The sequence below is a fragment of the Pseudomonas asplenii genome (assembly GCF_001293465.1).
GTDB classification, from domain to species: domain Bacteria; phylum Pseudomonadota; class Gammaproteobacteria; order Pseudomonadales; family Pseudomonadaceae; genus Aquipseudomonas; species Aquipseudomonas fuscovaginae_B.
This window is the reverse complement of sequence record NZ_JSYZ01000011.1, coordinates 112,099-166,881: the sequence shown is the minus strand read 5'-3', so window position 1 is coordinate 166,881 and position 54,783 is coordinate 112,099. Positions and strand designations below refer to the sequence as shown.

The 54,783-nt window shown below is 64.2% G+C and carries 57 protein-coding genes, 1 tRNA gene and 1 pseudogene (2 of these 59 cut by a window edge); 35 read left to right on the top strand and 24 right to left on the bottom strand.

The genetic code is table 11. From position 1 onward, the window contains the following. The 3 genes from PF66_RS16420 to pncA all read left to right on the top strand — a co-directional run. Positions 1-308: the 3' portion of an RNA polymerase sigma factor gene (locus PF66_RS16420; RefSeq protein ID WP_054063277.1), read on the top strand. 190 nt of this gene lie to the left of the window's left edge; only the last 308 of its 498 coding nucleotides appear in the window; its start codon lies beyond the left edge, outside the window; the stop codon is at positions 306-308. Next, positions 305-1,090 carry an anti-sigma factor family protein gene (locus PF66_RS16415; RefSeq protein ID WP_054059538.1) on the top strand — a complete coding sequence of 262 codons (786 nt, stop codon included), beginning with the start codon at positions 305-307 and terminating at the stop codon, positions 1,088-1,090. Before PF66_RS16420 ends, PF66_RS16415 begins: the two co-directional genes overlap by 4 nt. 171 nt (positions 1,091-1,261) lie before the next feature. Further along, entirely contained in the window at positions 1,262-1,915 is a 654-nt protein-coding gene (gene pncA / locus PF66_RS16410; RefSeq protein WP_054059539.1) for a bifunctional nicotinamidase/pyrazinamidase, read from the top strand. Between the two features lie 143 nt (positions 1,916-2,058). Here the strand turns inward: pncA and PF66_RS16405 are convergent, their stop codons facing one another. The 3 genes from PF66_RS16405 to PF66_RS16395 form a co-directional block, all read right to left on the bottom strand. Further along, positions 2,059-3,735, bottom strand: coding sequence for a SulP family inorganic anion transporter (locus tag PF66_RS16405; protein WP_054063276.1), 1,677 nt, complete (start codon positions 3,733-3,735; stop codon positions 2,059-2,061). Positions 3,736-3,929: 194 nt separating this feature from the next. After that, positions 3,930-5,069, bottom strand: coding sequence for a glycerate kinase (locus tag PF66_RS16400; protein WP_054063330.1), 1,140 nt, complete (start codon positions 5,067-5,069; stop codon positions 3,930-3,932). 207 nt (positions 5,070-5,276) lie between these two features. Then, a complete protein-coding gene (locus PF66_RS16395) occupies positions 5,277-6,374 on the bottom strand; it encodes a sugar diacid recognition domain-containing protein (protein ID WP_054063275.1) in 1,098 nt (365 codons plus the stop codon). A gap of 158 nt (positions 6,375-6,532) precedes the next feature. Between PF66_RS16395 and PF66_RS16390 the strand changes: the two genes are divergently transcribed. After that, complete coding sequence (locus PF66_RS16390; RefSeq protein ID WP_054063274.1) at positions 6,533-7,846, top strand: MFS transporter; 1,314 nt, start codon at positions 6,533-6,535, stop codon at positions 7,844-7,846. A 73-nt stretch (positions 7,847-7,919) separates the two neighbouring features. Here the strand turns inward: PF66_RS16390 and PF66_RS16385 are convergent, their stop codons facing one another. Next, on the bottom strand, positions 7,920-8,156 hold the full coding sequence (locus PF66_RS16385; protein ID WP_054060001.1) for a hypothetical protein: 237 nt from the start codon (positions 8,154-8,156) through the stop codon (positions 7,920-7,922). A 278-nt stretch (positions 8,157-8,434) separates the two neighbouring features. Between PF66_RS16385 and PF66_RS16380 the strand changes: the two genes are divergently transcribed. The 7 genes from PF66_RS16380 (at position 8,435) to yghX (ending at position 14,561) form a co-directional block, all read left to right on the top strand. Beyond that, positions 8,435-9,448 carry an aldo/keto reductase gene (locus PF66_RS16380; RefSeq protein WP_054060002.1) on the top strand — a complete coding sequence of 338 codons (1,014 nt, stop codon included), beginning with the start codon at positions 8,435-8,437 and terminating at the stop codon, positions 9,446-9,448. Between the two features lie 140 nt (positions 9,449-9,588). Further along, a complete protein-coding gene (locus PF66_RS16375) occupies positions 9,589-10,143 on the top strand; it encodes a UPF0149 family protein (protein WP_054063273.1) in 555 nt (184 codons plus the stop codon). Positions 10,144-10,479: 336 nt separating this feature from the next. Further along, a complete protein-coding gene (locus PF66_RS16370; protein WP_054063272.1) occupies positions 10,480-10,668 on the top strand; it encodes a DUF1843 domain-containing protein in 189 nt (62 codons plus the stop codon). Between the two features lie 37 nt (positions 10,669-10,705). Continuing rightward, the gene (locus tag PF66_RS16365; RefSeq protein ID WP_054063329.1) at positions 10,706-11,341 is read left to right on the top strand and encodes a DUF1842 domain-containing protein; all 636 of its coding nucleotides are present in this window, start codon (positions 10,706-10,708) and stop codon (positions 11,339-11,341) included. 37 nt (positions 11,342-11,378) lie between these two features. Beyond that, positions 11,379-11,957 carry a DUF1842 domain-containing protein gene (locus PF66_RS16360; protein ID WP_054063271.1) on the top strand — a complete coding sequence of 193 codons (579 nt, stop codon included), beginning with the start codon at positions 11,379-11,381 and terminating at the stop codon, positions 11,955-11,957. A gap of 133 nt (positions 11,958-12,090) precedes the next feature. After that, positions 12,091-13,554 carry a GDL motif peptide-associated radical SAM/SPASM maturase gene (locus tag PF66_RS16355; protein ID WP_054063270.1) on the top strand — a complete coding sequence of 488 codons (1,464 nt, stop codon included), beginning with the start codon at positions 12,091-12,093 and terminating at the stop codon, positions 13,552-13,554. Positions 13,555-13,673: 119 nt separating this feature from the next. After that, positions 13,674-14,561 (top strand): YghX family hydrolase, encoded by an 888-nt coding sequence (yghX, locus tag PF66_RS16350; RefSeq protein WP_054063269.1) that lies wholly within the window; start codon positions 13,674-13,676, stop codon positions 14,559-14,561. A gap of 6 nt (positions 14,562-14,567) precedes the next feature. Here the strand turns inward: yghX and PF66_RS33965 are convergent, their stop codons facing one another. From PF66_RS33965 to PF66_RS16340, 3 genes and pseudogenes are all read right to left on the bottom strand, one after another. Beyond that, positions 14,568-15,293, bottom strand: a complete 726-nt coding sequence (locus PF66_RS33965; RefSeq protein WP_419737566.1) for a methyl-accepting chemotaxis protein — start codon at positions 15,291-15,293, stop codon at positions 14,568-14,570. Between the two features lie 132 nt (positions 15,294-15,425). Continuing rightward, positions 15,426-16,181 (bottom strand): annotated as a pseudogene (locus PF66_RS33960) (MCP four helix bundle domain-containing protein); the annotation flags it as partial. A gap of 124 nt (positions 16,182-16,305) precedes the next feature. Continuing rightward, the gene (locus tag PF66_RS16340; RefSeq protein WP_054063267.1) at positions 16,306-16,935 is read right to left on the bottom strand and encodes a cell wall hydrolase; all 630 of its coding nucleotides are present in this window, start codon (positions 16,933-16,935) and stop codon (positions 16,306-16,308) included. Between the two features lie 192 nt (positions 16,936-17,127). On the opposite strand from PF66_RS16340, the gene PF66_RS16335 reads away from it, so the two are divergent. Continuing rightward, a complete protein-coding gene (locus PF66_RS16335; protein ID WP_054063266.1) occupies positions 17,128-17,982 on the top strand; it encodes a CAP domain-containing protein in 855 nt (284 codons plus the stop codon). A gap of 6 nt (positions 17,983-17,988) precedes the next feature. Here PF66_RS16335 and PF66_RS16330 read toward each other — a convergent pair whose 3' ends face one another. Next, positions 17,989-18,669, bottom strand: coding sequence for a GNAT family N-acetyltransferase (locus tag PF66_RS16330; protein ID WP_054063265.1), 681 nt, complete (start codon positions 18,667-18,669; stop codon positions 17,989-17,991). Between the two features lie 208 nt (positions 18,670-18,877). On the opposite strand from PF66_RS16330, the gene PF66_RS33205 reads away from it, so the two are divergent. Together PF66_RS33205 and PF66_RS16325 are read left to right on the top strand one after the other, a co-directional pair. After that, the gene (locus PF66_RS33205; protein ID WP_192842725.1) at positions 18,878-19,039 is read left to right on the top strand and encodes a hypothetical protein; all 162 of its coding nucleotides are present in this window, start codon (positions 18,878-18,880) and stop codon (positions 19,037-19,039) included. Continuing rightward, positions 19,036-19,683 carry a helix-turn-helix domain-containing protein gene (locus PF66_RS16325; RefSeq protein ID WP_054058833.1) on the top strand — a complete coding sequence of 216 codons (648 nt, stop codon included), beginning with the start codon at positions 19,036-19,038 and terminating at the stop codon, positions 19,681-19,683. The genes PF66_RS33205 and PF66_RS16325 overlap by 4 nt, the downstream gene beginning before the upstream one ends. Positions 19,684-19,749: 66 nt before the next feature. On the opposite strand, the gene PF66_RS32110 is transcribed toward PF66_RS16325, so the two are convergent. The 5 genes from PF66_RS32110 to PF66_RS16300 all read right to left on the bottom strand — a co-directional run bounded on the left by PF66_RS32110 (position 19,750) and on the right by PF66_RS16300 (position 23,851). Further along, positions 19,750-20,256, bottom strand: a complete 507-nt coding sequence (locus tag PF66_RS32110; protein WP_081009871.1) for a hypothetical protein — start codon at positions 20,254-20,256, stop codon at positions 19,750-19,752. A 275-nt stretch (positions 20,257-20,531) separates the two neighbouring features. Then, positions 20,532-21,203, bottom strand: a complete 672-nt coding sequence (locus PF66_RS16315; RefSeq protein ID WP_054063264.1) for a methionine ABC transporter permease — start codon at positions 21,201-21,203, stop codon at positions 20,532-20,534. Further along, positions 21,200-21,979, bottom strand: coding sequence for a methionine ABC transporter ATP-binding protein (locus PF66_RS16310; protein ID WP_081009870.1), 780 nt, complete (start codon positions 21,977-21,979; stop codon positions 21,200-21,202). Before PF66_RS16310 ends, PF66_RS16315 begins: the two co-directional genes overlap by 4 nt. Next, positions 21,976-22,785, bottom strand: coding sequence for a MetQ/NlpA family ABC transporter substrate-binding protein (locus PF66_RS16305; RefSeq protein WP_054058835.1), 810 nt, complete (start codon positions 22,783-22,785; stop codon positions 21,976-21,978). Before PF66_RS16305 ends, PF66_RS16310 begins: the two co-directional genes overlap by 4 nt. 28 nt (positions 22,786-22,813) lie before the next feature. After that, positions 22,814-23,851, bottom strand: coding sequence for an isopenicillin N synthase family dioxygenase (locus PF66_RS16300; protein WP_054058836.1), 1,038 nt, complete (start codon positions 23,849-23,851; stop codon positions 22,814-22,816). A gap of 318 nt (positions 23,852-24,169) precedes the next feature. Between PF66_RS16300 and PF66_RS16295 the strand changes: the two genes are divergently transcribed. The 3 genes from PF66_RS16295 (at position 24,170) to PF66_RS16285 (ending at position 26,471) form a co-directional block, all read left to right on the top strand. Beyond that, positions 24,170-24,976 carry an ABC transporter substrate-binding protein gene (locus PF66_RS16295; protein ID WP_054058837.1) on the top strand — a complete coding sequence of 269 codons (807 nt, stop codon included), beginning with the start codon at positions 24,170-24,172 and terminating at the stop codon, positions 24,974-24,976. 79 nt (positions 24,977-25,055) lie between these two features. Next, entirely contained in the window at positions 25,056-25,784 is a 729-nt protein-coding gene (locus PF66_RS16290) for an amino acid ABC transporter permease (RefSeq protein WP_054063263.1), read from the top strand. A gap of 3 nt (positions 25,785-25,787) precedes the next feature. Beyond that, positions 25,788-26,471, top strand: a complete 684-nt coding sequence (locus tag PF66_RS16285) for an amino acid ABC transporter permease (RefSeq protein WP_054058839.1) — start codon at positions 25,788-25,790, stop codon at positions 26,469-26,471. A gap of 47 nt (positions 26,472-26,518) precedes the next feature. Here the strand turns inward: PF66_RS16285 and PF66_RS16280 are convergent, their stop codons facing one another. Both PF66_RS16280 and PF66_RS16275 read right to left on the bottom strand, forming a co-directional pair. Then, the gene (locus PF66_RS16280; RefSeq protein WP_054063262.1) at positions 26,519-28,027 is read right to left on the bottom strand and encodes a hypothetical protein; all 1,509 of its coding nucleotides are present in this window, start codon (positions 28,025-28,027) and stop codon (positions 26,519-26,521) included. A gap of 126 nt (positions 28,028-28,153) precedes the next feature. Further along, positions 28,154-28,381: a PLD nuclease N-terminal domain-containing protein gene (locus tag PF66_RS16275; RefSeq protein WP_054058841.1), complete on the bottom strand. Its 228-nt coding sequence runs from the start codon at positions 28,379-28,381 to the stop codon at positions 28,154-28,156. A 181-nt stretch (positions 28,382-28,562) separates the two neighbouring features. Here PF66_RS16275 and PF66_RS16270 point away from each other — a divergent pair, with 181 nt between their 5' ends. Together PF66_RS16270 and PF66_RS16265 are read left to right on the top strand one after the other, a co-directional pair. Further along, positions 28,563-29,135: a cytochrome b gene (locus PF66_RS16270; RefSeq protein ID WP_241494387.1), complete on the top strand. Its 573-nt coding sequence runs from the start codon at positions 28,563-28,565 to the stop codon at positions 29,133-29,135. Between the two features lie 326 nt (positions 29,136-29,461). Beyond that, positions 29,462-29,851 (top strand): GNAT family N-acetyltransferase, encoded by a 390-nt coding sequence (locus PF66_RS16265; RefSeq protein WP_239687995.1) that lies wholly within the window; start codon positions 29,462-29,464, stop codon positions 29,849-29,851. 11 nt (positions 29,852-29,862) lie between these two features. On the opposite strand, the gene PF66_RS16260 is transcribed toward PF66_RS16265, so the two are convergent. Then, positions 29,863-30,552 (bottom strand): ArsR/SmtB family transcription factor, encoded by a 690-nt coding sequence (locus PF66_RS16260; protein WP_054058843.1) that lies wholly within the window; start codon positions 30,550-30,552, stop codon positions 29,863-29,865. 73 nt (positions 30,553-30,625) lie between these two features. Here PF66_RS16260 and PF66_RS16255 point away from each other — a divergent pair, with 73 nt between their 5' ends. The 4 genes from PF66_RS16255 to PF66_RS16240 all read left to right on the top strand — a co-directional run bounded on the left by PF66_RS16255 (position 30,626) and on the right by PF66_RS16240 (position 35,254). Next, entirely contained in the window at positions 30,626-31,873 is a 1,248-nt protein-coding gene (locus PF66_RS16255; RefSeq protein WP_054063261.1) for an MFS transporter, read from the top strand. A gap of 118 nt (positions 31,874-31,991) precedes the next feature. After that, positions 31,992-33,038 (top strand): alginate lyase family protein, encoded by a 1,047-nt coding sequence (locus PF66_RS16250; RefSeq protein WP_054063260.1) that lies wholly within the window; start codon positions 31,992-31,994, stop codon positions 33,036-33,038. Positions 33,039-33,303: 265 nt separating this feature from the next. Further along, a complete protein-coding gene (locus PF66_RS16245) occupies positions 33,304-34,302 on the top strand; it encodes a bile acid:sodium symporter family protein (protein WP_054058846.1) in 999 nt (332 codons plus the stop codon). A 205-nt stretch (positions 34,303-34,507) separates the two neighbouring features. Further along, positions 34,508-35,254, top strand: coding sequence for a creatininase family protein (locus PF66_RS16240; RefSeq protein ID WP_054058847.1), 747 nt, complete (start codon positions 34,508-34,510; stop codon positions 35,252-35,254). A gap of 16 nt (positions 35,255-35,270) precedes the next feature. On the opposite strand, the gene PF66_RS16235 is transcribed toward PF66_RS16240, so the two are convergent. Continuing rightward, positions 35,271-36,005 (bottom strand): CPBP family intramembrane glutamic endopeptidase, encoded by a 735-nt coding sequence (locus tag PF66_RS16235; protein ID WP_054063259.1) that lies wholly within the window; start codon positions 36,003-36,005, stop codon positions 35,271-35,273. Positions 36,006-36,202: 197 nt separating this feature from the next. Continuing rightward, positions 36,203-36,277, bottom strand: a tRNA-Gln gene (locus PF66_RS16230). 314 nt (positions 36,278-36,591) lie between these two features. Between PF66_RS16230 and PF66_RS16225 the strand changes: the two genes are divergently transcribed. The 4 genes from PF66_RS16225 to PF66_RS16210 all read left to right on the top strand — a co-directional run bounded on the left by PF66_RS16225 (position 36,592) and on the right by PF66_RS16210 (position 40,004). Continuing rightward, a complete protein-coding gene (locus tag PF66_RS16225; RefSeq protein WP_054058849.1) occupies positions 36,592-37,968 on the top strand; it encodes a pyridoxal-phosphate dependent enzyme in 1,377 nt (458 codons plus the stop codon). After that, positions 37,965-39,143, top strand: a complete 1,179-nt coding sequence (locus tag PF66_RS16220; RefSeq protein WP_054058850.1) for a cystathionine gamma-synthase — start codon at positions 37,965-37,967, stop codon at positions 39,141-39,143. The genes PF66_RS16225 and PF66_RS16220 overlap by 4 nt, the downstream gene beginning before the upstream one ends. 37 nt (positions 39,144-39,180) lie before the next feature. Continuing rightward, positions 39,181-39,660, top strand: a complete 480-nt coding sequence (locus PF66_RS16215; RefSeq protein WP_054063258.1) for a VOC family protein — start codon at positions 39,181-39,183, stop codon at positions 39,658-39,660. Between the two features lie 155 nt (positions 39,661-39,815). Next, the gene (locus PF66_RS16210) at positions 39,816-40,004 is read left to right on the top strand and encodes a hypothetical protein (RefSeq protein ID WP_054058852.1); all 189 of its coding nucleotides are present in this window, start codon (positions 39,816-39,818) and stop codon (positions 40,002-40,004) included. Between the two features lie 133 nt (positions 40,005-40,137). Here the strand turns inward: PF66_RS16210 and PF66_RS16205 are convergent, their stop codons facing one another. Beyond that, a complete protein-coding gene (locus PF66_RS16205; protein WP_054058853.1) occupies positions 40,138-40,548 on the bottom strand; it encodes a VOC family protein in 411 nt (136 codons plus the stop codon). A 23-nt stretch (positions 40,549-40,571) separates the two neighbouring features. Then, positions 40,572-40,997, bottom strand: a complete 426-nt coding sequence (locus tag PF66_RS16200; RefSeq protein WP_054058854.1) for a YciI family protein — start codon at positions 40,995-40,997, stop codon at positions 40,572-40,574. A 242-nt stretch (positions 40,998-41,239) separates the two neighbouring features. Here PF66_RS16200 and PF66_RS16195 point away from each other — a divergent pair, with 242 nt between their 5' ends. Both PF66_RS16195 and PF66_RS16190 read left to right on the top strand, forming a co-directional pair. Further along, positions 41,240-41,992 (top strand): DUF899 domain-containing protein, encoded by a 753-nt coding sequence (locus tag PF66_RS16195; protein WP_054058855.1) that lies wholly within the window; start codon positions 41,240-41,242, stop codon positions 41,990-41,992. A gap of 236 nt (positions 41,993-42,228) precedes the next feature. Next, on the top strand, positions 42,229-43,359 hold the full coding sequence (locus tag PF66_RS16190; RefSeq protein ID WP_054058856.1) for a patatin-like phospholipase family protein: 1,131 nt from the start codon (positions 42,229-42,231) through the stop codon (positions 43,357-43,359). Positions 43,360-43,366: 7 nt separating this feature from the next. Here PF66_RS16190 and PF66_RS16185 read toward each other — a convergent pair whose 3' ends face one another. Next, positions 43,367-44,245 carry an EamA family transporter gene (locus tag PF66_RS16185; protein ID WP_054058857.1) on the bottom strand — a complete coding sequence of 293 codons (879 nt, stop codon included), beginning with the start codon at positions 44,243-44,245 and terminating at the stop codon, positions 43,367-43,369. 94 nt (positions 44,246-44,339) lie between these two features. On the opposite strand from PF66_RS16185, the gene PF66_RS16180 reads away from it, so the two are divergent. Then, on the top strand, positions 44,340-45,218 hold the full coding sequence (locus tag PF66_RS16180) for a LysR substrate-binding domain-containing protein (protein ID WP_054058858.1): 879 nt from the start codon (positions 44,340-44,342) through the stop codon (positions 45,216-45,218). Position 45,219: 1 nt separating this feature from the next. Here the strand turns inward: PF66_RS16180 and PF66_RS16175 are convergent, their stop codons facing one another. Together PF66_RS16175 and PF66_RS16170 are read right to left on the bottom strand one after the other, a co-directional pair. After that, positions 45,220-46,683: a sensor histidine kinase gene (locus PF66_RS16175; RefSeq protein WP_054058859.1), complete on the bottom strand. Its 1,464-nt coding sequence runs from the start codon at positions 46,681-46,683 to the stop codon at positions 45,220-45,222. Next, entirely contained in the window at positions 46,680-47,396 is a 717-nt protein-coding gene (locus tag PF66_RS16170; protein ID WP_054058860.1) for a response regulator transcription factor, read from the bottom strand. The genes PF66_RS16175 and PF66_RS16170 overlap by 4 nt, the downstream gene beginning before the upstream one ends. Before the next feature lie 175 nt (positions 47,397-47,571). On the opposite strand from PF66_RS16170, the gene msrB reads away from it, so the two are divergent. The 3 genes from msrB to msrA all read left to right on the top strand — a co-directional run bounded on the left by msrB (position 47,572) and on the right by msrA (position 50,731). Then, positions 47,572-48,090 carry a peptide-methionine (R)-S-oxide reductase MsrB gene (gene msrB, locus PF66_RS16165; RefSeq protein ID WP_054058900.1) on the top strand — a complete coding sequence of 173 codons (519 nt, stop codon included), beginning with the start codon at positions 47,572-47,574 and terminating at the stop codon, positions 48,088-48,090. 104 nt (positions 48,091-48,194) lie between these two features. Next, the gene (locus PF66_RS16160) at positions 48,195-49,985 is read left to right on the top strand and encodes a cytochrome c biogenesis protein DipZ (protein WP_054063257.1); all 1,791 of its coding nucleotides are present in this window, start codon (positions 48,195-48,197) and stop codon (positions 49,983-49,985) included. Positions 49,986-50,005: 20 nt separating this feature from the next. After that, entirely contained in the window at positions 50,006-50,731 is a 726-nt protein-coding gene (gene msrA / locus PF66_RS16155; RefSeq protein ID WP_054063256.1) for a peptide-methionine (S)-S-oxide reductase MsrA, read from the top strand. 144 nt (positions 50,732-50,875) lie between these two features. On the opposite strand, the gene PF66_RS16150 is transcribed toward msrA, so the two are convergent. Then, the gene (locus PF66_RS16150) at positions 50,876-52,495 is read right to left on the bottom strand and encodes a glucan biosynthesis protein D (protein WP_054059767.1); all 1,620 of its coding nucleotides are present in this window, start codon (positions 52,493-52,495) and stop codon (positions 50,876-50,878) included. 314 nt (positions 52,496-52,809) lie between these two features. Between PF66_RS16150 and PF66_RS16145 the strand changes: the two genes are divergently transcribed. Beyond that, positions 52,810-53,493, top strand: a complete 684-nt coding sequence (locus PF66_RS16145) for a response regulator transcription factor (RefSeq protein ID WP_054059768.1) — start codon at positions 52,810-52,812, stop codon at positions 53,491-53,493. Next, positions 53,471-54,783, top strand: partial view of a sensor histidine kinase gene (locus PF66_RS16140; RefSeq protein WP_054063255.1) — the 5' portion only. Its footprint extends 82 nt past the window's final position; only the first 1,313 of its 1,395 coding nucleotides appear in the window; it begins with the start codon at positions 53,471-53,473; the stop codon falls past the right edge of the window. Before PF66_RS16145 ends, PF66_RS16140 begins: the two co-directional genes overlap by 23 nt.

Genomic DNA, 54,783 nt, shown 5'->3' with positions numbered 1-54,783 from the left:
CCCAGCGCGTGCGCCGGGGTCAGGGCCAGGTCGATGCCGACGAGGTGCTGGCCTTCGATGGCGAGCAGGTGGCGCAGACCCACGTGCTCGCCGCGCAGGTCATCAGGCGCGTCGACGCCTTGCCCGAGGCTCAGCGCGAGACCGTGTTCCTGGCCTATGTCGAAGGCCTGTCGTACAAGGAAGTAGCCCATATTCTCGAGGTGCCGATCGGCACGGTCATGAGCCGGCTCGCCGCCGCGCGCATCAAGCTGGCGCAGAACCCGCCCCTGCGTGCCGTACCCACCTCAACCCGTGGAGAACGGCGATGACTGACCAGTTTTCTCAACAGATGCCTTCCGATGAGCGGCTGGTGGCCTTTCTCGACGACCAGCTGGATGCCGAAGAGCGTGCCCGGGTGGCGGTTGCCATTGCCGAGAACCCGGCGGTCGCCGAGCGCGTCGAATGGCTGGGCCGCAGCAACCTGCCCTTCCGGGAAGCCTACGATGAACTGCTGGAGCAGGCACCGCATAGTCGTCTTGCCGAGATGCTCGAAACGCTGCCATCGAAACCGGCCAGGCGATCGATGAGCCGACGCGGATTCCTGGCGGTCGCCGCCAGTTTCATGGTCGCCGGGATCGCCGCCGATCGACTGTTCCAGGCCTGGCACGCACCGAAGGATCAGACTGAAGTCAGCTGGCGCAGCGTGGTCGCCGACTACATGACGCTCTATACCGCGCAGACCCTGGATGGTCTGCCGGACGACGAAGGTTCCCAGCGCGCGCAGTTGCGCACCCTCGACAAGGGCCTCGGGCTGGTACTGGAACCACCCCAGGTGCTGTTGCCGGGGGCGCAGCTCAAGCGAGCCCAGATGCTCGAGTACGAAAGCGAGCCGATTGCGCAACTGGCCTACCTGGACCCGCGGCACGGGCCGTTGGCCCTGTGCATCACCCGGGCGAAGAAAGGTGTGCGAGCGCCGACCGAGGAGGTCCGTCGTGGCATGAACGTGGTGTTCTGGGTTGGCCAGACCCACGCCTACATGCTCATTGGGCGCAATCCGGCGAGCGAACTGCACGCCATGGCGGAGCTGCTTCGCCAACGCTTCGCCGTCTAGGGTCTGGATGAAAAACCTTGATACTCGGTGATGCTGCGTTGAAAACAGCCGACAGCGTACCCGCCATGGCGTCACCCGCCTACAGCAGCAAGCCATTGCAGCAGACACCCCCGGCTGTGCCATGCTTGTATGCTCGACCGTCAACTGAACCCGGCAGACAAGGACACGCCCATGCCAAACTCCACTGCCCTGCCCCTGGACGACCCACGCTGCGCCTTGATCGTCATCGACGTGCAGAACGATTTCATACCCGGCGGCAACCTGGCCGTTGCCGGTGGCGACGAGATCGTGCCGCTGATCAGCCGGTTGGCCCGGCGCTTTCGCAACGTGATCATCGCCCAGGACTGGCACCCTGCCGGCCACGCCTCGTTCGCCAGCAGCCATCCGGGGCACCAGCCGTTCGATACCGTGCAACTGCCCTACGGGCCCCAGGTGCTCTGGCCCGATCACTGCCTGCAAGGCAGCCACGGTGCCGAGCTGCATGCCGACCTGCACCTGCCCCATGCGCGGCTGGTGATCCGCAAGGGCTGCAACCCGCAGATCGACAGCTACTCGGCATTCGTCGAGGCCGACCGGCGGACACCCACCGGGCTGGCGGGCTACCTCAGGGAATGCGGGATCGATACGCTGTACCTGGTCGGCCTGGCGCTGGACTATTGCGTTGCCTGGTCGGCGCTGGATGCGCGGGCGGCGGGCTTCACCACCTTCCTGGTCCCGGACGCCTGCCGCGCCATCGACCTGGACGGCTCGCTGAAGCGGGCGATGGGCGAAATGGAGGCCGCGGGCGTGCAGTTCGTGGAGTCCCGGTCCCTCATGCCGCTCTAGGGGCGTCTTGAGGGCCTCTCGCGGATAAATGCTGCTCCCACGGGTTTCCGGCGTTCACAGAAGGGGGGGGTCACCACGATCCGCTGGGGAAGCAGGATTTATCCGCGAAAGGGCCCGCAGGCCCAGCCCATGATTGTGGGGTGTCAGGCCGAGCCCTGTCCCCCCGCGGCCCCCGCCTGCTGCACCACTGCATACACACTCAGCTCACTGAGAACGACCTCGGACAGATCCGCCTGCGGCAACGCCAGCAAGGCCTGGTGAGCCCCATGCTTCAGCCGGGCGAACAGCAACCGCTTGTCTTCTCCCTTGAAGCGGACGATAAAATCCTGCAAGGCCTCGATACTGGTGCCATCCAGATCCGGTGACTCCTCCAGGCTCAGAATCACCGCCCGCACCTGCGGCCCCTGTTCATGGGCCAAACGCTGCACACTGCGCAGAATCCGCTCGGCATTGGCGAAAAACAGCGCTTCGCCAGGCCGCAGGATCAACACACCCGGCACCTGCCGTGCCTGGGGATGCAACTGGCAATCGACAAAGTCATGCCCGTCGGCCAGATGCCCGAGCACCTGCACCGCCGCCGAGGACATCTGCCGCAGCATCAGCATCAGGCTGATCGCCACGGCCGCCAGCAGCCCATCCAGCACCCCCAGCAACAGCACGGCAGCCACCGCGCAAATCGCCAGGAAACGATCGCGGCGCCAGACAAAATAGCGTTGCAGCGGCTCCAGGCTGACGGCCCGGGCCAGCGCATGAATGACGATCGCCGCCAGTACCGGCTCCGGCGTCAGCGCAATCAGTGGCAGCGCGGTCGCCACGATCGCCAGCACCACCAACGCAGCGACCACCCCGGCACAACGCGATGTCGCACCAGCCGCTTCATTGGCCGAGGTGGCCGAATACCCCGCGCCAGCCGGCATGCCATGAAACAGCCCGGACAAAAGGTTGGCCCCTCCGAGCACCAGCAGGTCGCGATTGGAACTGACCCGGTCGCCGTACTTGAGGGCAAAGGCGCTGATAGAGCCATAGGATTCGGCATACAGGATCATCACCAGCGCAAAGCCCAGTTCCACCAGTTTCAACCAGTCGGAGAAACCCAGGCGCGGCAGTGACGGCACTGCCAACTGCAGGTCGATGACCCCGATCAGGCTGATCCCCAGGCTCGGCAGGTCCAGCCATCTGCCTGCCACGATACCCAGCATCACCACCAGCAATCCACCCGGCACACGGCGCAGGCGCCCGAAGATCGTCAACAGCACCAGCGCCACGGCGGCCACTGCCGCGCCCGCCCAGTTCCAATGCGGCAATTGCCCGAGCAGTTCCGGGATGAAGCGGATCAGGTCGCTGTGTGGCGGATGCACATCGACGATGTTCGCCACCTGCCTGAGGATGATGGTCACCGCCAGGCCGAAGGCGAAGCCGCGCAGCACCGGCTTGGCGATGAACGAGGTCACGCTGCCCAGCTTGAACAGCCCGGCGAGCAGGAACATCAGGCCGGTGATCATCACCAGGCCGATGGCCATGGTCAGGCGCAGGGCCATGTCCGTACCGGCCACGGACAGCGTCGCCGCGGCCAGCACCGCGGCGGACGACGAGGTGGCCGAAACGATCGCGAAGCGACTGGTGCCGAACAGGCCGTAGCAGAACAACCCGGCGAACAGCGCGATCACCCCGGCCTGGGGTGGCAGGTTGGCAATGCTCGAATAAGCCACCGCCTCAGGCAGCAGCAGACCGGCGATAGACAGCCCGGCGATCAGGTCGGGCCCCAGGCGGCGTGGTTGAACAGGGGTGGCAGCGGCAGGCGGCAGGGAAGGTTCACGCATCGACGAGGCCGGCCCATCCCGCCCGGGAACAGCGCTCCTGGCGGCCGCCCCGTTCTGGGATGGCCTCCTCATGGGTCCATTGCGGGCGGATACCAGCCATCGAGCGTCTCCTGACAAACCATTGGTGTTGCCAAGCTTAACGCCGAATCACCTGGCGGACACCACCCCACGCGCGACCCGGTGGTACAGGACGCTCAACGCCCGGCTGCCAGCCTCCAGACACGGGCGATATCCCGTGCCCGCGCCGACAGCAGCGCCGGCGCCTCGGCACAGGCCTGTTCCAGGCTCATCGGCCCGGAAGCCAGGGCGAAGGCGGCGTCGACCCCGTGCTGGTACATCTGCTCATAACCCTCGCCCAGGGTGCCGGCCAGCACGATGACCGGCACACCTTGCTGGCGAGCGATCCGGGCCACGCCAAAAGGCGTCTTGCCGCGCAGGGTCTGGGCGTCGAAGCGGCCCTCGCCGGTGATCACCAGGTCGGCGCCCTGCACCGCCTGCTCCAGTCCCACCAGTTCGGCGACCACCTCCACCCCCGGGCGGAACCGCGCCGCGAAGAACGCCTTGGCGGCAAACCCCAGCCCACCCGCGGCGCCACTGCCCGGCTCGTCACGCACATCCCGTGGCAACACTGCGGCGCACTGATCGGCAAAATGCCCAAGCGCCGCGTCCAGCTCGTGTACCTGCGTCGGCGACGCGCCCTTCTGCGGGCCGAAGATCGCCGAGGCGCCCTGTTCCCCACACAAGGGGTTGTTCACGTCGGCGGCGATTTCGAAACGTACCGATGCCAGGCGTGGATCGAGGCCGCCGAGGTCGATCCGTCGCAGCCCCGCCAGAGCCAGGCCACCACGGGGCAACTCGCGGCCCTGGTCATCGAACAGGCCCAGGCCGAGGGCCTGCAAGGCGCCGGCACCGGCATCGTTGGTGGCACTGCCACCGATGGCGAGGATGATCCGCTGCGCTGCGGCGTCGAGGGCCGCGCCGATCAGTTGGCCGGTGCCGAAGGTGCTGGTGACGCAGGCATCACGCTGTCCGGGCGGCACCAGTTGCAGGCCGCTGGCCTCGGCCATCTCGATGATCGCGGTGCGACTTTGCGGCAACCAGCCCCAGTGGGCCCGCACCGGGGTACCCAGCGGCCCCTGGACGGTTTCGCTCCGCAGTTCGCCATTGCAGGCGGCAAGCACCGACTCCACCGTGCCCTCGCCGCCATCGGCCATGGGGTACCGGAGCAGTTGCGCCTGCGGCAGGACCTCGGCCAGCCCCTCGGCGATGGCCCTGGCGACACCGTCGGCGCTCAGGCTGTCCTTGAAGGAGTCGGGGGCGATGATGATTTTCATGGGGCTTCTCCGGTTCTTGTAGCGTCCATGCTGCCAGCAGAAACGGCGCATGACGCCGGTCTGCTGCACAAGCATTGCGGGGCTTTATTGTTCATTCACACAAACCCGAGGCGTGCCGGCCAGGCTTGCGGAACCATTCGCGGCGGTTCGGCGCCCCGACAAGTCGGATCGCCGCACCGCCGGCTCCTACCAGGGCAGCACAGGACGTCAGGTCTGGGGCAACAGTTGCACCCCCAGGTACAACGCCAGCATGCCATCGAGCCGCAACGGATCGACGCCGCTGAGTTCGGCGATCCGCTCCATGCGGTAACGCAGGCTGTTGCGATGGATACCCAGTGCCTCGGCACAGGCCTGGCTTTGGCCGTCATGCTCGCACCAACTGCGCAAGGTCAAGAGCAACTGACCGTTGCCGTCCTTGGCCAGCACCCTGCGCAGCGGCTTGAGCAGTTCCTCCAGGGCATCGTCGTTGCGATAGCGCCAGAGCATTGCCGGCAGGCGATAACGATCGAGCAGCAGCACGCGTGTATTCGGCAGCACTTCGCGACCATAGCCCAGCAGATCGCTGACCCGCCGATAACAGCGGCGCAACCCCGCCAGGCCATCGGCCTGGCCGCCCACCGCCACTCGCAATACCTTCCAGCCCAGGCCGTCGAGTTTTTCCAGCAGGCGCGGTTCATCCAGCGACAGTGTCGCCGGGCGACACCAGAGCAACGACGCTTCGCTGGCACTGAAGCACCAACTGTCCGGGTAACGCGACCGCAGCCAGGCGATCAGCGCCTCGGTGGCCTGCCCCGGTTCCAGTTCGAACAGGCAGGGAATTCGCGACAATTGTGGCTTGAGCCCCATCTGCCGGGCCTCGTCGAGCAGGCGTGGCGAGTCACCATCATCGCCGAGCAGCAACGCCAGCAGGTCATCGCAGCGCTGGCGCCGCCACTGCTGTTCAGCCTGCTGATGACGTTGCGCCACCAGCATCTCGGCCGTCATCCGCACCAGCTCGGCATAGGTGCGCAACTGGTCCGGATCACCGGTGATACCCAACACACCGATCAGGCGCTGATCGTGCAGCAATGGCAGGTTGATGCCCGGTTGTACCCCCTTGAGGCACTTGGCCGCCTGCACGTCGATTTCCACCACCCTGCCGTTGGCCAGCACCAGTTGCGCGCCTTCGTGGCGGGTATTGATGCGTTCCTGTTCGCCGCTGCCGAGGATCAGGCCCTGGCTGTCCATGACGTTCACGTTGTAAGGCAGGATCGCCATCGTGCGGTCGACGATATCCTGCGCGAGGTCGTGGTCCAGTTCGAACATGAGAGAAGGAGTCCTTGCAATGAATTGTTCAGCGGCACAGGTCATGCTGGCAAACCCTGTGCGCCGGCACAAAGACAGCAGCATCGGGGTGGCCGAGACTCACAGGGCGAGCAACGTTACCCTTGCATCGCGAAAAATCATAATAAAGAGAGACCGACATGTCACAGAGCGCCGCGTTGCCCCAGGCCACCGCTGACTTGAAAAACGCCGTATACAAGCGCATCACCCTGCGCCTGATCCCCTTCATTTTCATCTGCTATCTGTTCAACTACCTCGACCGGGTCAACGTTGGATTCGCCAAGTTGCAGATGCTCGACGCCCTCAAGTTCAGTGAGACGGTCTACGGCCTCGGGGCCGGGATCTTCTTCATTGGCTACGTGCTGTGCGGCGTACCGAGCAACCTCGCACTGACCCGCTTCGGCCCGCGGCGCTGGATCGCGCTGATGATGATCACCTGGGGGACGCTGTCGACCTGCCTGCTGTTCGTCACCACCCCGACCCAGTTCTACACCCTGCGCCTGTTCACCGGCGCGGCGGAAGCCGGCTTCTTCCCTGGCGTGGTGCTGTACCTCTCGCAGTGGTTCCCGAGTTTCCGACGCGGCCGCATCATGGCCCTGTTCATGTCGGCGATTCCGGTCTCGGGCCTGCTTGGCAGCCCCTTCTCCGGCTGGATTCTCAACCACTTCGCCGCCGGCCAGGGTGGCCTCTCCGGCTGGCAGTGGATGTTCCTGCTGCAAGGCATCCCCACCGTCCTGCTCGGCGTGGCCGCCTTCTTCCTGCTGGCCGACAGGTTCGCCAACGCCAAGTGGCTGACCGCCGAGGAACGCGCGGTGCTGGAAGCCGACCAGGCCGAGGACGCGGCGAACAAGCCGCGCACCGTCAGCGATTCCCTCGGCGAAGTGTTCAGGAACCCGGCGATCTGGGCGTTCGGGCTGATCTATTTCTGCATCCAGAGTGGCGTCTATGCCATCAACTTCTGGCTGCCCTCGATCATCAAGAACCTCGGTTTCAGCGACAACCTGGTGATCGGCTGGCTCAGCGCGATTCCCTACCTGCTGGCCGCGGTGTTCATGCTGTTCGTCGGGCGCTCCGCCGACCTGCGCCAGGAGCGGCGCTGGCATCTGGTGGTACCGATGCTGATGGGCGCCGTGGGCCTGCTGATCGCGGTGAACTTCGCCAGCTCGCCGGCCATTGCCATTCTTGGCCTGAGCATCGCCACCATGGGTGCCCTCACCGGCCTGCCGATGTTCTGGCCGTTGCCCACTGCCCTGCTCAGTGCCGGCGCGGCCGCCGGCGGCCTGGCGCTGATCAACTCGATGGGCCAGATGGCCGGTTTTCTCAGCCCCTACCTGGTGGGCTGGATCAAGGATGCCAGCGGGTCCACCGATGCCGCACTGTACGTGCTGGCCGCGGTGATCGTCGCCGGTGCCGTGCTGGCCCTGCGCGTGACCCGCGGCCTGCGGGCGCAGTAACCGGTTCCCATGAAAAAGGCCTGATACCGGCAGCGCCGGCTATCAGGCCTTCGTTCCCCCCAAGGGAAGCCCGCTACGCGAGGGTCTTCGTCGCGCTTTCCTGCTGTGCCGAGTGCTGCGCCTTCTTGTGCTCCTTGTGTTTTTTCCGGTGTTTCTGGGTGGCCGCTGCCAGTTGAGTACCGGCCTTGGTTACACTGATGCCCTGCGTCGTCGGTGCCGGCCGGGCCTGGGCCATGGCTGCCGGAATCATCGCGCCCTGCGCCACGATCACCGACAGCGCCAGTGCGACGAAATGTCTGGGTTTGAACATTGTTCCTCTCCCTGTAGAACCAAGATTGAATGCGACCTGGGCAGCACTTGCTCCGCAGCAAGTCGTAACAAAATATTTCTCGATTTCACCGTGACTGGATACCTGTCAGAAATGACAGTTCCGACGAACGGTAGCCGTGCTCGACCCGTATCGGCAGGAAACGCGGCGAACCACCCGATCCGCTCGTTCACGACTGCCGGGGGAAATTGGGGATTGCTCCAGGCCGGGCTTCTGATATCTGATGGAGCACTTTCCTTCCGTGTAAAAGGACCTCCAGCATGAGCTATCGCCTCCTCGGTCATTCCGGACTCAAGGTTTCCACCCTGACCCTGGGCAGCATGATGTTCGGTGAGCAGACCGATACCGAGACTTCGCTGCGCATCATCGACAAGGCCTGGGACCAGGGCGTCAACTTCATCGATACCGCGGATGTCTACAACGCCGGGCGCTCGGAGGAAATCGTCGGTGAAGGCGTGGCGCGCCATCGCCACGACTGGATCATCGCCTCCAAGGTCGGCTTCGGCCCGGCGGATGGCACCCCGAACCGCCGAGGCCTGAGCCGCAAGCATATCTTCAATGCCATCGAGGCCAGCCTCACCCGCCTGGGCACCGATTACCTGGATATCTACTACCTGCACCGCGAGGACCACGATACGCCGCTGGAGGTCACCGTAGCGGCCATCGGCGACCTGCTGCGCCAGGGCAAGATCCGCTACTGGGGCCTGTCGAACTATCGTGGCTGGCGAATCGCCGAGGTGATTCGCGTGGCCGAGCGGCTCGGTGTCGACCGGCCGGTGATCAGCCAGCCGCTGTACAACATCGTCAACCGCCAGGCCGAAGTCGAGCAGATCACCGCCGCCGCGGCCTATGGCCTTGGCGTGGTGCCCTACAGCCCGCTGGCCCGCGGAGTACTCAGCGGCAAGTACGCCCCGGACGTGGTACCGGACGCCAGCAGCCGTGCCGGACGCCAGGACCGGCGTATCCTCGAGACCGAATGGCGGCCGGAGTCCCTGCGTATCGCCCAGCAGATCCAGCAATACACCCAGGGCCGCGGCGTCGGCATCGTCGAGTTCGCCATTGCCTGGGTGTTGAACAACGCCGCGGTCAGCTCGGCGATCGTCGGTCCGCGCACCGAGCAACAGTGGGACAGCTACACCCGGGCGCTGGACGTGAAAATCAATGCCGAGGACGAAGCCTTCATCGATTCGCTGGTCACCCCGGGGCATGCCTCGACGCCCGGTTTCAACGATGTCGGCCACTTCGTTTCCGGGCGCAAGCCGCTCGAAAAGTGATGGTCAGCGCGGCGAGGCGCGCATGCGCCCTCGCCCGTCGCGTTGCCACGCTGGATAAATGCCGCTGAACGCGCCATCCTGCGCGCCTTTTCTCCAGCGCGGCGAATGGCTGCCGCGCCCGACCCTGCAAGGATCCTCCCATGCAAGACCAGCCACTGAACGACGCCGACTTCGAGTTCATCGAAGACACGCTGCTCAAATACGGCGACGACCACTCCGTCCTCAATCCTTCCGAGCTCGACGGCTACCTCACCGCACTGGTGTCCGGCCCGCTGCCAGTCGATATCTCGGTGTGGTTCCCGGCGATCTGGGGCGACCAGAATCCGAACTGGGAAACGCCGCAGGAGTGCAAGCGCTTCATCGACCTGAGCGTACGCCACATGAACGCCCGGGCAACCCGACTGGCCAGCGATGCCCAGGCTTTCAGGGCCCGCTTCGAGGAAACCGAGCATCAGGGCCAACCACTGGTCCTGGCCGAGGAATGGTGCTTCGGCTATCTGCGCGGCGTCGGTGTCAGCCAATGGCCGGCGTTGCCGGCGGCGCAAGCCCAGTGGCTGGACGCGATCACCCTGTGCGCCGAGCAGGACAACTTCGAACTGCCGGCCGACCTCGACGTGGTCCTGCATCGCCAGCGCGTGGCGGCCATCGAGCCGGCGGCGCGTGGGTTGCATGATTTCTGGGCTCAGCAGCGCTAGGGTCTGTGTGGCTAATTCGCATCCCCAACTCTAAAGGTAATGTCTTTGCGCTCGCCCGGGCGACGCTCGAAAAACTTAGTAGAACCCCCGGGCATCAACTGACCAAATATTATCTTTCGCAATAAGCCAATAATGGATTGGCGATAAATAACCCAAACTTTTTATCGCCAATCACAATATAAATAAACTCTCATTTTAAACTTCGCTATTAATCAGCCCTGATACAAAATTAACTGGCATTTTGCCCGTATTGTTCATTGCATATTCGTTCGCGCCTGCTTAACTGCAAACGCTGCCAACCCGGCAGCCCCCACAGTTACCAAGGAAGGCATCGCCATGAACAAACCCGCCACTCACCCCATCACACCGTATGGGGTAGCCATCCATGACGCGATCACGGAAGGCAATCTGCAACAAATGAAAACGCTGTTGAAACAACGGGACGTTTCCAAGCCGGAAAACAAGGAGTTGCACAGCGCCTACGAAAAACTGGCCAAGGAAGTTTCTCGCCTGGAAAAACACTGAAGTTATTTTCCGAAGTATTGCAATGGAGGCAATCACCATGTCCGCTACTCTTCAGCAACCAGTCGGCCTGTTTCCGCTCGCCTACCGGATCGGCACCGGCCTGGCTGGCGCACCCGGCGTCAATCTCAATCTTCTGGCCTTCAGCCCCGAGCAGCGCCTGACCGGCACCGCCGCGGTCACTCAGGCCACCAACCCGCCGCTCAACCTGGACGTCGATGTCTGGGGCGAGTACAGCTACCTCACCGTGATGCAGCCCGGTGTCAGCAAGATCCTGCTCAGTGTCCAGGGCAATCACGGGGGCCAGGGCTCCAACTCGATCATCAGCTTCAAGGCGCATCTGGTCGTCGGCAGCGACTGGAAGGAAGGCGTCGCCAACTATACCTACTTCGATGGCCAGCGCTGGGTCGAAGCCAGCAACGTGCCGGCCCATCTGGTCAGTGGCGTGCGCTCGCACGTCCAGCCCCTGCCGCTGGAGCCAGGCCCGGTGCTCCAGCCGCATCCGCCGATTCTGCCGCTGTATGCCGCGCCGATTCAGACGGCCATTGCCGCTGGCGACCTGGCCCAGTTGAAATCCCTGGCGAACCTGGCCAGGCACCAGTTGGACCAGCAACCGCAACTGCAGGCTGCGCTGGACAACCTCAAGAGCGAGATCAGCCGCCTGGAACGCCGCTGAGCCGCCTGTCCTGAATTCACTTCAAAGGAGCTGCATCATGTCTGTAGGACTCTTTCACACACGCCTGAACATCAGCCAGCCGCTGATCGGTGCACCGGTGCTGACCCTCGACCTGCTGGTCGATACGGTCCGCAGGAAAGTCAGCGGTATCGCCAACCTCTTCCAGAGCACCTACCCGCCCATCCACTTCGAGGCACAGGTGTGGGGCAGTTATAGCGAGGCCAAGCTCTCACCCTCGGTCGAGAGCCACATCATCCTGACCCTGGCCGGCAGCCCGAGCGGCCCGCTGAGCCAGATCGCCCAGACCTTCCACCTCAGTGGCATCCTGGAAGCCAACTGGGCCAGCGGCTTCGTCGACTACCGCTACTACGAGCAGGGTCGCTGGCAGCAGGTCCGGCATGCCGCGGTCAGCCAGGCCCTCGAAGCGCCCGAGCAGCACAACCGGCATCCGATCCCGCTCTACGCCGCCGCGATCCAGCAGGCAACGACCAGCGGCAACCTGGCCCAGCTCAAGGCCGTGCAGAGCCAGGCTGAGCAGCAACTGGCGCAAAGCGGCGCCTTGCGCACTGCCCTGGAGCAGTTGAACGCGGAAATCAGCCGCCTGGAAGCCCGCTGATCGCAACACCCCGGGCGCACCCCGCTTGCGCCCGGGCTCTTTTGGTGAATCCGCTCGTGCCACGGCCATCCGGGACGGCACGGGCCTTTCGATGGACTGATGCCGCGCACCTATGGCTGCGCAAGGATTTTCCATGTCAGACAATCGCCCCGCCCGCTACCTCAGCGAAACCGACCTCAAGCGCTATGTACCGGTCCATGTGGTCTGGGAAATCACCCTCGCCTGCGACCTCAAGTGCCTGCATTGCGGGTCACGCGCCGGCCATCGACGCCCCGATGAACTCAACACCCGGGAATGCCTGGACGTGATCGACGCCCTCGCCGCCCTCGGCACCCGCGAGGTCACCCTGATCGGTGGGGAAGCCTACCTGCGCAAGGACTGGACTCGATTGATCGCGGCCATCCACGGTCACGGCATGTACTGCGCGATCCAGACCGGTGGCCGCAACCTGACCCCGGCCAAGTTGCAGGCCGCGGTCGAGGCCGGGCTCAATGGCGTGGGTGTGTCGCTGGACGGCCTGGCCCCGCTGCACGACAAGGTGCGCAATGTGCCAGGCTCCTTCGACAGGGCCGTGGACACCCTGCGCCGGGCGAAACAGGCCGGGCTGGCAGTGAGCGTCAACACCCAGATCGGCTCGGCCACCCTGCCCGACCTGCCCGAGCTGATGGAACTGATCATCGGCCTCGGCGCCACCCACTGGCAGATCCAGTTGACCGTGGCCATGGGCAACGCCGTCGATCATCCCGAACTGTTGCTGCAGCCCTACCAGTTGCTCGAGGTGATGCCGCTGCTGGCGCGCCTGTACCGCGAAGGTGTCGAACGCGGCCTGCTGATGAACGTCGGCAACAACATCGGCTACTACGGTCCCTATGAGCACCTGTGGCGCGGTTTCGGCGACGAGCGCGTGCACTGGAGCGGCTGCGCCGCCGGCCAGACCGTACTGGCCCTGGAGGCCGACGGCACGGTCAAGGGTTGCCCGTCGCTGGCGACCATCGGCTTTTCCGGTGGCAATGTCCGCAACATGAGCCTGCAGGATATCTGGCATTACAGCGAAGGCATGCATTTCGGCCGGCTGCGCTCGGTGGAGGACCTGTGGGGCTACTGTCGCGGCTGCTACTACAATGACGTCTGCCGCGGCGGCTGTACCTGGACCTCGCATTCGCTACTGGGCAAGCCCGGCAACAACCCCTACTGCCATTATCGCGCCCTGGATCTGCACAAGCGCGGCCTGCGCGAACGCATCGTCAAGCTGGAGGATGCGGCCAAGGCCTCTTTCGCGGTTGGCCGTTTCGACCTGATCACCGAACGCATCGACACCGGGGAACGAATCGGCAGCGTCAGCGACAGCGGCCAGGTGATCAAACTGGCCTGGATCAACCAGGGGCGCAAGTCCCCCGAGGAGGGACGCATTCCACCACAACTGGCCCTGTGTCGCGGCTGCCTGCAATACATTCACGCCGACGAGACCACCTGCCCGCACTGCGCCGCCGACGTCGCCGCCGAACAGGCGCGATACCTGCGCGATCGGGCCAGGCAGCAGGAACTGGTCAACACCATCACCCGCCTGCTGGGGACGCCACAGACCACCCTGGTCTGATGCTGTCGTACACCCTGGCGCCAAAGGCTGCTTTAATGAGTCGAGCCAAGGCCAACGGGGCCGCCCTCCACACGGTGGGGTGGCGCCGTCCCTCGAACCACTCGACAAGGTAGCCACCGATGGAACGTCTGACCGCGAAAGACTTCGCTCCCGAACTGCTGGAACTCTACGACTACTACGTCCATGGCAGGATCACACGGCGGGAGTTCATCGACCGTGCGGCCAGGTTCACCCTCGGCGCGATGGCCGCCGCCAGCGTGCTGCAAGCCCTGAGCCCGAACTATGCACTGGCCGAACAGGTATCCTTCACCGACCCGGAAATCGTCGCCGAATACATCACCTACCCCTCGCCCAAAGGCCATCAGCAGGTGCGTGGCTACCTGGTCCGCCCGGCCCGGGTCACGGGCAAGGTCCCGGCGGTGGTCGTAGTGCACGAGAATCGCGGTCTCAACCCCTATATCGAGGATGTCGCCCGGCGCGTGGCCAAGGCCGGCTTCATCGCCCTGGCGCCGGATGGCCTGTCCTCGGTCGGCGGCTACCCCGGCAACGACGAGAAAGGCGTGGCGCTGCAGAAGAGCGTCGACCCCGAGAAGCTGATGAACGATTTCTTCGCCGCCATCGAATGGTTGATGAAACAGGATGCCAGCACCGGCAAGGTCGGCATCACCGGTTTCTGCTACGGCGGCGGAGTCGCCAATGCGGCGGCCGTGGCCTACCCCGAGCTGGGCGCGGCCGTACCGTTCTACGGCCGCCAGCCCAAGGCCGAGGATGTCGCCAGGATCAAGGCGCCGCTGCTGCTGCACTATGCCGAACTGGACAAACCCATCACCGACGGCTGGCCGGCCTACGAGCAGGCCCTCAAGAGTGCGGGCAAGACCTATGAGGTTCATATCTACCAGGGCGTCAACCACGGCTTCCACAACGACTCCACGCCCCGCTATGACGAGGCGGCCGCCAACCTGGCCTGGGACCGCACCGTGGCCTGGTTCCGCCGCTACCTCGCCTAAGTGTCGTCAGAGCCGAAAGCGGTCCACCGATTGCGACAGTTTCCCGGCCAGGCTGGACAACTGGTCGGTGGCTTCCGCCGTCTGGCCGATGACCCGGTTGTTGCCGGCGGACATGTCGGCGATCTTCTCCACCTGATGGGAGATCTCGTTGCTGACCAGGCTCTGTTCGCCGATGGTCCGTGAGATGTCGTTGACCAGTTGACTGGTGTTGAGCGTCGCCTCGAGGATTTCGCGGATGGCCCGTTCGACCTCGGCGGTCACCGCCATGCCCTTGTCGACCTGGGCCACCCCGGCCTCCATGCTGCTGACCGCCTCGCGCGTACTGCTCTGGATACGCAGGACCATATCGGCGATTTCCTGGGTCGAGGCGCTGGTGCGTCCGGCCAGCCCGCGCACCTCATCGGCCACCACGGCGAAACCGCGGCCCTGCTCGCCGGCACGGGCCGCCTCGATGGCCGCGTTGAGCGCCAGGAGGTTGGTCTGTTCGGCAATGCCCTGGATCACCTGGACAATGCCGAAGATCGCCTCGGACTCCTTGTCCAGGGTCCGAATCACCTGCGCCGACTGCTGTGCCGAGCGGGCAATGTCATCCATGTCGCTGACCACCTGGTGAATCACCCGGCCGCCGTTCTTGGCCAGCGCTTCGGCCTGGTTGGCCATGTCCAGGGCGCGCTCGGCGTGGCGGGTGATTTCCTCGATGCTCGCCGTCATTTCGCTGGCCGCCGCCGCCATGGTGCCGGCCGCCTCGCTCTGTTGCTGGCTGCTGCCCGCCACCTGGTGACAGCCGCCGCTCAACTGTTCGCTCATGTCGTTGACGCCATGGGCATTGCTGCGTACCACCTCGATCATGCTGCGCAGGTCACGCTGCATGGTCGCCAGATTGCGGATCAGCCGGGCAGCCTCGTCCTGTTGCCGGGGCTCGTCGATTTTCGTGCTCAGGTCGCCATGGGCAATGTCGGCGGCAATACGGCTGGCAGCCTGCAACGGGCCCATGATGCCGTTGATGACCCAACGCCCCTGGACCAGCAGCAACAGCAGGCCGGCGACCAGCACCCCCACCAGGATCAGGTTGGCGTTGTTGATGGTGTGCCGGGTACCCTCGCCACTCGACTGCGCGTTGGACTCGATCAGCTCGCTCAGCTTGGCCATCGCGTCCTCCAACTGGCTGAACGCACTGTTGAACGAGCCCAACTGCTGCTGGGCACCGTCCGGGTTGGCAATGGCCAGGTCGACGATATGCTCGGCCGCGCCGATGTAGGTTTCCAGGCTCGGCCTGATCTGGTTCAGCGCCGCCTTGAGCGTGTCGTTGACCGGCAGCTTGAGGTTCTCCTCCAGCACTTCGCGAAAGTGCTTGGCGTGCTCGGTCAGCGAATCGCGCACCTCGGTATCGGAACTGGCGCTCTTGCCCAGCCCCACCAGCATCGCCGACAGCACATCGGCGCGCAGGGCATCGTGCATCATGTCGGCTTCCAGGTGATTGCGCAGCAGGGTCATGCTCACCTCGCTGTCGCTGGTGGCCTGCGCCATCCGCAGGTTGCCCAGGTAACCGACCAACCCCATGACCAGCACCGTGAGCAGGCCGCTGCCTATCAGCAGGTACAGACGCAATCTTATCGACACAATGCAGCCCTCTATCAGCCCAGGACAAACCGGTCGGCCGCAGGAACAGGAAGCGTGCCGACACCCCCTGACGGTTATTTAAGACCATTTTCAGGGTTTGACCGCACCGTTGCGCTGTACAGGGCTATTTCGCCTTGTCGTCCCTGGGCTTGTAGAACAGGAACCTGGCGGTCTCGGCGGTGCGGATGTACTGCCTGACCCAGTCCGGACTGACGCTGCGGTCATGGAAGTACATGGCGCCATGGGTGCGGTCCTCGAGCTGCTGGTTGAGGGCCTTGCGGGCGATTTCCTTGGCAAGCGCATAACGGTCCTCCTCCTGGACATCGTCCGGACGACCGTCGCACCACCAGGAGAACTGGCAGGCCTTCTTCTCCGAGCCCTGCTTGACCACTTCGCAGATGGTCCCGGGAAAACCGTCATGCCCGAGCCGGTTGATCACGACACTGGCGACCGCCTCCATGTCGGCCGGCTCACCGCCCTTGGCCTCCCAGTAGATAGTGCGCGACAGGCAGGTGATGGTATCGGCCACCGCGGCATCGCCAGCCGGGTCCACCGCCTGCGTCTCGCCCCGGGTCAGGGTTGGCACCTTCGGCTGCGCTGCCGGGCTCTGCTTTTCGGCGGCTTTCTGTTCCAGCGCTTCGGCCTTGTCGATGACGACCTGTGGCTGGGGTTGTGATTCGGCAGCCGCGACGAGCGCGGCTTCGCAGGCGATAAAAGTGATCACAAGACACGCGACTATCCCGTTGAGACGCATGATCGAACCCTGTCGAATAAACCCTGCCCGCGATGATCAACCTGCCACGGCCGGGCAGTCGATCCGGGGCGGGCTGGCAGGTTCGACCGCACCACGGATGAATCATTCCACCACCGGTTTCACACAAAAGGCCTTGCCTTCACCGGGGCACTATCGCGCATCATGTGCGCAGTTCGTTCGAGGAAGATGTCCATGCGCGCCCTGTTTTCCACTCTGCGTCCAGCCGTGCTCGCCCTGGGGCTGGCAGTCAGTGTCAATGCCCTGGCCAGCGACGAAACGCAACTGCTGCAGTCGATCAACAGCTACCGTGGCCAGATCCAGCGCTGTGGTGGCCAGGCCTCGCTGGAACTGCCACCGCTGGCGGCCGATCCCCGCCTGGTCCTGCCGCCGGACAGCCCTGGCGACCTGCAGCAGGCGCTGACGCGGGCGGCCTATCCGATGGTTAATGTGCAGGCGATCAGCCTGTCCGGGCCGCGGGATGCCGATGCAGCGATGAAGGCCGTGCGCGAGAGCTTCTGCCGGGTGGTGCTGGACCCGCAGTTCGTCGACATCGGCGTCAGCCGCCAGGGCAACGACTGGCGTATCGTCCTCGCGCGGCCGCTGCTGACCGCGCGCCTTGGCGATTCCCAGGCCGAGGGCCAGAAACTGCTGGAGATGATCAACGGCGCCCGCAGCCAGCCGCGCCAGTGTGGCAGCCAGCCGTTCGCCGCCAGTGCACCGCTGGCCTGGAACGCCCTGCTGGCGGGCGCGGCCGAGGGGCATAGCCGCAACATGGCCAACAGCAACTTCTTCGACCACCAGGACCGCGACGGTCACACGCCGGGTGACCGCGCCGAGCTGGCGGGCTACCTCGCCCAGCAGATCGGCGAAAACATCGCCGCCGGCCAGGACAGTGCGCGCAAGGTGGTCGATGGCTGGCTGGCCAGCCCCGGCCATTGCGCCAACCTGATGAACCCGCAGTTCCACGAAATGGGCGGGGCCTATGCGGTCGACCCGAAGAGCGATTCGGGCATCTACTGGACCGCGATGTTCGGCACCCAACAATAGTGCGGCTCAGCCAAGACGCTCCTGGACCAGGGCACTGGCCTGGCGCGTAAGCTGGTCGAGGTGGCGGTCGCGCTTCTTCTCGGCCTCCGCCATCGCCTTGCGCCCGTGCTGCTGCAACAGGTAGGCATGAATCTGCCGCACCTCCTTCGAGCTGTAGATCGGCGCCACGTCGATCACCGCAATCAGGCCGTCGGTACCGTGATCACGAGTGTTCATCAGCACCTGCGGCCCGCGGGCAGCCAGCACCTGGAATCCCATCGCCTCGAAATACGGCACCTTGCCCGCTGAGCAGGCCAGTTCGGCGTGGGGGTAGTGCTCGAACATCCGCGCCAGCATCGCGCGGGCCACACCTTGTCGGCGGCGATCGGCCTTGACGGCCATGTAGGCTACGGCGCAGGCCTGAGCGTCATCCCTGGCAGGCAGATACAGCACAAAGCCCAGCACCTGCGATGGGTCCTCGTCATCCAGGGCCACGATCAGTTCCGCCGGGATGCCCTTGCTGCCGTCCATGGCCTCCAGATAGAGATGCACCTCGTAGCCGACCCCGTACTGATAGAGGTTGTACAACGGGTTGCTCGGGGGCAGCGCGACCTGGCTGATATCGGTGAAATAGTCGACCACCATTTGCAGGATCTGGCTTTTGATCGACTCTGGGGGTGGGGTTTGCAGGCGGGTCAGCGTGAACATCGACAATCGGGCTCCGGGCAAGGGCACGTCCGGGCTCGGGGGGGGAAATGCCCGGACTTGCCCATTGTACCCGGTCTGCCACAGGGGAACGGTGGACTGTCAGGCGCAGCGATTAAGACCAAAAAGTAATCAATCAATAAAAAATCAGTATTTATCGTTATTAGAACAACCACGTACTCTCAGCGCATACCGACACAGGAGAGTCCCCATGCAGCCGACCGATACCGTCATCGACCTCGCCCACTACCGCAAGCGCAAACAGGCGCAGCAACTGGGCCGGGTACTGTGGGCGCTCTACGCACGCAACGCTGGCCAACAGGCGTTCCAATGGGCTCAGGGCGTACGCGCCAGCGAGACCCGTCACGCGTGAACGCACAAGATCCTTCGCGGTTCCTGGCCGGCTCCGATGAGCCAACCCTGGACCTGAACAACCTGCCGGCGCTCGACGAAGACCCGATCTGTGCACGGGTCGCCGAGAACCTGCAGCGCCTGCGCGGCAAACACCACCTTTCCCTCGATGCCCTTGCCCGCCAATGCGGGGTCAGCCGCGCCATGCTCGCGCAGATCGAATCCGGACGCAGCGTGCCGTCGATCAAGGTGCTGTGCAAGATCGCCAAGGGCCTGAAGGTCTCGGTGGCGGCGTTTCTCGAACACCGCGCCTTCGAGGGCGTTGCGGTACTCTCGGCCAGCCGCAGCAAGCGCCTGGTCAACGCCAATGGCACCTTCACCAGCCGCGCCCTGTTTCCCTTCGACGTGACCCGCCAATCGGAATTCTACGAGCTGCGCCTGAGCCCACTGGGCGAAGAGGCATCCGAGGGCCACGGCCCCGGCGTCCAGGAGAACCTGGTGGTGGCCCAGGGCGTATTGGAGATCAGCGTCAACAACGAGCGCTACCTGCTGTCCCCTGGCGACTCGATCCTGTTCTACGCCGACCAGCCGCACCGCTACCGCAACCCCGCCGACAGCGAAGCGGTGGCCTATCTGGTGGTGACCCACCCCGAACGCCTGGACTGAACGACCCGGCACGAAAAAGCCCGGCATGGATCGCTCCAGCCGGGCCTTTCATGATCGGATCAGCGATCAGCAGGTGCAGCACATCAACGGCATGCCGTTGCAGCTCATCATCATCGGCATGCCGCAATCGTTCATCAGCTTCATCATCAGGGTGCAGCAGCTCTTCATCATGTCCATGTTCATGCCGGCCATCGGCATGACCTTGCACATCATGGCGTCGCCCTGCATGGAGCATTCCATCACGCACTTCATCGATGGCATCGGCATGCCCATCATCGGCATGGGCATCATGCCGTTCATCATCGGCATCGCCATTGCGGTCTGGGACATGCACATCATGCTCATGTTGGCGCAGTGCATCATCATCGGCATGCCGCAGTCCATCATCATCTGCATCATTTGCGCGCTGTTGCGGAACATCGCCATGTCCATGCCCGCTGCCGGCATCATCTTGCACAGCATGCCGTCATCCATCATTTCGCAGGTCATGGTCGCCATCATCATCGGCATGCCCATGGCTGGCATCATCGGCATGGTGTTCATCGGCATTTGCATCTGCATGGCATTCATCATGGTGGAGCTCCCTGATCTTCGATAGTTGGATGAAGCGGATGGGGCGGATTCTAGGGAATGCCCCACAGACGACAAGACGCCGATCAAGCAGCAGAAACGACTGCCGAAACGACCGTTGCGCTGCCTTTTATGGAGAGATATCCGTCATGGCAGCGACTTTGCCGCCTAGACAGACGAGAGAGCGATTCCAGCAGCGCTTCAGGCGCCATGGATATGCTTGCAAGCGCTATACAAATAACCGAAAGAAATAATCAGTCTAAGCAGCGGGGAAATTCTCAACGCCGATGGGCCAGGGAGCGCACCAGACGGTCGCCCAGGCTCTGTACACCCTGCACCAGAATCACCAGCACCACCACCGTGGCCACCATCACCTCGTTGTTGAAACGCTGGTAACCGTAGCGGATGGCCAGGTCACCCAGGCCGCCGCCACCGATGACCCCGGCCATTGAGGAAAAGCCGATCAGCATCACCAGGGTCAGCGTCACACCGGCGAGCAGCGCCGGCAATGATTCGGGCAGCAGCACCTTGAGGATCACATGGCGAATGTCGCCGCCCATGGACAGGATGGCTTCGATCCGCCCCTTCTCGACCTCATCCAGTGCACTTTCGACAATGCGGGCAAAGAACGGAAAGGCACCGATGGTGATCGGCACCACGGCGGCGGTGCTGCCCAGGGTGGTGCCGACGACCAGCCGGGTCAGCGGGATCAGCGCAATCAGCATCACCACGAACGGCAGCGACCGCCCCAGGTTGACCAGCGCCGCCAGGCTGCCGTTCAACCGCGGCAGCGGATACAGGCCGTTGCGGCGGGTGACGAACAGCAGCACCCCCAGCGGCAGGCCGATCAGCAGGGTGAACAACCCGGCCAGCAGCACCATGTAGAGGGTCTCGCCAGTGGCATTGAGCACCAGCTGGAAAATCTCGCTCCAATCGATCGTGCGGTTCATGGCAGTGCCAACCTCAGGCTCGGTGTGCGCACTTCATCGTCGAAGCGCGGAGGGGCGGCCGGGCGCAACGAGCGCCCCAGGGCGGAGTCCGGGTCCGCCAGCAGCCGCGGCAACGGACCGGACTCCAGCAGCCGGCCATGGGCCAGGGAGGCCGCGTGGTCGCAGATCGAGCGGACCACGTCCAGTTCATGGGTGATCAGTACGATGGTCAGGCCCAGGCGACGGTTGATGTCGCGCAGCAGTTGCAGGATCGACTCGGTGGTTTCCGGGTCCAGCGCACTGGTGGCCTCGTCCGACAGCAGATACGCCGGGCGTGCCGCCAGCGCGCGGGCAATGCCTACCCGCTGTTTCTGCCCACCGGACAGTTGCGAGGGAAAGGCCTGCGCCTTGTCCGCCAGCCCCACCAGTTCCAGCAACTCACCCACCCGCGCCTGCCGCTCGGCCCTGGCGATGCCGGCGATTTCCAGGGGCACGGCGACATTGTCGAAAACCGTGCGCGAATGCAGCAGGTTGAAGCCCTGGAAGATCATGCCGATGCGCTGGCGGTGGCGACGCAGCTCGCGGTCGGACAGCGCGGCCAGGTCCTGGCCATCGACCACCACCCGCCCCGCAGTCGGACGCTCGAGCATATTGAGGCAGCGCAGCAGGGTCGACTTGCCGGCGCCACTGCGACCGACGATACCGTAGATCGAACCGTCCGGAATGCTCAGCGACACCTGGTCGAGGACCGCCGGGCCATCGCCATAGCGTTTGCTCAACTGCTCGACGCGGATCATTGCACGTTGCCAGCGACCGGGATCACCGATCCGGCGTAGTTGTCCTCGATGAACTTCGCCACCTGCGGCGAAACCAGATCCCTGGCCAGCTGCTGGATACGCGGGTCATCCTGCAGTTTCGGCGTGGTCACCACGATATTGGCGTACGGGTTGTTGCCGGCCTTCTCCAGGCCCAGGGCATCCCTGGCCGGCGATAACCCGGCTTCCAACGCGTAGTTGCCGTTGATCACCGCCAGGTCCACGTCGTCCAGGGCACGCGGTATCTGCGGCGACTCGATTTCGAGGATCTTCAACTGCTTCGGATTCTCGGCGATGTCCTTGGGCGTGGCCTGGTCGGTGGCCGGGTTGTTGAAGCCGGGCTTGAGCCTGATCAGGCCGTTGTCCTGCAACAGGTACAGCGCACGGCTGAGGTTGGTGACGTTGTTGGGTACGGCCACAGTGCCCTTTGGCGGTACCTGGTCGAAGCTTTTGTGCCGATGTGAATAGATCCCCAGCGGCTCGATGTGCACGGTCGCCGCCACGGCGAACTTCTGGCCCAGGGCCTGTTCCTGGGAGTGCAGGTACGGCAGGTGCTGGAAGTAGTTGGCATCGACATCGCCATGGGCCAGCAACTCGTTGGAGTTCACGCCGTTGGGGATCTCGATGACCTTGAGGTTCAGTTGCGGGTCGAGCTTCTGCACATAGGCGAGGATCTGCGCATGGGGCACCGGGTCGGCGGCCACCCGCAAGGGCTCGGCCGCCAGGGCGGTGAACGAAGAGCAAAGTCCGGCCCAGACCGCCAGGGTCGATGCGGTTTTTTTCAACATGCTGATAGTCCTTGATCGGGTGTAGGGGTCAGGCGCTGACGGCCTTGGGCGCCAGTGCATCGGCATAGAAACGTTGGGCGACATCGGGGTGCGAACGCAGGCGGCCCTTGAGGTAGTTCCAGCCGACGTCGCGGAACAACGGGTTGTCCGGATCGCTGGCCGGTCCACGGGCCTCGCGCAACAAGGCGGTCGGCAGCGGGTACAGCGGCACCACCGCATCCAGTTGCGCACCGAGGAAGAAGGCGATCGACAGCCGCTCGCTGCCCGCCGGCGGCGACTGCACACGGTGTACCGTGGCACGCAGGTAGCCATTGGTGGCCAGTTCCAGCAACTCGCCGATGTTCACCACCAGGGTGTTGTCCCGGGGCAGTGCATCGATCCAGCGGCCCTCCTCGACTTCCACCTGCAGGCCGGCCTGCCGGTCCTGCAGCAGGAAACTGAGGAAGCCGGAGTCCTTGTGGGCTCCGACGCCCTGGTTGCTCTCGTTCGCCGCGCGACCGGGGTAACGGATCAGCTTGATATGTTCGTTGGGCTTGTCGCCATACAACGGGTCGAAGGCCCCTTCGGGCAACGACAGCGCCTCGGCGAAGGCCCGCAGCAGGCGCAGTGACATGCCGGTCATGGCCTGCTGCCATTCGAGCAGCAGCGGTTTGAGTTGCGGCAACGCCTGCGGCCACAGGTTCGGCCCCTGCAGGCGGGCCCAGGTCGGCGTGTTTGCGTCCACCGCGAGCGCCTGGCGTTCGGCACCGACATCGAACTGTTCGCGCAGGTCCGGCTGGCCCCGGGTGATCTCCGACGCGGCGCGGTTGTAGCCACGGAAATGCGGCGAATGGATCATGCCGACGGCGGCCTTTTCCTCGTCGGGCAAGGCGAAGAACTGCCGGGCATGTTCCTGGACCTGCCGCAGCAGGCCGCTGTCGACGCCATGACCGGTCAGGTAGAAGAAGCCAACGTCCCGTGCCGCGTGACGCAGCGCATCGAGGAAGTCCTGGCGTTGTTCGGCGTTGCCATCGAGCGCCGAGAGGTCCAGCAGCGGTAATGCGGTGATGTCCAACGGCTGCGGCATGTTTCACTCCCTGTGATCGGAACGGATGGGGCTTTCCATTCAAACTATCTGATCTTAAAAATCATCAATAAATATCTTTTTAGAATTAGCTTAGTTTCGCTGTCGATCGGCTCGTCATGATCAGGTGGGCGTCGCAGGCTCCTTCCCCGGCCGGGCCGGAAGGCTCTGGAACGCGAGTTACGGGGAAAGCCTGGAAAGAGGCCCGGAAAATCGACTTATACCCAAAAGGTATCAAATCATTCTTTTATATTCTTTTGTCGTTCAGTCGTTGGGCTGCAAGACTCGGCGCCGAATCATCCATCAAGTGTTGAGAACCCCATGAAAAAACTGACTGCCCTCACTGCCCTTACTCTCGCGATCGTCTCGGGCCTGGCCCACGCCGACCGCCTGGAAGACATCAGGAAATCCGGCGTCCTGCGTGTCGCCGCGTTCGACAGCAACCCGCCATTCGGCTTCATCGACGCCAAGACCAAGCAGATCGAAGGCCTGGACGTGGATTACGCCAAGGCCATCGCCGACAAGCTCGGCGTGAAACTGCAACTGCAACCGACCAACCCGGCCAACCGCGTGCCGTTGCTGGTCGCCAACAAGGTCGACCTGGTGCTGGCCAACTTCACCATCACCCCGGAGCGGGCCGAGCAGGTCAATTTCAGCATTCCCTACTTCAGTTCAGGCCAGCAGTTCATCGTCAAGAAAGGCACTCTCAAGTCCCGCGACGACCTGAACAAGTGGCGCGTCGGCGTCGACAAGGGCACCGTCAACGAAGGCGTGCTGCGCGAGAAATTCCCCGGTGCCAAGGTCGTCGCCTACGACGACACGCCGTTCGCCTTCACCGCCCTGCGCAACGGCAACGTCCAGGCCATCACCCAGGACGGCCCGAAACTGATCGGCCTGCTGGCCAACGTGCCGGACAAGGACAAGTACGAAGTACCGCCCTTCACCATCTCCAACGACCTGATCGGCGTCGGCATTCCCAAGGGCGAAACCGCCCTGACCGACCTGGTCAACCAGACCCTGGTGGAACTGGAAGCCAAGGGCCAGGCGCAGAAGATCTACGACACCTGGTTCGGTCCCGACACCAAGACCCCGCTGGCGCGCCTGTACAAGATCGGCGACAAGAGCTGATCGCCCTCCCCGCCGTACCCCCACAGCCTGCCCGGTTCGCCGTGCGGGCTCTTTGTCTTCTGGATGGACACCGTGATCGATGTTTGGTGAATTGCTCGGCCCGCAGTACCTGAAATGGCTGTTCGATGGATTTGTCCTGACCCTGGCGCTGTCCGCCGTGGTCTGCCTGGTGGCGACCGGGCTGGGCTTTCTGGTGTGCCTGGCACGCCTGTCCGGCTCGCGCTGGCTGTCCTGGCCTGCACGTGGCTACCTGGCGCTGCTGCGCAACACTCCGCTGCTGGTACAACTGTTCTTCTGGTACTTCGGCGTCAGCGCGCTGCTGCCCGAAGAGCTGGTGACCTGGCTCAACCTGCCCCATGAGGTGAGCGTCGCCGGCATGACCCTCGACTGGCCGTCCTTCGAATTCATCGCCGGTTTCTGGGGGCTGATGCTCTACACCTCGGCGTTTATCGCCGAAGAGTTCCGCGCCGGCGTCGCCTCGGTGCGTCCGCAACAGCGCGAAGCCGGCCTGGCCATGGGCCTGCGCCCGGCACAGGTGTGGCGCTACGTGGTATTGCCGCAGGCCCTGCGCACGGCCCTGGGGCCCTTGCTCGGGCAATACATGAACGCCCTGAAGAACTCCTCGCTGACCATGGCCATCGGCCTGGCCGAGCTGTCCTACGCCTCGCGCCAGGTCGAGACCGAGACCTTCAAGACCTTCCAGGCATTCGGCTTCGCCACCCTGCTCTATATCTTCAGCATCGCGCTGATCGAAGCGGCGGGCCAGTGGATCCGCCAGACCCGCCGTTATCGCCAGGGAGCGGCCTGAGCCATGGACTTTTCCGTCATCACCGACAACCTCGACTACTTCCTGCTCGGTGCCTACCCCAACGGCCCGCTGGGCGGCGCCGCGCTGACCCTGGTGCTGAGCGTGCTGTCCGGCGTCAGCGCGGCCATCCTCGGCCTGGTGCTGGGCATTGCCCTGAGCACCGTCAAAGGCTGGCCGAAAGGTCTGTTGATTGCGGTACTGGGTTTCCTGCGGGCGATCCCGGTACTGATGCTGATCTTCTGGAGCTACTTCCTGCTGCCGATTCTGTTCCACTTCGACATCCCGGCGCTGTTCACCGTGGTCTGTGCCCTGTCGCTGATCGGCGGCGCGTACCTGGCGTACTCGGTGCACGCCGGTATCCAGAGCCTGCCGGCCGGCCAGTGGGCCGCGGCACGGGCACTGGGCATGCGGCCGGTACAGGTCATGCGCCTGATCATCCTGCCCCAGGCGTTGCCGATCATGCTGCCGTCGTTCCTCAACCAGTGGATCTCACTGATCAAGGACACGTCGCTGGCGTATGTGATCGGCGTGGGCGAGCTGTCGTTCGTGGCGACGCAGGTGAGCAACCGGGTGATGGTTCATCCGACGGAAATCTTTGTGTTCGTGGCGCTGGTGTATTTCGTGTTCTGTACCGGCCTCGATCTGCTGGCGGGTGTGCTGACCCGCAAGCAGGCAACCACTCGATAAGCCCAGACACTGCAGCTCGCTCTCCTGTGGGAGCGGGCTTTCACCGACTACTCGAAGACCAGCACCTCACAGCCCTTGGCCTCGACCATCTCGGCAAACGCCGGCAGCCGTGCGACGAAATCCCGTTCGAACGCCAGGTAACGATCCTGGGTCGGCAGGTAGCGAATCGTCGGCTCGACCCGTGGAATATCCCTGGACGACAGCTTGAGCACCCGGTTGCTGCTCTGGTTCCAGAACCAGGCGATGGTCCGTGTGCCGAAACTGTTGGACTGATAGTTCAGCACCCACCAATCGCCGTGCCCACGGCAAGCCTGCACCCTGCCATGGAAGGTGCGCAGCGTGATCGTGCGCTTGGGCTGCGTGACGAAATACTGTGTCTGCTGGCGCATCTCGCTGCCAAACCCATCCAGCACCGCCCTGCTCGCGCTGCCGGTCACGAAGTTGAAACGCCATGCCTCCAATACCCGCTCGCCCCAACCCGCATCCTCCGGATTCTGGCGCTGGCCCTGGCTGAACAGCAGCACTTCGTCGTTGCCCAGGTAGAGGCTGGAGGCCCAGTCCTGGGCACCGCCTGCGGGCATCGGCCGGGCAGCCGCGGCCTGGCCCGGCTGCTCCTCATCCCAGATCCAGCATCGCGGCCCGTTGTATTGCATGAACAGCAAACGACGGGGGCCGATCTGCAGGATCGCCACGTCATCCGGGTACTCGAAAATCACCTCACTGGAGTCCGCGGTGATGCGCCAGATACGCGTGAGGTGTTCCGGCTCATACAGGCGCTGGCGTTCGAATATCCGCGAATCCATGACCAGGGTGGTCCACTCGAACTCCGGCCAATCCACCCCCGCCGGACCGAAAGGCTGGATCGCCTGCCCCTGGCAGGTTTCATAGCGGAACCGGTCTTCGCCGTGGCGCTCCCCCCTCTTGACGCGGCGCTTCCACAGGCTGCGCTCGGGGCTGGCATGGATGAGTTGCAGGTCCGCCCCGTCCGTGCCATCGGCTCGGTGCTCGAGCATGTCCTGTTCGGTCGGCGGCCATGGGTTGTAATTGATCAGGAAACACTGCCAGTGCTCTTCGTCCTGCTCGGTGATCGAGGCCCAACCGTTGCTGTAGTGGGTCTCGTCAACGTAGGTGGCGCCCGGATAGTGGTGCCCCTCCTGCAGCCAGTTCAGCTTGCGGCGCTTGTCCCTGGCCTTGTCGGGCTCGGGCACGGACGGCTGTTGTGCGCCGATCAAGGTCGGGGTGAGCCTTGGCTCGCCGTGGTCCTTCTCCCAGTACCGAGCAAAGGCCTGGCGTTGTTCAACAGGCACGATGACCGGCCGATAGTCATCGGCTCCGGCATCCAGGTTCCACACGTCGTAGCCCTGCTGCGCCAACAGGGGCACCAGGGCCTGCAGGCAGACTTCAGCCATTTCGTTGGACAATTCATCCAGCAGCGCCTCGAACCCTGCGCCGGAAAATACGCTGATCTGGGGATAGTAATGCTGGAACAGCGCGAGCAGCTCGCCGCCAGGTATTTTCCAATCGACATGAAGCCGTGGATCGAATGGGGATTGCATCAGCGGCCTTCCTCGGCGATTGGGGTGCACATCTTAGACTCACACCCGTCGGGCCGCCTATCGGCGCCAGGCGACCCCGTTCACAAATAGCGGATGATACGAATCGCCACTCTACAAGTCGCCACTCTACAACGACCCCCTTCCCTGTCCGGTAGCCGGTAATTCCCGGGTCGGCTCCTTCGGCCCGATGAAGAACCAGAGCACCAGGCCCAGCACCGGCACCCAGATCAGCACGACGATCCATAATCCCTTGGTGCCGGCGCTCCGTCCGCTCCTGAGCACACTCCTGATGGCCCACAACTCGACCAGCAACACCACCACCGCCAGGGCGATCCAGACATATTCGATTTGCATGGTTTTCCTCCCTTGTGTCTGACGTTAGGTAGGAGCCAGTGGCGAGGGTTCATTCGGATTTCATGGGGTTTGCGCCTCACTACCGAAAACCGCGCGAATCGTCGGAATTTACAGCCCATGCTCAGAGAGATATCCTTTTGCCACCTATGAGAATCAGACTCATTTCCCAAAAGGCATCCCGTTGACTCAGCATTCCCACTACCCCACGCCCATGCTCAAGGACAGCGAAACAGGCGTCTATTCCAAACCCCGCATCTTCCTGCACTGGTTATCTGCCGCCGTGATCCTGTGGGCGACCTTCAGCGGCTTCGGCGTGACCCTGCTGGATCAGCACGCGCCATTTCGGCAATGGGTCGAGTCGTTCAACCCTCAACTCACCAGCCTTTTCATCCCGTTTTTCGCCTGGCGTCTCTGGCTCGCGATAAAGTCCCCCGCGCACCCCGCCCACCGTGGCTGGCAGGCTCGCCTGGCCGGGCTTGCCCATGTGGCGATCTATGCCACGGTGACTGCCGTGCTGGTCACGGGGGTGCTGATGATGAATCACCCGGTGGAGATACTCGATCTGTTCGAGTTGCCACAGTGGGTCCATTCCAGATCCGCGTTGCTGCAACTGCATCAGGAACACCATGTCATGTGCGCACTGCTCGGCGGATTGGTTGCGCTGCACCTGCTGGCGGTGGTGCAACATCAGCTGATGGGAAGATCGGTATTGGGCAGGATGCTCAATCGCCAACCTCGCCCGGAAAACCGATGACATCCCTGCAACGTTGAACCGGCCACTCAGGCTGGGCTCGAAACCTGCTCACGCAACCTACTTTCCCCTTCACCTGTTACCAGCGTGTAGCCGTCTGTTAAACATTGAAAAACAATGTAATTCCATCGTCCCGAGGCTTGTAGAGGATCGGCTGTTGCCTATTTACTAACGCAAATTGCCTATCAACCACTTGTCCGCAAAAGTGGTCGAGCGGTTTCTCATCCTGTGACAAGACAGCCCGAACCGAGAGGATTTGCCTGGTGCCCCATCTAACCTTCCGCCGCGCCGAACCGGCTGATTCATCGACCTGCATCAGGATCCGCGGGTTGACGAGAGAAAATGCGTTCACCGAGGAGGATCTGCGCGCCCTGGGGATCACCGTCGAGTCCTGGAGCGCAGGCATCCTGGACGGCAGCGCTCCCGGCTTCGTCGCCTGCGTGGACGGCCAGATCGTCGGCTACTGTTTTGGTGACCGGGATACCGGGGAAATCACCGTGCTGGCCCTGCTACCCGCCTACGAGGGCCAGGGCATCGGTAAACACCTGCTGGCGATGATGACCGATACCTTGCGAGATCAAGGGTTCAAGCGCTTGTTCCTGGCATGTGCCAGCGACCCGAGCGTACGCTCCTACGGTTTCTACCGGCACCTGGGCTGGACCTCGACAGGCACGCTGGATGAAGCTGGAGACGAGATACTGGAAATATCGGTTGGATGATTGTGGGTCTCTCAATCACTCATCCCAAACGCCTTATCCAACCCCTTGGCGCCCTTGGAGGTCAGACTCAGGGCGCGTGAATCAAGATGACGGCTGACCCAGCCACGCTTGAGCAGCAACTCCAGCAACGCCGCCCCCAACGCCCCACCGATATGCGGGGAACGTTCGCTCCAGTCCAGGCAGGGATAGGCCAGGCGTCGGCGCTGGCGGGACACCGCCTCGACATCGATGCCCAAACGAACCAGGGCGCTGGTTCCCTGTGCCGTCAAGCGGTAATCCCTGCCCGCAGCCTCGATCCAGTTTCCTCGTAACAGCGCGTCATGCAGCCTGACGGCGACCTCTCCCGCGATGTGGTCATAGCAGGTCCTGGCCTGCCGCAAGGCTGAAGGCGTTGCCGACTGGAACGGCACCACATCGCGGGCGCTGATTGCCAATAGCGCCTCCAGGGCCCGAGCCACCTGGGAATTGGCCAGGCGATAGTAGCGATGCCTGCCCTGCACCAGCATTTCAACCAGTCCCTGCTCACGCAGGCGCAGAAAGTGCCCGCTGGCCGAAGACGCACCGATATCGGCCACGGCCGCCAGTTCCGTGGCCGTACGTGCATGACCATCGAGCAGGCTGCAGAGCATTCGTGCCCGTGCCGGATCGGCGATCGCACCGGCGACGGCTGCCAGGGACAGGTCAGTTGTTTCTGCATCCATAGTTCACCATTACATGAAGTATCTCTGTCAGCGCGCATCATACTCGCCAAAAACCTGTTGAAAGGATGCATTCATGAAACAAGCGAATTTTTTTGGCCGAAAGGTCGTGGCAGCGACCTTCCTGATGGCGGTGTTTGGCTGGGGTATCGGTTTCTATGGGCCGCCGATCTTCCTTCACGCGGTGATCCAGCGCACCGGTTGGCCCCTGCCACTGTGTTCGGCGGCAGTTACCCTGCATTTCCTCGCGGGAATCCTGGTAGTGGTGAATCTGCCCCGGCTCTACAGGGGCCTCGGACTTCCTCTCACCACCGTGCTGGGTTCGGTGCTGCTGGGCGTCGGCATCTACGGCTGGTCCATCGCCGCCCAGCCCTACCAACTGTTCATCGCCGCGACCCTGAGCGGCCTGGGCTGGGTCACGCTCGGCGCGGCCGCCGTCAATGCGCTCATCTCTCCCTGGTTTGTGCTCAAGCGCCCATCCGCCCTGGCAACGGCCTATAACGGCGCAAGTATCGGTGGCGTGATTTTCTCCTCGGCCTGGGTGTACCTGATCGAGCGGATCGGCTTCAGCCAGGCGGCCCTCGTGATTGCCAGCGTGTCGACGGCGACCATTGCCGTGCTGGCAATCACGGTGTTCAGGTTCCGTCCGGAAATGCTCGGGCAGCATGCCGACGGTGCCGCACAACCGCCCGTGCAGCCAGCCGTTGCCCTCATGGCCGTAACCACCTCGCTCTGGCGCGATCGTCGCTTCGTCACCCTGGCGGTGGCCATGTCGCTGGGCCTGTTCGCCCAGATCGGGCTGGTCACTCACCTGTTTCTCATCCTGACCGGGCATGTCAGCGAGACCCGTGCCGGGCTGGCGATGGGATTGGCAACGGCAAGCGCAATCGCAGGTCGCACACTGGTGGGCTGGCTGATGCCAGCGGGGGCGAATCGCCGCAACGTCGCCTGCCTGAGCTACGGTTGCCAACTGCTCGGCTGCCTGGTGCTGACTGGGCTGGGAGCTTTCCCCGAGTCGCTGTGGGTCGGGGTCATCCTGTTCGGCGTAGGCATCGGCAACGCCACCTCGCTGCCACCGCTGATTGCACAAGTGGAGTTTCCAGGGGCGCAGACCCAGCGAGTCGTCACGCTGATCGTTGCCACGGCCCAAGGCTGCTATGCCTTTGCGCCGGCCTTGTTCGGTGCGCTCAAGAGCCTGGCCGGCGCCGCACAGGGGGAACTTCTGCTGCTGGGCTGCGCGGCTATGGTCCAGGGCTTGGCGATCCTCTCCCTGCAGTTGGGCAGACAGGAACAAAGGCCTCTGCTACATGAACCGACGGCCTGATCCTTTCATCTTGCCGGGAACCACGCCGTGCTAGATTTTCCGCGTCGCCCCTCAAACACCGGGATGGAACGTGTCACTGACTGCTCACCGCAAGGCACATGCCGGATTGAGATTTTGCATGGTGCTGTGCACCGCACTCTCGAGCGCCGCCTTCGCTGCCGTGGAACCGGACCCCGGCGGTTCCGGGATCGCCAGTGTCTGCCAACCCTCCGCCAGCAGTCCGTCTGCCAGGCAACTACTGGCTGCGGCGAGTCGGCAACTGAGCGCCACGCCCCAACCGCTGGCCCGTCTGCACACCGAAGGAACCCTGCCAGGCCAGGGCATACGCGAACAGAGCATTGCCGCCGAGAGGGACTGGCCGATCCTGCGTCGGGCAGCACTGGCCTGGCGCCTGAGCGGGGATCCACGCTATCTGAAGCAGGTCGATGAAGGCCTCGCGGCCTGGTTCAGCACCTATCAGCCGGATTTCAATCCGATCGACGAGACCCAACTTGAGCAACTGATCGAGGCCTACACGCTGACCGCCGGACAGTTGCGGCCGCAGACCCGCGAGACCAGTCGCGCCTTCCTGCGCAACCTCGGCAATGGCTACCTGGCCCAGGTCGCCCAGTTCCATGGCGCCAAGGGGGGGACCCATACCAACAACTGGCAGAGCCATCGGGTCAAGCTCGTTACCCTGGCTGCAGCCGCGCTGGCTGACCGCCAGATGCTCAGGCAGGCCTTCGGGCTCTTTCGCCAACAGGTCGCCGATAACCTGCTGCCCGATGGCTCCGTCACCGACTTCAAGGAACGCGATGCCCTGCACTACGTCGTCTATGACCTGGAGCCACTGGTCCAGGCCGCGCTGGCGGCCCGCCCCTACGGCATCGGCGGCAACTGGCTGGACTACCGCACACCAGGCGGCGCTTGGCTGGCGCACTCGCTCGACTGGCTCACGACCTACGCCAGCGGACAACACAGCCACCAGGAGTTCGTCCATACCACCGTGAAATTCGACCGTGACCGTGCAGGTGTTGGCGAAAGCGGCTACAGCGGTAGCTGGGAACCGAAAAGCAGCAGCCAGTTGTATTGGCTGGCGGCACAGCTGGACCAGCGTTATCTGCCGCTCGCCCGGCAACTGGCGCCCAACCCGCCGGATTGGCTGGGCGCCTGCTACCTGAAATAGGTGACCCGCGATGTTTGCAAGGTCCCTGGGGGAGCCGGCTTGCTGGCGATAGCAATCGACCCGACGGCTTCAATCACCGAGCAGGCTTGCCGCCCATCGCGGAGCGCCGGCGAACCGCACCCACGGGGATCGCACACGGCTCAGACCAGGGGTGTTTCCGGACAGGTGTCCGTTAGGCGATATCCAGGGACTTATTGGCGTTAGTCGGAAGGCATCGAACCGGCTAAAGTGCCCATACTGTTTCTGTCCCCGGATAACGCCCCCCATGACCCGACCCCGCTTCCTGCCCGACAACTTCACCCTGACACTGATCAGCGTGGTGATTCTCGCCAGCCTCCTGCCCGCCAGTGGCCAGGTGGCGGTCGGTTTCGGCTGGCTGACCAACATCGCCATCGCCCTGCTGTTCTTCCTGCACGGCGCCAAGCTCTCGCGCGAATCGATCCTCGCCGGTGCCGGCCACTGGCGCCTGCACCTGCTGGTGTTCGGCCTGACTTTCGTGCTGTTCCCGCTGCTGGGCCTGGCGCTCAAGCCGGTGCTCTCGCCGCTGATCGGCGACTCGTTGTACATGGGCATGCTCTACCTCTGCGCCCTGCCCGCCACGGTGCAATCGGCGATCGCCTTCACTTCCCTGGCCCGAGGCAACGTACCGGCGGCGATCTGCAGCGCGGCGGCCTCCAGCCTGTTCGGCATTTTCCTCACGCCGCTGCTGGTGACCCTGCTGCTGAATGTGCATGGCGAGGGTAGCTCCACCCTCGATGCCATCGTGAAGATCAGCGTGCAACTGCTGCTGCCGTTCATTGCCGGCCAGATCGCCCGGCGCTGGATCGGCGCCTGGGTCGGCCGCAACAAGAGCTGGCTGAAGTTCGTCGACCAGGGTTCGATCCTGCTGGTGGTCTACAGCGCCTTCAGCGAAGCGGTGAACGAAGGCATCTGGCACCAGATCCCCGTCCGCGACCTGGCCGGCCTGGTGGTGGTCTGCTGTGTGGTGCTGGGGCTGGTTCTGGCAGCGTCGACCCTGCTGGGCAAGGCCTTCGGCTTCGACCAGGAAGACCGTATCACCATCCTGTTCTGCGGTTCGAAGAAGAGCCTGGCCACCGGCGTACCCATGGCCCAGGTGCTGTTCGCCGGCAGTACCATCGGCGTGCTGATCCTGCCGCTGATGCTGTTCCACCAGATCCAGCTGATGGTCTGCGCGGTGCTGGCCCAGCGCTACGCCAAGCGCCCGGAGTCGGTTGGCGAACTGATGGGCCAGGTCGATCCTTGAAGCCCTGCCAGGGTCCCCACCTGACTGTAGGAGCGTGGCTTGCCCGCGAAAAGGCCCCCAAGCCTCGCGCAGAACCCTAGAATCTCCCACAGAAGGCATTTCCGGTTCCCGCAGGGACGGTGGACCGGATCGGCAGTACCCTTGCCGAGTCAGCGACAGCGGCGCAGCATGTGCCGTACATAACAAGCAGCCATGAGGAAATCCAATGCTTCTGCACCTGTCGACCTGGACCGAGATCGGCCAGTTTCTCGAACGCAGCCGTACCATCGTCGTACCCATCGGCTCCAACGAGCAGCATGGCCCCACCGGGCTGCTGGGGACCGACTGGATGTGTCCGCAGATCATTGCCCATGAGGCGCAGAAAAACGCCGATATCCTCATCGCTCCGACCTTCAACATCGGCATGGCTCAACACCACCTGGCGTTTCCAGGCACCATCTCGCTGCGGCCGTCGACCTTCATCGCCGCCATCGGCGACTGGGTACGCTCCCTGGCCGGTCACGGCTTCGAGAAGATCCTGTTTCTCAACGGCCACGGCGGCAACATCGCCTCGATCGAGGCAGCGTTCTCCGAACTGTATGCCGAAGCCAGTTTCGCCAGGCGCCGCGCCGGTTTCGCCCTGAAGCTGTGCAACTGGTGGGACCTTGAGGGCGTCGGCGAATTGGCTCGTGAGCAGTTCCCGACCGGCCACGGCAGCCACGCCACGCCTTCGGAGATCGCTGTGACGCAGTGGGCCTATCCGGACGCCATCAAGTCGGCCGAGTACTCGCCGCAAATCGCCAACACCGGGCCGATCCGCGAAGCGCTCGACTTCCGTGCACGCTTCCCGGATGGCCGCATGGGCTCCGACCCGGCCCTGGCCAGCGTGGAAAAAGGCGGCGCTCTGGTGCACCTGGCGGCACAGAGCCTGGTGAAGGAAGTGCAAGCCTTCAGCCGCGAAGCACTCCCGTAGTGACGGCTGGCCTGAACTAGAGCATTGGCACGGCAATCAGCAGGATCGCCGTGCCATGAGTCGCCGTCGAAGCCAGCACGCCATGGCGCATGCGAACCAGCGCACAAGCCAGCCCCTCCAGCAGGGTGAAGAGCAGCACCGGCCAACCCAGTTGGGTAACCGTCAGCGCCAGGAAGGCATGACAGGCGGAAAACGCCACGGCACTGATCAACGCCGCCCGCAGCAGCGACACCTGCTGCTCCAGATAGCCTTGCAGGAACCCGCGAAACAGCACCTCCTCCAGCGCATTGGCGCCATAGGCCAGCACCAGCATTGCGGGGAACCAGCTCCAGTAGCCGGCGATCGCGGCCGGTTCGATGCCCTGATACAGCCGCAACGGCAAGCCGATCAGGCAGCCGATAGCGACACCCAGCACCGGCCCGGCAATAGGGTTGCCCCTGAACCACACAACCCGTTGCCACAACGACGGCACCCGCCAGGCCAATAGCGCCATCAGCCCCAGGGACAAGCCACCGAGCACGGTCAGCACGAACGGATTGGCGATAAAGCCGATCTGCAGGTCGCCGCTGAGCGACCACAGGCCCAGCGGCGTCATCGCGTCGCGCAGCAGCACGAAGGTCAGCAGCAGGATCATGATGCGCAGGGCCGGCTGGGTCCCAGGCAACAGGCCAAACCAGAACCCGCAAAGCAGCAGGCCGGGTATCAGGTAAAGCCCGTAGTGGATCAGAACGACGAGTCCGTCATGGATCATTCGGCCATCCCTGGTATCGGCGCGCAGTGAGAGGCGTCCGTTTTAGCAAGTTTCCGGCTGTGCGAACAATCCTGAATGTGGCGTGATTCCCTGTGGAAGCTCGCCAGCATGCAGATATCCGTAGCGTGCATTCAATCGGGAAAAACGGGATTCAAGACTTAATCGGTCTGAAAATAAAAACTTGAGAAGAGAGAAAATGGCAGGGGCGGCTGGATTCGAACCAACGCATGGCAGGATCAAAACCTGCTGCCTTACCGCTTGGCGACGCCCCTGTAGATTTGAAGCTGACATTGTCGCTTTCCTTGGCGACCCTGGCGGGCCACTGCGACAACGAGGACAAATGTATCAACCTTTATTCGCGATGGGAAGCCCCATCAGATAAAAAAATTCTTTGAATACAGCTACTTATTTATGGGTGGCCAGCAGACCGCCATTCCCTGATGGCACGCCCCTGGACAAAACACCCTGCCCCCGCCCGTTTGCGATCGGCGCAATCCCGACCTATGGTCCAAACACCACTCCTTCACAACCCGCTCCCCGGGCCGCTGTCCATCCAATACGAAGCCATCCGTAACGAGGTGAAGACATGCAGAACAATTCCCGCCCCGCCGTGCTCGAACTGATCGGCAATACACCGCTGGTCCGGGTCAGCCGTTTCGACACCGGCCCCTGTACGCTGTTTCTCAAGCTCGAATCGCAAAACCCCGGCGGCTCGATCAAGGATCGGGTCGGCCTGGCCATGATCGATGCCGCCGAGCGCGACGGCCGGCTGCGCCCGGGCTCGACCATCATCGAGGCCACTGCCGGCAACACCGGCCTGGGCCTGGCGCTGGTGGGCCGGGCCAAGGGCTATCGGGTGGTACTGGTGGTACCGGACAAGATGTCCACCGAGAAGGTCCTGCACCTCAAGGCCATGGGCGCCGAGGTGCATATCACCCGCTCCGACGTCGGCAAGGGCCATCCCGAGTACTACCAGGATGTCGCCGCCCGGCTGGCCAGGGAAATTCCCGACTCCTTTTTCACCGACCAGTTCAACAACCCGGCCAACCCGCTGGCCCACGAAACCAGTACCGCACCGGAGATCTGGGCGCAGACCCAGCATGACGTCGACGCCATCGTCGTCGGCGTCGGTTCGGCCGGCACCCTCACCGGGCTGACCCGGTTCTTCCAGCGCGTGCAGCCGAACCTGGCGATGGTGCTGGCCGACCCGCTGGGTTCGGTGGTCGCCGAATACAGCCGCAGCGGTAGCCTCGGCACGGCCGGCTCGTGGGCGGTGGAAGGGATCGGCGAGGATTTCATTCCGTCGATTGCCGACCTCTCCAGCGTGCGCCAGGCCTATTCGATCACCGACGAGGAAAGTTTCGACCACGCCCGCCAGTTGCTGCGCGCCGAAGGCATTCTCGGCGGTTCCTCGACCGGTACCCTGCTGGCGGCGGCACTGCGCTACTGTCGCGAGCAGACCCGTCCCAAGCGCGTCGTCACCTTCGTCTGCGACACCGGCACCCGCTACCTGTCCAAGGTCTACAACGACCAGTGGATGAACGACCAGGGCCTGCTGCAGGTCAAGCGCTACGGCGACCTGCGCGACCTGATCGCCCGCCGCTTCGAGGACGGCCGGGTGATCAGCGTCGGCCCGGACGATACCCTGCTGACCGCCTTCCAGCGCATGCGCCTGGCGGACGTTTCGCAACTGCCGGTACTGGTCGATGGGCAACGACTGGTCGGGGTCATCGACGAGTCCGACATCCTGCTCGGCATGCATGACGATGCCGCGCATTTCCGCCTGAGTGTCGCCAGCGTCATGACCGACCAGTTGCAGACCCTCTCGCCCGGCGCCAGCCTCGCCGAACTGCAGGCTGAACTGGACCGCGGGCTGGTGGCGATCATCGCCGACGCTTCGGGCTTCCACGGCCTGATCACCCGCTTCGACCTGCTCAATCACCTGCGGAGATCCCTCGCATGAGCCAGCACGACCAATCCGCGGCCAGCCGCGCCTTCGCCACCCGGGTGATCCATGCCGGTCAGGCGCCTGACCCGACCACCGGGGCGTTGATGCCGCCGATCTACGCCAACTCCACCTACCTGCAGGACAGCCCCGGGGTGCACAAGGGCTTCGACTACGGCCGCTCGCACAACCCCACGCGTTTTGCCCTGGAGCGTTGCGTGGCGGACCTGGAAGGCGGCAGCCGGGCCTTCGCCTTTGCTTCCGGGCTGGCGGCTATCGCCACCGTGCTCGAACTGCTCGACGCCGGTGCCCATGTGGTCTCCGGCAACGACCTGTATGGTGGCACCTTCCGCCTGTTCGACAAGGTGCGCCAGCGCAGCGCCGGGCATCGATTCAGCTTCGTCGACCTGACCGTCCCCGATGCGCTGGAGACGGCCTTGCAGGCAGATACACGGATGGTCTGGATCGAGACGCCGAGCAATCCCCTGCTGAGCCTCACCGACCTGGCGGCCGTTGCCCGCCTGTGCCGTGACCGGGGCATCCTCTGCGTCGCCGACAATACCTTTGCCAGTCCCTGGATCCAGCGGCCGTTGGAGTTGGGTTTCGATATCGTCGTGCATTCGACCACCAAGTACCTGAACGGCCATTCCGACGTGATCGGCGGCATCGCGGTGGTGGGGCAGAATACCGAACTGGCCGACCGTCTGGGTTTCCTGCAGAACGCGGTGGGGGCCATTTCCGGGCCCTTCGATGCCTTCCTGACCCTGCGCGGCGTGAAGACCCTGGCGCTGCGCATGGAGCGCCATTGCAGCAACGCCCTGGAACTGGCGACCTGGCTGGAACGCCAGCCACAGGTGGCGCGGGTGCATTACCCCGGCCTGCCGTCCCATCCGCAGCACGAACTGGCGCGTCGACAGATGCGCGGCTTTGGCGGGATGATCAGCGTCGATCTGAAAACCGACCTGGCCGGTTCGCGACGCTTTCTGGAAAACGTGCGGATCTTTGCCCTGGCCGAAAGCCTGGGTGGCGTGGAAAGCCTGATCGAGCACCCGGCGATCATGACCCATGCCACCATCCCTCCAGCGACACGCGCCCAACTGGGGATCGGCGATGCGCTGGTACGTCTGTCGGTGGGCGTGGAGGACGTCGAGGATCTGCGGGCCGACCTGGCACAGGCCCTGGCACGGATCTGAAACACAACCTCCCGACCATCAACCGAGGAGTATCGGCATGCCCAGCAAAAACACCATCTGCCTCTGGTTCGACGGCACGGCACTGGAAGCCGCGACCTTCTATGCCCAGACCTTCCCCGACAGTTCGGTGACCGCAGTCCACCGTGCTCCCCGCGACTACCCCTCGGGAAAACAGGGCGATGTCCTGACCGTCGAGTTCACGGTCATGGGCATCCCCTGCCTGGGCCTCAACGGCGGCCCGACCTTCCCCCATAGCGAGGCCTTCTCCTTCCAGGTGGCGACCGACGACCAGGCCGAAACCGACCGGCTGTGGCAGGCGATCGTCAGCCATGGCGGGCAGGAAAGTGCCTGCGGCTGGTGCAAGGATAAATGGGGGTTGTCGTGGCAGATCACGCCACGTGCGCTGACCGCGGCGATCAGCCATCCGGACCCGGCGGCGGCCAGGCGCGCATTCGACGCAATGATGGGGATGGGCAAGATCGACATCGCCGTGATCGAGGCGGCCCTCAAGGGCTGAGCGGTGTTTTCGGGACAAGGGCGATATCCGACGAACAGCACGATTGCACAATGCCAGCCGTCGGACATCGCATGCACCATTTTGGGTTCTCTACTAGCCTTGGCAACTCATGGAATCCCCGTTTGCCCGGCAAACCATTGTTCAAGGAGAAATCAATGACGACCCCCGTACTGATGGCCGAACGCACCTACCGCAACTGGTCCACCCCGATTCTGCTGGAACTCAATCTGCGCGCGCACCAACTGGACGCACCTTCGCGTCAGGCCCTGCGCAATGTACTGATCGAACGTCGAATGGCCGACCTGGGCAGTCCGACCGGGGTCGAGCGGCGCAAGACCGCCTGACCCGCAGGATTCGATAGTGGGAGCGGGCTTGCCCGCGAACGGGTCCTCAGGACCGCTAAACGCTTCGCGGGCGAGCCTGCTCCCACAAGTCTCCGGCCCGGCACAAGACCGTGCAATCCGGAAGAGTGCGGGGTTACGACTTGGCCCCTTCGTAGTTGACCATCCAGGCCACGCCGAAACGATCCTCGAACATGGCAAAACGTTCAGCCCAGAAAGTTTTCGCCAGCGGCATGAAAACCTTGCCGCCCTCGCTCAGCCCCTTGAACAACCGCTCGGCCTCGGCGGCGCTGTCGACGTTGAGGGAGACCGATACCCCCTGCGGTTTCTGAAACGGCTGGCCGGACGGGCAGTCCGAGGCCATCAGGCTGAACCCGCCCACGGTCAGGCAGGCATGCAAAATCTTGTCACTGTCCTTGGGCACTTCAGCCTCCGCGGGTGCATCGGCAAAGGACAGCGAAAACAGCTCGCCGCCCAGCACGCGCTTGTACAGAGCGAAGGCTTCCTTGCAGTCACCGTTGAAGGTCAGGTAGGGAATGATTCTCATGGTGGATCTCCTGTCGTCAGGTTTCACGGTTGTCCGGACAACTGCGTGCGCAGGCGTTCTTCCTGCTCACGCAACTCGGGGGTCAGGCATTCGCCGAAATCCTCGGCTTCGAAGATCTGGCGAATCTCGATATCGCTGTCGCTGACCATCGGGTTCGGGCAGCGCTTGACCCAATCGATGGCCTCCTGCAGCGACTGGACCTGGAAGATCCAGAAGCCGGCGATCAATTCCCTGGTCTCGATGAAGGGACCCTCCACGACCGTACGCTGCTGGCCGGAAAAGCGTACGCGGGCCCCTTTGGAACTGGGATGCAGGCCCTCGGCGGCGAGCATCACCCCGGCCTTCACCAGTTCCTCGTTGTAGGCGCCCATGGCGGCCAGCAGTTGCGCGCTGGGCATTTCCCCGGCTTCCGATTCGGGGCTGGCCTTGACGATCACCATAAATCGCATGGCTGTTCTCCTGATGGTGGATGAGCCGTCCCTGTGGCGGCTCTACGGGTTAATCGAACGGCCGGGCACGGAATCGACAGGCCGCTGAAAATATTTTTCCAGCAATGCCGCTGGTCCGGTTCAGACGTTGCCCACAAGCGACTGTCGAGAAGGCCAGACGCCAATCGACTAAGCATAGAACTGTACCCCCACCGCTTCCCGGCGCCCTTGCCGGGCGGCACCGACCACAAGGAAACCTCGTGATGAACCAGCCCAACGTTGAACAACATGCCGTGGTATCGCGCCAGGAGTGGCTGGCGGCGCGTCGGGAACACCTGATCCAGGAGAAGGCCCTCAGCCGTCAGCGCGAGCAGCTCAGCGCCGCGCGGCGTGCCCTGCCCTGGCTGCGGGTCGACAAGGACTACCGCTTCGAAGGTGCCGATGGCCCGCGACGGCTGGCCGACCTGTTCGGCAACCACAGCCAGTTGATCGTCTATCACTTCATGTTCGGCGACGGCTGGGCCGAGGGCTGCCCCCACTGTTCGTTCCTGGCCGATCATTTCGACGGTGCCAACCTGCACCTGGCCCATCACGACGTTGCGTTCGTTGCCATTTCCCACGCGCCGTGGGCCCGGTTCCAGGCCTTCAGACGGCGCATGGGCTGGCGGTTCGAGTGGCTGTCCTCGGCCGGCAGCGACTTCAACCACGACTTCGGCGTGAGCTTTTCGCCCGAGGAACGGGCCAGCGGCCAGATCGACTACAACTACCAACGCCTCGCCGGCGGTGCCGAGGAAATGCCCGGGCTCAGCGTGTTCTACCGCAACAGCGAAGGTGAGATCTTCCATACCTATTCAACCTATGCGCGAGGCCTGGACATCCTGATCGGCGCGCACAACTTCCTCGACCTGACGCCCAAGGGACGCAACGAAGGCCCGATCATGAACTGGGTCCGGTTCCATGATCGCTACACCGACAGTGCCCGGCACGCCTGCTGCGGGTCCCATGGCGATAAATAATCAATGAGCCTGTTGCCACGTTCGTCATAAGATCGGCGTACGCTGACAAGTTCATGCCGGGCCTGCCCGTCACCAGCAATTCAGACCAGTCCTACAAAATATGCTGACTTTGCTCCCCTCCCCGGTCGAAAGTCCGGGGTTGGGCGGGCAAACACGACCATTCGTCAGCAGAACGGTTAATATCGAAAAGCTATTACTGCACTCTTTCCCCTATCAGCCCCTGTCAGAGAGGAACAATGGATTCTGCCGCCGTCTCGCTTGGTCAACGTTCGGATTTCGCCCTGGCCCTCTCGGGGGGCGGTGTCCGGGCCATGGTGTTTCATCTGGGGGTACTCAGGTATCTGGCCGAACAACAGGCGCTGGAGCGGGTCAGCCAGCTCTCGACCGTTTCCGGTGGCAGCCTGCTGGTGGGACTGCTGTTGCATGAGAACGGCGGGCAGTGGCCCGATTCGGCGCAGTTCCAGCAGCGGCTGTATCCGCTGCTGCGGGAAAAGCTCTGCTCACGCAGCCTGTTGCTCAGTGGCCTGCGCCAGTTGCTCAATCCGCTGAACTGGCGCTTCCTGCTGTCGCGGGCCAACCTGCTGGCGTTGGGCCTGCGCAACGAATGGGGCGTGGATGGCCTGCTGTCGCAGGTCGGTGTCCGGCCGGACTGGTCGATCAACGGCACCACGGCCGAGAACGGCAAGCGCTTTCGCTTCAAGCGCAGCAACATGGGCGACTACTCCATCGGCTACGCCGCCACGGGCGACATGCCGTTGGCCGAGGCCCTGGCGGTTTCGGCGGCATTTCCCGGCGGCATCGGCCCGCTGGTGCTCGACAGCCGGCGCTTCAAATGGATGCAACGCGGCTGGGATGCGCCGTTGAACACGGCGGTGCCAACCAAACCGCCCTTCGCCAGGCTGCACCTGTATGACGGTGGTGTCTACGACAACCTCGGCCTGGAGCCGTTCTTCGACGCGGCCACCGGACGCAGCAAACGCTACGAATACCCGATCGTCGTCTGTGATGCCGGCGCACCGCTCAAGCCGGGCTTCCAGGCCGGCGTACTGAGCCCCTGGCGGCTCAAACGCATGGCCGACATCATGTCCGACCAGTCCCGGGCCCTGCGGATACGCAGCTTTGTCGAATACCTCAACCAGGCGCCCGGGCGCGGCAGCTACCTGGGCATCGCCAGCGCGCTGATCGAGGCGCCGGCAGGCAGCGATGCGGCGTTTGCCGCAAGCTTCCCCACCAGCCTGAATCGCCTGAGCAACAAGGTCTTCGACCGTATCGCCCGGCATGGTCATGCCGTGGCGCGGGTCACCGACCGGCAATACGGCCTGTTGCCGGCAGTATCGGCGACAAGCCGCCCCGAGGAACCGGCCTGAGCGTCACTCAAGGCAGCACCAGCACACCCAGGCTGGCACTGACCACCAGGGCGGTGCCGGCGAACTGCAGCGGCACCATCGGTTGGCTCAGCACCACGTAGCCGGCCAATGCACCGACCGCCGGTTCGACACTCATCAGGATGCCAAACGCCGAGGTTGGCATCCGCCGCAGTGCGATCATCTCCAGGCCATAGGGCAGCAGCGGTACGAACAGCGCCAGCCCGGCACAACTGGCCACCTGCAGCCACGGCAGGTGCCCACCGCTTTGCCACAGCCCCAAGGGTGCGGTGATCACGGCAGCGGCCAGCAGCGACACCGACAGTCCTTCAAACCCCGAGAACAGGCTGCCGACCCGTTTCATCAGCAGGATATAGCCGGCCCAGCCCGCCGCCGAACCCAAGGCCAGCAGCAGCCCCAGGGGCTCACCGACCCAGCCCTGGTCATTACGCGCCAGGAGCAGTACGCCCAGCAGCGCCAGGAACGGCCAGACCAGCGCCCGCCAACGACGGATAGCCAGGCTCGCCACCAGCAGCGGCCCGAGAAACTCGATGGCGATCGCCAGCCCCAGGGGAATGCGTTGGATGGCGGCAAAAAAGCAGCTGGTCATTACCGCCATGGCCAGGCCCAGCCCGGCGGCGGCCCCCCAGCGCGACCACGAGTAACTGCGCAACCGCGGACGCACCAGCAGTCCCAGGATCGCCGCCGCCCAGCACAGGCGCAACCAGGTGGTACTGAAGGTTCCATAGCTGTCCATGGTTGGTGTCGACAGTGCCGCACCGAATTGCACGAAGAGCATCGACAGCACGCACAGCCCCGCGGCCAGCAACAGATTCCGGCGAGAGGTGCGTGCGACTGAGGGGTTCAGTACGGCGGCGTTGTCCTGCATGGCAAAAACTCCTGTCAATGAGCGCCTATCCTAGCCAGCCGGCCGATATTCAAATAAGCTGATATTCCTGATTACAGCTTAAGGAATTTTGATAATGCGCGATCTCGACAGCAGCCTGCTGCGAACTTTCGCCACCGTCGCCGAGACCGGTACGGTCGGTGCTACCGCCCAGCGCCTGGGGCGGACCCAGGCCGCCGTCAGCATGCAACTGCGCCGCCTGGAGGAAGACCTGGAGCGGCGGCTGTTCGAACGCTCGCCCCGTGGCCTGCGCCTGACCGAGGCCGGTCATACCCTGCTGCCCTACGCCCACAGCATTCTCGGCACCGGTGCCGATGCCCGGCGGGCGCTGGCGGCCAGCCAGGTGGCGGGCACAGTGCGCCTGGGCCTGCTGGAGGATATCGCCATCGGCAGCCTGCCGCGGGCACTGCAACGGTTTTCCGCGGCCTATCCGCAGGTCAGCCTGGAAATCACCGTCGACAGCAGCGCAGCCATGTCCGCCCGGCTGCTCGAGGGTGCACTGGATATCGTCGTCGGCGACACCCATGGCATCAACGCCAGGCCCCAGGTGAGCTGGGAGTTGCCGCTGTTCTGGGTCGGCGCCCGTGGGCTGGTGCTCGAACCGACGCTGGACGCCCGGGTCCTGTCCCTGGTGACCTTCAGCGGCACCTGCCTGTGGCAGCCGCGGGTGGAGCAGCAACTGAAACAGGCCGGTATCGGCTGGCGGGTGGTGTGCAGCAGCACCAGCCTGCCGGCGGTGCAGTCGGCGGTCGAGGCCGGCCTGGGCATTGCGGTACTGCTCGAAGGCAACATCCGTACGCAAAGCATGCGGGTGCTGGGGGCTGCCGAAGGTCTGCCAGCCGCACCGGTGGTGACCTTCGGGCTCTACGTGCGCCCCGTCCCTGCCGTCCAGGCCCCGGCTGTCAGGGCGATGCAGCGATTTCTCGAAGAGGCGTTGAACATCCCCAGCGCCTGACTCACTCGCCCGCTGCGGCCAGCTCGAAACAGAACACCGCGCCCTTGCCGGGCACCGACAGCAGACGGATCTGGCTGTCGTGCAACTGCAGGATACGCCGCACGATCAACAGGCCGAGGCCGCCGCTGCGACGGTCGCCGTCCTGGTTGAAGGGACGCCGGAACAGGTTGTCCAGCAGCTTGGGCGGGATACCCGGCCCCGTATCGCTGACGGTCACCCGGACCTTGCCCGATGCATGCACCAGCGCCACCTCGATGCTGCCGCCTTCCGGGGTATGACGCAGGGCGTTGTCGATCAGGTTGGTCAGCACCCGTTCGATCATGCCGAGGTCGGCACTCACCATCGCCGCACCGCGCGGCAGTACCGCCAACAGCTTCGAATGGCGGGTTTCGGCCATCAGCTCGAATTTCTGGAACACGTCCTGGATCAGGTCGCTGAGGGAGAAATCCTCCCGTTCCAGACGCACCTCGCCATGCTCCAGGCGCGCCAGTTCGAACAGGGCCTGGGCCAGTTGCCGGACCTTGTTGCTCTGCGCCAGCGCGGTGCCCAGGTAACGCTTGCGCTCGTCCGGCGCCAGCAGCTCGCCCTTGAGCGACAGGGTTTCCAGGTAACCGTGCAGGGACGCCAGTGGCGTACGCAGGTCATGGGAGATGTTCGCCACCAGCTCGCGCCGGTCCTGGTCGAGTTGGGTCAGGGCCCGCCACTGTTCGCCGATACGCACCGCCATCTGGGCGAAACTCGCTTCCAGCACCTCGATTTCGTTGCCACCCCCCGAACCGGCAAGAGGCAGTGTCGGCGGGTTGACCGGGGCGGCATCGGTGTCGAAATCGCGCATGGTCTCGGTCAGGCGACGCAGTGGCCGGGTGATCAGGCGAAAGGCAATCAGACCGGCGATCAACCCCAGCAGTGCCACCAGGCCCATGGCCCACAGCGTGGTGCGCAACACCGTGCTGGCACTCACGCGCGCCGCCAGGCGGTCATGCTCCTCGCCCTGCAGGACCACGTAGAGATAGCCCAACGCCTTGCCGCCACCGTGCAGCGCGGCGGCGCTGAACACCTTGCGTCCATCGGTACTGCGCGGGTCATCGCCCAGAATCGGCAGCGGCTGGCCGTCCAGCAGGCGCCGGATCGGCTCCAGGTCGACCTGGTCACGCTTGAGATGGCCCTGGGGCGCGGCGTCGCCAGTGATCCGCCCGCTCGGATCGAGCAGGTACACCTCGACGCTGGGGTTGACGTTCATCAGTTGGCCGAACAGCGCCCGCACACCGTCCATGGTCAGGCCCTCGGTACCCACCAGGCGGTTTTCCAGGGCGATGCTGCGGGCCAGGTCGCGGGACAGCCCCTGCACCACCTCCTTTTCGTGCATGTCGCTGGCGCGCACCTGCAGCCACACCGAGGCGCCGCAGCAGGCCAGCAGCAGGATCGAGAACACCACGGACAGGCGCTGGGACAGGCTCAGGTTCATTCGGCACGCCCCGCGGGAGCAAAACGATAACCGCGGCCCCAGACCGTGAGAATCCGTTCGGGCTGTGCCGGATCGACCTCGATCTTCGCCCGCAGGCGGTTGATATGGGTGTTGACCGTGTGTTCGTAGCCATCGTGCTGGTAACCCCAGACCTGGTTCAGCAGATCCAGGCGTGAATACACCGTACCGGGGTTCTTCATGAAGAAGTGCAGCAGGTCGAACTCCCGTGGCGTCAGGTCCAGTGCCTGGCCGTCGAGCCGGGCCTCGCGGGCCAGCGGGTCCAGGCTCAGGCCGTTGAGTTCGAGACTGCCGGCGTCGACCTTGAGGCTCCTGGCCAGGGCATCGACCCGCCGCAGCAGGGCCTTGACCCGCGCCGCCAGCTCGAGCATCGAGAACGGCTTGGCCAGGTAGTCGTCGGCGCCCAGCTCCAGGCCCAGCACCCGATGCATCTCGCTGGAGCGGGCGCTGGTGATGATGATCGGCGTGTAGCGCGCCATGGCCCGGGCCTGGCGGCAGATTTCCAGGCCATCGACGCCCGGCAGCATCAGGTCGAGGATCAGCGCATCCCAGCCGCCCTTCTCCAACTGTGCCAGGCCCAGATTGCCGTCGGCACAATGGGTGACCTCGTAGCCCTCGTCCCGCAGGTGCAGGCTCAGCAGCCCGGCCAGGTGCAGGTCATCCTCGACGATCAGAATGCGTTTGGGTGAATCCATGGTGTGACGTTCCTGCAGGTGAAATATCCGGGACGTTCACAGCATATGACGTCCGCCCCATTGTGCCGAATCGGCAGGGGGAAAATGTTCACGATTAATTTAACTTTGCGGGAGGATTTGGCGACCGTTGCCGGCCGACACTGAAAGCCTGATCAATTGCCGTGGAGATCATGCCATGTCCAGCAGAAGACGCTTTCTTCTTTCCAGTGCCGCCGCCCTGCTCGCCGCCGGTTTCGTCGACTGGCGCGCGGTGGCCGCCACCCTCGGCGGCAACGCTGCCCCAGGCGTCACGGACGAGACCTTCGAGGTCAACCACAGCGACGCCGAATGGCGGGCGATGCTGAACGACAGCCAGTACCAGGTGCTGCGCCATGAGGGCACCGAACGCCCCTACAGCAGCCCCCTCAACGACGAACACCGCGCCGGTGTCTTCGCCTGCGTCGGCTGCCGGCAGACGCTGTTTTCCTCCTCGGCCAAGTTCGACAGCCACACCGGCTGGCCGAGCTTCACAGCGCCGCTGGAGAACGCCGTCGGCACCCGTCGCGACAGCTCGCTGGGCATGGTCCGCACCGAAGTGCATTGCCATCGCTGCGGCGGCCACCTGGGTCACGTGTTCCCCGACGGGCCGGCACCGACCGGCTTGCGCTACTGCATGAACGGCGTGGCGATGAGCTTCACGCCGAGTGCGGGCTGACCGGCTGGGCCTGTTTGCGGGCAAGCCCTGCTCCTACAGGGGCCAACCCCAGCCAGAGACCCACGGCCGGCAACGTTTCAACTTCATCGACAAGGATCTGCATCATGCTTTTAATCATCCTGGCGTACCTGGGCGGTCTGCTGACCATCCTGAGCCCGTGCATCCTGCCGGTGCTGCCCTTCGTGTTCGCCCGCTCCGGCGAATCGTTGCGCCGCAGCGGCCTGCCGCTGCTGTGCGGCATGGCCCTGACCTTCGCCCTGGTCGCCACCCTCGCCGCCGTCGGCGGTGGCTGGGTGGTGCGGGCCAATCAGTACGGGCGCTGGCTGGCGATGGCGCTGATGGCCTTCTTCGCCATCACCCTGCTCTTCCCCCACCTGGCCGATCGCCTGGCGCGGCCGCTGGTTTCGGCCGGTGACCGGCTGTCACGCTCGGCCCACGCGGAAAGCGGGCAGCCGAGCGTGCGCTCGTCGTTCGTTCTCGGTATCGCCACCGGTCTGCTGTGGGCTCCCTGCGCCGGGCCGATCCTCGGCCTGATCCTCACCGGTGCGGCCCTGCAGGGCGCCAACATCGGCACCACGCTATTGCTGCTGGCCTATGCCGCCGGTGCCGCCACCTCCCTGGCCGGTGCCCTGCTGGTCGGTGGTCGGGTATTCAGCGCGATGAAACGCAACCTCGGGACCGGCCAGTGGCTACGCCGCGGTCTCGGCGCGGCGATGCTCGCCGGGGTGGCGGCGATTGCCCTGGGCCTGGACACCGGCCTGCTGACCCGGGTCTCGACGGTCGCCACTGCCGGCATCGAGCAGAAACTGCTGGATACCTTCAACCCGGCGCCGCAGCCAGGCGCAATGATGGCGGCGGTGGTTCACGATGAACAACCGGCCGGCAGCATGATGGCCATGGCCGCCAAAACGTCGACTGAACGCCCCCTGCCGGTCGAAGGCACCCTGCCCGATCTCTCCGGCGCCGTGCAGTGGCTCAACTCGGCCCCCCTGAGCGCCGCCGAACTCAAGGGCAAGGTGGTGCTGATCGACTTCTGGACCTACTCCTGCATCAACTGCCTGCGCAGCCTGCCCTACGTCAACGCCTGGGCACAGAAGTACCACGACCAGGGCCTGGTGGTGATCGGCGTGCATGCTCCGGAGTTCGCCTTCGAACGCGACATCGACAACGTACGCCAGGCCGTGAGCAAGCTGGGGATCCGCTATCCGGTGGCGATCGACAATGACTACGCCATCTGGCGTGGCTTCAACAACCAGTACTGGCCGGCGCACTACTTCATCGATGCCCGGGGCCGGGTGCGCTACCACCACTTCGGCGAAGGCGACTATGCCGGCTCCGAGCAGGTGATCCAGCAACTGCTGGCCGAAGCCGGCAACCGGAACGTCTCCGGCGGCGTGGTCAGCACCCAGGCCAGCGGTGTGATGCAGGCGGCGGATGAAGCCGAAGTGAAATCGCCGGAAACCTACATCGGCTATGACCGTGCCGAGCATTTCGCTTCCCCGGGCCAGCAGCTCGCCGACCAACCCAAGACCTATGACGCGCCCCGGCAACCGCAGCTGAATCAGTGGGGCCTGGCGGGCAACTGGACCGTGCGCCCGGAACAGGCGGCCTTGAACCAGGCAGGCGGCTCTATCGTTTTCCGCTTCCATGCCCGTGACCTACATCTGGTGCTCGGCCCTTCCGCCAACGGCCAACCCGTTCGCTTCAAGGTGCAGGTCGATGGCAAGGCGCCCGGCGCGGACCACGGCACCGATACCGACGCCAACGGCCAGGGCACGGTGACCGAACAGCGCCTGTATCAGTTGGTGCGCCAGGCCGGTGACGTCGGCGACCACACCTTTTCCATCGAATTTCTCGACCCCGGTGTGCAGGCCTACGCCTTCACCTTCGGTTGATTACCAAGAGGATGCATGAAATGAGCAAGTCCATGATGCAGAAAAAAAACGTCTCGCCGCTGTTGACGATGGCCGCTGTGGCCGGCCTGGCCCTGTCGATCCTGCTGGTGCAGCGCCTGGCCTTTGCCGCCGAGCCGGCGGTGCAGATCGCTCCGCCGGCGCTGGATGAGCCGGCCACCGCCGGCCAGGCCACGGCCGTGTTCGCCGGCGGCTGCTTCTGGGGTGTCCAGGGCGTGTTCCAGCATGTGCGCGGGGTGCAGAACGTGGTGTCCGGCTATGCCGGCGGCGCGGCGGGTACCGCCCATTACGAACAGGTTGGCGAAGGCGATACCGGGCATGCCGAATCGGTGCAGATCACCTACGACCCGAGCCAGGTCAGCTATGGCAAGCTGCTGCAGGTGTTCTTCTCGGTGGCCCACGACCCGACCCAACTCAACCGCCAGGGGCCGGACAGCGGCACGCAGTACCGCTCGGCGATCTTCCCGGTGAATGCCGGGCAGGAAAAGATCGCCCAGGCGTATATCGCGCAGTTGGATGGCGCCAGGGTGTTCCCGTCGAAGATCGTCACCCGGATCGAGGACAACAAGGTGTTCTATCCGGCCGAGGGGTATCACCAGAACTACCTGACCTTGCATCCCTACGTGCCCTACATCGCCATCAACGACCTGCCGAAGGTGGAGAACCTCAAGCGCATGGAGCCGCAGTGGTATCGGGAAGATCCGGTGCTGGTGCCGGATATACGGTGATCCTGAGGGCCTCTTCGCGGGCAAGCCCGGCTGCTGCAGGTTGTGCCGTACAGGGCTGTTTGTTCTGCACGTTCCTGTAGGCGCCGGGCTTGCCCGCGAAAGCGACGGAGCAGGCACCCTCTATGTCAAACGGTGCCTCGCCCCTCAGGGATAACGCCGCTTGTCCGGCGCGGGCGGGAAGTACTGGTACAACCAGGTCTCGCTCAACGTCCGCTCGCCGCTGCGGATGAACAGCCGCATCTCCACCGGGTCGACGCTGTCATTGGTCGGGTACCAGTCGAAGATCACCCGGTAGCCGCCGATCTCATCCAGCTTGAGGACACTGAAATCCTTCACCTGACCATTGGAGGTGGTGACCACCGGCTCGATCCCGCTCCCCTCCGGCAGCCGCTCCAGCCCGCCGCCGTTGAAGTCCACGGCAAAACGCCGGGCCCAGACTTCGGGGTAATGCTCGCCCGGCGCCCAGCCCTCGGTGAAACCACCCATGCCCGAGCGCGTCGCATGCACCCGTGCCAGCGGTGTACCCACCGGCGGCAGCGCGCTCCAGTACAGCTTGTAGCCGTAGCTCAGCGAGTCACCGGCCTTGACCGGCTGCTTCGGGGTCCAGAAGGCGACGATGTTGTCCATGGTTTCGCCGGTGGTCGGGATCTCCAGCAACTGCACCGAGCCCTCGCCCCAGGGCGTGGTCGGCTCGACCCACAGGCTCGGCCGGCGGCTGTACCAGTCCACGGTGTCCTGGTAGCTGGCGAATTCGTGGTCGGTCTGCACCAGGCCGAAGCCCTTGGGGTCCTGGTCGGCAAACGCATTGAACTGCAGCTTGGCCGGGTTGTTCAGCGGTCGGCAGATCCACTCGCCATTGCCACGCCACATCGCCAGGCGATCGGAATCGTGGATCTGCGGATGGATGGTGTCGCACATGCGCCGCTCGTGAGTACCACAGCTGAACATGCTGGTCATCGGCGCAATGCCCAACTGCTCGATATCCACCCGCGCGTTGACATGGGCCTCGACCATCATCACCACCTGCTCGGCCTGGCAATCGATATCGAAACGGTAGGCGCCGGTGGCGCTCGGCGAGTCGAGCAAGGCATAGACCACGAAACGCGTGCTGTCCCTGGCCGGCGTCTCGAACCAGAACTTGGTGAAGTCCGGGAACTCCTCACGTTTGTGCGCATAGGTGTCGATCGCCAGCCCGCGCGCCGAAAGGCCGTACTGACCGGTCTTGTCCACTGCGCGGAAATAGCTGGCACCGAGAAAGGAGACGATATCGTGGCGATCGATTTCCGGGGCCTTGAACAGCTTGAAGCCGGCAAAACCCAGGTCGCCCTTGAGCTGGGACGGGTCGATACCGCTGCTGGCGTAATTGAACAGCGGCGGCCGGAAATGCACTTCCCGCGCCTGGCGCGTCTTCGCATCGACGCTGTACATGCGCACCGGTTGCCTGAAGCCCATGCCGACGTGGAAGAACTGCACATCCAGCTGGCCCTTGAGCTCATTCCACAGCGAATGCCGGGCGTCGTACTGGATCGCGTTGAACTGCTGCGGGGTCATGTTCGCCAGCGTCGGCGGCAGCACCTGCCGCGTACTGACATAAGGTTTGCCAGCGAGTCCCTTCGCCTGGGCCTGCAACGCCTCGAAATCAAAATGTTCGATGTCACCGTCCGCGGTGGCGGCGAGCGCCCGTGCCGCGAACAAACCGCTGGCCGACAGGCCGGTATAGGCCGCCAGGGCCATGGAAGCTTTCAGGAGATTACGGCGATGCATAAAAAGACCTGTACTGAGGACGATCCGGACACCGCAAACGCAAGGTGTCGGACAGGGGAATCAGCCACTTCGCACGACCAGCGGCTGCAAGCAAACAGATACCAAATCCTGAGGAACGTTCGCAATCTCTTTGAAAAACTTGATGACAGGCTTTATTCAGCAAAGGTGTGGCTAGATGTTTCAAGCCTCGATCCGATATCGGGGCGCTCCCCTTAACGACCGCCAGGAAAACATGAAAATTTCTTCAGAAAGCTTTCACTGGTTTGTTGGCAAAATCCCACGCCTGTTGTGAAGGTCCGTACGAGGCAACCGCAATGACCCGCATCCTGACCATCGAAGATGATGCTGTAACCGCCAAGGAAATCGTGGCTGAACTGAGCAGCCATGGGCTTGAAGTGGACTGGGTGGACAATGGCCGTGAAGGCCTGGTACGCGCCGTGAGCGGCGACTACGACCTGATCACCCTCGATCGCATGCTGCCGGAACTCGATGGCCTGGCCATCGTCACCACCTTGCGGACCATTGGTGTCGCCACGCCGATCCTGATGATCAGCGCCCTCTCCGATGTCGACGAGCGCGTGCGTGGCCTGCGCGCCGGCGGCGACGACTACCTGACCAAGCCCTTCGCCTCCGACGAGATGGCCGCCCGGGTCGAGGTACTGCTGCGGCGCAAGAGCCCGGCCCGGGAGTTCGAGACCTCGCTGCGGGTCGCCGACCTGGAACTGAACCTGATCAGCCGCGAAGCCACCCGCGCCGACCAACTGCTCAGCCTGCTGCCCACCGAATACAAGCTGCTGGAGTTCCTGATGCGCAACACCGGGCAGATCCTCTCGCGGATGATGATTTTCGAGGAAGTCTGGGGTTATCACTTCGACCCGGGCACCAACCTGATCGATGTACACATCGGCCGCCTGCGCAAGAAAATCGACAGTCCCGGCCTGCCACCGCTGATCCGCACGGTACGAGGCTCCGGTTATGTCATTGCCGAACCCCTCTAAGGGCTGGCGCTCGTCCGCCAGCCGCCTGCTGGCGCTTTACAGTTTCCTCTTCGTGGCCTGGAGCTGCAGCCTGATGGGCGTGCTCTACTACGAAGTCTCCGGCTACCTCGACACGCTGGCGCGCCACTCGCTGATGCAGCGCCAGCACCTGTTCTCGCGCTTCCAGGGCCAGCAGTTGCTGGACGCGCTGACCACCAGCATGACTTTCGACATGCGCGGGGTCGACGCCTACGGCCTGTTCAACGAACAGAAAATGCACCTCAGCGGGCCGATCAAGCAAATGCCGCCGGACCTGATCATGGACGGCCACATCCACGAACTGACCAACTGCATCGATTCCGACGACCCCAACCTGCCCCAGGACAGTTGCGACGCCGTCGCCACCCAGACCCATGACGGCAGCTGGCTGCTGCTGGTGCGTGACAACGGCTCGCTGTTCGGCGTGACGCGGATCATCCTCCATGCGCTGTTCTGGGCGGTGTCGCTGACCATTCTGCCCGGCATTGCCGGCTGGCATCTGCTGCGGCGTCGGCCGATCCGCCGTATCCGGGCGATCCAGGCCAGCGCCGAAGCGATCGTCGCCGGCGACCTCGGCCACCGCCTGCCACTGTCCAACCGCCGCGACGAGCTGGACATGCTGGCGGCCATCGTCAACGCCATGCTCGACCGCATCGAGCGGCTGATGAACGAGGTCAAGGGCGTCTGCGACAACATCGCCCACGACCTGCGCACCCCGCTGACCCGCCTGCGCGCGCAGCTCTACCGCATCCAGCAGCAGGCCCCGCACGACTCTCCCGAGGCCCTGCAACTGGACGGCGTGATTGCCGAGACCGACACCCTGATGGCGCGCTTCAAGGGGCTGTTGCGGATCTCCGAGCTGGAAGACCACCAACGCCGTTCCGGCTTCGTGGTGCTCGACCCACTACCGCTGCTGCGCGAGTTGCATGACTTCTACCTGCCCCTGGCCGAAGAAGCGCAAATCAGCCTGCGCCTGGAGTTGCCGCAAGTGTTGCCGCACATCACCGGCGACCGCGCCCTGCTCTTCGAGGCCCTGGCGAACCTGCTGAGCAACTCGATCAAGTTCACCCCGCCGGGCGGTGAAGTAGTGCTGCTGGCGGCCAGCGACCAGGGCAGCACACGGATCGAGGTGATCGACACCGGCCCGGGCATTCCACCCTCGGAGCGCGATGCGGTGTTCCAGCGTTTCTACCGCTGCGATGACGGCAACCAGCACAGCGGCTTCGGCCTGGGCCTGTCGATCGTCGCGGCGATCATCAGCCTGCATGGCTT

What these genes read in the sequence shown, in the direction of transcription:
- PF66_RS16415 (WP_054059538.1), top strand. Translation starts at nt 305, where the DNA reads ATGACTGACCAGTTTTCTCAACAGATGCCTTCCGATGAGCGGCTGGTG.
- pncA (WP_054059539.1), top strand. Translation starts at nt 1,262, where the DNA reads ATGCCAAACTCCACTGCCCTGCCCCTGGACGACCCACGCTGCGCCTTG.
- PF66_RS16405 (WP_054063276.1), bottom strand. Translation starts at nt 3,735, where the DNA reads ATGCGTGAACCTTCCCTGCCGCCTGCCGCTGCCACCCCTGTTCAACCA.
- PF66_RS16400 (WP_054063330.1), bottom strand. Translation starts at nt 5,069, where the DNA reads ATGAAAATCATCATCGCCCCCGACTCCTTCAAGGACAGCCTGAGCGCC.
- PF66_RS16395 (WP_054063275.1), bottom strand. Translation starts at nt 6,374, where the DNA reads ATGTTCGAACTGGACCACGACCTCGCGCAGGATATCGTCGACCGCACG.
- PF66_RS16390 (WP_054063274.1), top strand. Translation starts at nt 6,533, where the DNA reads ATGTCACAGAGCGCCGCGTTGCCCCAGGCCACCGCTGACTTGAAAAAC.
- PF66_RS16385 (WP_054060001.1), bottom strand. Translation starts at nt 8,156, where the DNA reads ATGTTCAAACCCAGACATTTCGTCGCACTGGCGCTGTCGGTGATCGTG.
- PF66_RS16380 (WP_054060002.1), top strand. Translation starts at nt 8,435, where the DNA reads ATGAGCTATCGCCTCCTCGGTCATTCCGGACTCAAGGTTTCCACCCTG.
- PF66_RS16375 (WP_054063273.1), top strand. Translation starts at nt 9,589, where the DNA reads ATGCAAGACCAGCCACTGAACGACGCCGACTTCGAGTTCATCGAAGAC.
- PF66_RS16370 (WP_054063272.1), top strand. Translation starts at nt 10,480, where the DNA reads ATGAACAAACCCGCCACTCACCCCATCACACCGTATGGGGTAGCCATC.
- PF66_RS16365 (WP_054063329.1), top strand. Translation starts at nt 10,706, where the DNA reads ATGTCCGCTACTCTTCAGCAACCAGTCGGCCTGTTTCCGCTCGCCTAC.
- PF66_RS16360 (WP_054063271.1), top strand. Translation starts at nt 11,379, where the DNA reads ATGTCTGTAGGACTCTTTCACACACGCCTGAACATCAGCCAGCCGCTG.
- PF66_RS16355 (WP_054063270.1), top strand. Translation starts at nt 12,091, where the DNA reads ATGTCAGACAATCGCCCCGCCCGCTACCTCAGCGAAACCGACCTCAAG.
- yghX (WP_054063269.1), top strand. Translation starts at nt 13,674, where the DNA reads ATGGAACGTCTGACCGCGAAAGACTTCGCTCCCGAACTGCTGGAACTC.
- PF66_RS33965 (WP_419737566.1), bottom strand. Translation starts at nt 15,293, where the DNA reads ATGGCGGCGGCGGCCAGCGAAATGACGGCGAGCATCGAGGAAATCACC.
- PF66_RS16340 (WP_054063267.1), bottom strand. Translation starts at nt 16,935, where the DNA reads ATGCGTCTCAACGGGATAGTCGCGTGTCTTGTGATCACTTTTATCGCC.
- PF66_RS16335 (WP_054063266.1), top strand. Translation starts at nt 17,128, where the DNA reads ATGCGCGCCCTGTTTTCCACTCTGCGTCCAGCCGTGCTCGCCCTGGGG.
- PF66_RS16330 (WP_054063265.1), bottom strand. Translation starts at nt 18,669, where the DNA reads ATGTTCACGCTGACCCGCCTGCAAACCCCACCCCCAGAGTCGATCAAA.
- PF66_RS33205 (WP_192842725.1), top strand. Translation starts at nt 18,878, where the DNA reads ATGCAGCCGACCGATACCGTCATCGACCTCGCCCACTACCGCAAGCGC.
- PF66_RS32110 (WP_081009871.1), bottom strand. Translation starts at nt 20,256, where the DNA reads ATGATGAATGCCATGCAGATGCAAATGCCGATGAACACCATGCCGATG.
- PF66_RS16315 (WP_054063264.1), bottom strand. Translation starts at nt 21,203, where the DNA reads ATGAACCGCACGATCGATTGGAGCGAGATTTTCCAGCTGGTGCTCAAT.
- PF66_RS16310 (WP_081009870.1), bottom strand. Translation starts at nt 21,979, where the DNA reads ATGATCCGCGTCGAGCAGTTGAGCAAACGCTATGGCGATGGCCCGGCG.
- PF66_RS16305 (WP_054058835.1), bottom strand. Translation starts at nt 22,785, where the DNA reads ATGTTGAAAAAAACCGCATCGACCCTGGCGGTCTGGGCCGGACTTTGC.
- PF66_RS16300 (WP_054058836.1), bottom strand. Translation starts at nt 23,851, where the DNA reads ATGCCGCAGCCGTTGGACATCACCGCATTACCGCTGCTGGACCTCTCG.
- PF66_RS16295 (WP_054058837.1), top strand. Translation starts at nt 24,170, where the DNA reads ATGAAAAAACTGACTGCCCTCACTGCCCTTACTCTCGCGATCGTCTCG.
- PF66_RS16290 (WP_054063263.1), top strand. Translation starts at nt 25,056, where the DNA reads ATGTTTGGTGAATTGCTCGGCCCGCAGTACCTGAAATGGCTGTTCGAT.
- PF66_RS16285 (WP_054058839.1), top strand. Translation starts at nt 25,788, where the DNA reads ATGGACTTTTCCGTCATCACCGACAACCTCGACTACTTCCTGCTCGGT.
- PF66_RS16280 (WP_054063262.1), bottom strand. Translation starts at nt 28,027, where the DNA reads ATGCAATCCCCATTCGATCCACGGCTTCATGTCGATTGGAAAATACCT.
- PF66_RS16275 (WP_054058841.1), bottom strand. Translation starts at nt 28,381, where the DNA reads ATGCAAATCGAATATGTCTGGATCGCCCTGGCGGTGGTGGTGTTGCTG.
- PF66_RS16260 (WP_054058843.1), bottom strand. Translation starts at nt 30,552, where the DNA reads ATGGATGCAGAAACAACTGACCTGTCCCTGGCAGCCGTCGCCGGTGCG.
- PF66_RS16255 (WP_054063261.1), top strand. Translation starts at nt 30,626, where the DNA reads ATGAAACAAGCGAATTTTTTTGGCCGAAAGGTCGTGGCAGCGACCTTC.
- PF66_RS16250 (WP_054063260.1), top strand. Translation starts at nt 31,992, where the DNA reads ATGGTGCTGTGCACCGCACTCTCGAGCGCCGCCTTCGCTGCCGTGGAA.
- PF66_RS16245 (WP_054058846.1), top strand. Translation starts at nt 33,304, where the DNA reads ATGACCCGACCCCGCTTCCTGCCCGACAACTTCACCCTGACACTGATC.
- PF66_RS16240 (WP_054058847.1), top strand. Translation starts at nt 34,508, where the DNA reads ATGCTTCTGCACCTGTCGACCTGGACCGAGATCGGCCAGTTTCTCGAA.
- PF66_RS16235 (WP_054063259.1), bottom strand. Translation starts at nt 36,005, where the DNA reads ATGATCCATGACGGACTCGTCGTTCTGATCCACTACGGGCTTTACCTG.
- PF66_RS16225 (WP_054058849.1), top strand. Translation starts at nt 36,592, where the DNA reads ATGCAGAACAATTCCCGCCCCGCCGTGCTCGAACTGATCGGCAATACA.
- PF66_RS16220 (WP_054058850.1), top strand. Translation starts at nt 37,965, where the DNA reads ATGAGCCAGCACGACCAATCCGCGGCCAGCCGCGCCTTCGCCACCCGG.
- PF66_RS16215 (WP_054063258.1), top strand. Translation starts at nt 39,181, where the DNA reads ATGCCCAGCAAAAACACCATCTGCCTCTGGTTCGACGGCACGGCACTG.
- PF66_RS16210 (WP_054058852.1), top strand. Translation starts at nt 39,816, where the DNA reads ATGACGACCCCCGTACTGATGGCCGAACGCACCTACCGCAACTGGTCC.
- PF66_RS16205 (WP_054058853.1), bottom strand. Translation starts at nt 40,548, where the DNA reads ATGAGAATCATTCCCTACCTGACCTTCAACGGTGACTGCAAGGAAGCC.
- PF66_RS16200 (WP_054058854.1), bottom strand. Translation starts at nt 40,997, where the DNA reads ATGCGATTTATGGTGATCGTCAAGGCCAGCCCCGAATCGGAAGCCGGG.
- PF66_RS16195 (WP_054058855.1), top strand. Translation starts at nt 41,240, where the DNA reads ATGAACCAGCCCAACGTTGAACAACATGCCGTGGTATCGCGCCAGGAG.
- PF66_RS16190 (WP_054058856.1), top strand. Translation starts at nt 42,229, where the DNA reads ATGGATTCTGCCGCCGTCTCGCTTGGTCAACGTTCGGATTTCGCCCTG.
- PF66_RS16185 (WP_054058857.1), bottom strand. Translation starts at nt 44,245, where the DNA reads ATGCAGGACAACGCCGCCGTACTGAACCCCTCAGTCGCACGCACCTCT.
- PF66_RS16180 (WP_054058858.1), top strand. Translation starts at nt 44,340, where the DNA reads ATGCGCGATCTCGACAGCAGCCTGCTGCGAACTTTCGCCACCGTCGCC.
- PF66_RS16175 (WP_054058859.1), bottom strand. Translation starts at nt 46,683, where the DNA reads ATGAACCTGAGCCTGTCCCAGCGCCTGTCCGTGGTGTTCTCGATCCTG.
- PF66_RS16170 (WP_054058860.1), bottom strand. Translation starts at nt 47,396, where the DNA reads ATGGATTCACCCAAACGCATTCTGATCGTCGAGGATGACCTGCACCTG.
- msrB (WP_054058900.1), top strand. Translation starts at nt 47,572, where the DNA reads ATGTCCAGCAGAAGACGCTTTCTTCTTTCCAGTGCCGCCGCCCTGCTC.
- PF66_RS16160 (WP_054063257.1), top strand. Translation starts at nt 48,195, where the DNA reads ATGCTTTTAATCATCCTGGCGTACCTGGGCGGTCTGCTGACCATCCTG.
- msrA (WP_054063256.1), top strand. Translation starts at nt 50,006, where the DNA reads ATGAGCAAGTCCATGATGCAGAAAAAAAACGTCTCGCCGCTGTTGACG.
- PF66_RS16150 (WP_054059767.1), bottom strand. Translation starts at nt 52,495, where the DNA reads ATGCATCGCCGTAATCTCCTGAAAGCTTCCATGGCCCTGGCGGCCTAT.
- PF66_RS16145 (WP_054059768.1), top strand. Translation starts at nt 52,810, where the DNA reads ATGACCCGCATCCTGACCATCGAAGATGATGCTGTAACCGCCAAGGAA.